This is a genomic window from Nitrososphaera sp. (assembly GCF_037447015.1).
Classification (GTDB): Archaea; Thermoproteota; Nitrososphaeria; order Nitrososphaerales; family Nitrososphaeraceae; genus Nitrososphaera.
On record NZ_JBBIHK010000009.1, the window covers coordinates 1 to 56,566 of the forward strand.

Genomic DNA, 56,566 nt, shown 5'->3' on the forward strand with positions numbered 1-56,566 from the left:
TACATCTGCTCCGTCTTGTGCTCCGGGAGCGCCTGGACGCTCCTTATCTTTTTAAGCGTCTTTTCCATCGCCTCGGCCTCCTTCAGGAGCGCCGGCACGTCGCACGACGCCCCGGGTGCAAGCAGGGCTATCGCCTCGGCTATCGCGGCCCCTGCGCGAAAGTCAGGCGCGTCGCGCACCACCCTCACCAGGAGCACGATCACGTCAAAGTTGCGCCAGGTGCCCTCGTTGAGCAGGACCGCCGGTATGCCTGCGACAGAGCCGTTTGTGACCGGAGGTATGCCGGCCTCCTCTGCCTTTTTCCTTGCGTTCTCGGTGCTCCCGACTGCGTATACCCGGGGGACATCCTCCGGCTCCTCCCCCTCGCCGTATGGCAGACCCGCCGCGCTCACCACCAGGTCGCAGTTGCTGCTTGCGGCCCAGTCGAGCATAGCGTAGGCTACGGGCTTGAACAGCGCAGGGTCCAGGTTGAGCTCGGACACGAACATGCCCAGCTTTAGATCCTCGTTTGCATGGACGCGGGCCGGAAACGACGGCATCGAGTCCTTTACTATCGAAAGCGGCGGGAAGGCCGGCGAGTCGATGACTGCCACAAGGTCCGTCTTGAGCGTGTGTATGAGGCATTCGGACGCTATGGCGTTTGCAAGGCCGATGCTAGGAAAGCCGTCGACTACTATGCCGCTCTTTAGGTTGACGTTGCGGATCCTGCGTATGTCTATCAGTGGAGGAGAGTACACTCTGGGTGCAGTTTAGCTACTCGGGATTAAAAATATAGCTTGCTTGCTTGTTTGCCCAAGTCAGTCAGGCTCCGACGAGGGCGAGCAGCGACTCAAAGTTGGCCCGGCTCTGGTCCCACTTGTACTTTTTTAGCGCCGAAATGGCGGCCTGCCTGTCCACATGAGGCATCACCTTTGCAAGCGAGCCGGCCACGGGGCCACTCACGAAAAGCGACTGGCCGGCGGCAGAGACGTTGCACATCTTCTTTCTCTCGGTGCTTGCGCTCTCGAAATCGATTATGGTCGCCTTTTTGCCGCAGACTATGACGTGCCTGTCGACCCGGCTCAGCTCGCCGTGGTCGATGCCGGCCCTGTCCAGCAGGTAGCACTGCTCAAGCACAGAGGCGGCGACGCTTTGCGCCTGCTCTCTGCCGGCTGAAAGACCGTCGCCTGCTGCAGCCCAGTCGACTATACCCTCACCTTCTGCAAACTCCATCAGCATAAAGTTGGAGGAGTAATCGTACAGCGCAGGCCCCACGCCGGCGCCGTTTGCAATCCTGTGCAGGCGCGCCTCTGCCTGCATGTCCGGCCTGTTGGCATCCATCCTGCGGATCTTGAGCGCGCATGTCTCCCTGCCTTTTCCGGCCATTACCGCCTTCACCACGAGCCCGACCTGGCCCTTGCCGGCAATGCGGAGGCCGGAAACGAGCGTCCTGCCGCCAAGGATTATCTGCGACACGCCAAGCGACCTCAGCTCCTCCACTCGGGACAGGTGCTCCTGCTCGCTGTAGCGCGGGTAGGTCAGTATCTCTGCCAGCTCTTGCGCGCCCACGTCCAGCGTCGTCGTCGTCGTTTTTTCTTCCTTGCTTTCAGGAAAAGATGAGGCTCTCTGTAGACGCAAGCTCGTAGGCCGCTTTTCTTGCAACTTTGGACATCTTCTTTCTGCCGCTCCCGCTATAAATTTCGAGCTTGGCCTTAGCCGTCACAATCATGTCCTTTGCGACGCCGCTTGATTGCGGGTTCTGCAGCAGCTTTTTCAAGAGGCGGCCGGCGTCGGTCTCGTTGCGCTCTGTCACCATCGAGACGCGCATCTCCCTGTCTGCCCACACCGCAAGCGGCGGCTTTTTCTTTTTTGATTTTGCGATAAAGTTCTCTGTCTCTTTTGCCATCGCAATCTCTGGCCCCTTCCTCACGATGTAGGGAGGGAGCGTGAGCGATTCTAGCAGGAACGCAAAGGCCCCTCTGTCCTCCTCGTCTGTCTGGCAGGTATGGCGGAACATGGTAAAGCCGGCTATCTCTAGCTGCTTGGCAAGCGAGTTTGAGCTTCGCTTCAGCTGGCCCCAGATGGTGTCGGGGCTGCGCTTTCTGTGCGAAAACTCGGCCACCAGCACGTTGCCAAGCAGGCGCCTGTCCACCCTGCCCGGCCTGTAGCCTGCAAAGAAACGCACGGAGGGCTTTTTGAGGAACGCCCGGGCGGCAAGCACGAGCCTGCCGGCGCTCTCGGGCGATATCGCGGTGCCGAGGTTCCGCCTCGGGTCCACCGGATCGATGATGACAAGCGGGCTTGAGAACCCCCGGGCCACGTCAGGGTCGTAGCGCCCCTCGTCGACTGCTATGACGTGGCCCTGCCGGAAACCTGCCGCAGCGGCCCGGAGCACGCCTTCGAGCGAGCCGTATTTTGCAATCAGCACCTCAGACACATAGCCGGAGAACCCCGCAGTCGATATCTCGGCGCCGTATATGCCGGCGGATTTGAGGAACTTTTTCAGGAGCCGCACCTGCGCCTTTTTTTCGGGGCCGAGCGCCTGCATGATATACTGCGTGTGGTAGGGCGACCTGTCTGCCGCGCTCTTCCATTTTCCCTTTTCCACGTCATAGCAGGGCACGATGTTTACGCGTATGCCACGGACGAACGCCTCGACGTACGGGTGGTCTGAATAGCGCAGCTGCGGGTCAAAGCCGGCCAGCGCCTCCCTGCCTATCTTTACTCCGAGCTCTTCAAACCTCTTTTCGTCCACGTCCGGCCTGACCTTTACAAAGATGTCAATGTCGGCGTCGCCCCGCAGCCAGGTGCCCTTGGCAAACGAGCCCCCAAAGACCACGTCTGCGACTTCTTTTGTCGTCAGGGCGGCCGCCCTTGCCTCGACAAGGCCCTTTACGCGGCCCGCTACTGCCGTTATCTTTTTTGTTTCCTGTGCAGTGGGTGTGCAGAGGATAAGGGCCCTGGTAAGCAAACGGCTACTGCTACTACTACTGCTGCTGCCGCTGTTACTGCAGGCATCATTACTACTGTTGTTGCCATCGCTGTTGCTTTTGTTATTGTTATCGGCTGCGGTGGCTGGAGACGGGGTCATGGGTGTTGCTGCTTGCCCTCTTTTTCTCCTGTTGTTGCAGCGCGGACGGTATAAATGTTCGAGTACTGCGGCCCGGACGGCCCAAGGTCGCTCTTTTTCAGGTGGACGCCATCGACGACGCCGGAGCCAAACGTCCTGCCCACGTATTTTTCGACGTTGACGCGCACGTGCCGGTTCTTGGCTCTGAAAATGGTCAGGTGGGGCGAAAAGGGCTTGTCTGGGACAAAGCCGGCCTGAGCCATTTTTGCAACCACGTCTGCGGCAAGGGCCTGCAGCTTTTGCGCGCCTTCAGGCTCGACCCCCACCCACACGACGCGGGCGTTGCGCGGGTTTGGGAACGCGCCGACGCCGGCGTACGTGATCGTAAAGGGCTCGAATCTTACCTGTGCAAGCAGTTCCTTCACCTGCTGCGCCTGCTGCTCCGAGACCTCGCCCAGAAAGATGAGGGTGAAATGGAAATTCCCGGGGTCGACAGGCCGCACGTCGCGCCTGTCCATGCTCTGCATCATCTCCCGCTGCAGGTCTGCCAGACCACTGTTGTTGTTGCTGCTGCCTTCTGAAGAAGAAGGGGCGTCCACCGCGATAAAGGCGCGCATTGTAATTATATACAGAGAAGACTGGAAAAAGTTTGTTTATATTATTTTGCCGGCCATTGCATGCCGTGGCGGGCGCAGACAGCTTTGCAGTCGAGCAGGGCAGGGGCGACGAGGCGGTAAAATGGATGAACGAGTACGCAAAAAAGAACAAGGCCAACTTTGAGGCCAAGCTGCAGGATTACGTATTGCAAACGGCCAAGTTCGGCGGCTTTGACATGATCTCGTGGAAGGGCGACTGGCCGGCGGCAAGGAACATCATCAAGAAGGCAAGCGGCAAGTTGAGGATAAAGACGCTTGAATCCGGCTACCACGAAAAGACGGACCTGCTGTCGTCGATGTTTGGAGCAAGCTCGGAATTCGCCAAGGTCTACTCTAACGGCAACCTCGTCGGCCAGATAGAGATGACCCGCAAGTCCGGCAAATGGGTCGCCAAATCAGAGGCGTTTTCCTGACTTTTTGTTCCCGCTCTTGTTGGCGAAATAGATCTTCTTCATCTCCTCCACCCACCCGTCCTTCTTGGCATAGATCTGCTTTTGCTTCCTCGGCTTGCACACGGACAGAGCGTACGAGCACAACAGTGGAAAGTACACGGACGAGTCGCCGTATACGATCACGTTGCCCCTGTGGGAGGTCTTGATCTTGCCCCAGCTCTTGCCCTCCTGCAGCGTGGCGCCAGAGAGCCCGCCCGTGTCCGGCCGGGCATCGGTCAGCTGGATCAAATAGTCCTGTCCGCCCTCCTTTATCTTTAATATCTGGTAGAGGGCAGGCCCTGTCTGCTGGAAAAAGTTCTTTGGCACCCCGCCCCCAAGCTCCAGGCCGCCTGATTTTTCGCTCTTCCACAGTATCGCGGCAGACTCGGCCACGTCAAGAATAGTGTTGGGAAAGACGCCCTTGCCTTCAAACAGCAGGGGCAGCATGTTGAGTCCGATGGACGAGTCGCCTATCGCAGGCATGTAGACAGGCACGTTGTTCTCGTATGCCTTGACCAAGAACGACTTTTCCGGATGGCGCGAGTTCTCCTTGGCCGCCTTGCCAAGCGCATAGGCAATGTCTGCCGTGGAGGCGTTCTTGGGGATTTCATCTGCGCGCTCTTTGATGTCTTTTTGCACGAGCAGATCCTGCGCCTGCAAAGTCTCCAGCTCTTTGATGTATACGTCGTATATGCGCACTATTTGCTTGGCGTAGAGCACGTCGTCGTCCACGTCGAAATGTCCCTGCCTGACAGGCAGGCCGTAGGCAAAGTGCAGGTCGTGGTAGACGTTTGCGCCGGTAGCCACTATCCAGTCGATAAAGCCGGCCTCTATCATGGCAGAGATGGTCCTGCCCATGCCTATCGGCGTCATGGCGCCGGCAAGGGTGAGGCAGACAGTCGAGTTGGTGTTTATCATGTCCTCAAGTATCTCGGCCGCCTCTGCAAGACGACGGGCGTTGTAGCCGGTCAAGCCGTAGAATTTTATCAGGTCTGTCACGGTCATGTCAGCCGAGACCTTTGGCGGCTCTAGCTTGCGGCCCGTAAAAGAGTGGCGCGGGTCTTCGTCCATGCCGTCATGATCATGATGGGGATGATGATGGGGATGGTGGCCGTTGTGGTCGTGCACCCTTTACCTTGAAAACGCTTGCTTTTAAAAAATTCTGTTCGTATGCAGATTTTTATTCCAGCGCAATCAATACACACACGCTTCATGGCGGCCGGCAAGAACAAAGGAAAGAAGAGAAAAGAGAGTGACGACAAGGATCTGCTCCACAGCGCGGTAAAGGACCACTCCATTACAGCAGACAGCGACATCAACTCGATACTTGCAGGCATGGCAGGCTCTGGCGGCTTTGAGTCGCGCAATCTGGCAGACGGCGTCGACATCCTGAACAGGATGCAGGACGAGCCCGGCTGCACGAAATTCCTCTCCTTTGTAGCCGCGCTGATGTCCACAGGCGCCAGGGGGATCGTCAGGGACATGCTGAAAAACAAGATGTTTGACGTTGTCATAACCACCTGCGGCGCGCTCGACCACGACATCGCCCGCTCTTTTGACAAATACTATGCCGGCGACTTTCGCATGGACGATAAGGAGCTTTTGAAAAAGGACGTGCACAGGCTTGGGAACGTGCTTGTGCCAATGTCGGCCTACGGCCCGCTGATAGAGGAAAAGGTGCAGCCCTGCCTTGACGAGATGTACAGGGCAGGCCAGCGGGATGTCGCCAGTTACGAGATCACCGATAAACTTGGGAGCACGCTTGGAGAGGACTCGTTCCTCTACTGGGCGCACAAGAACAGGATACCCGTGATTGTGCCCGGCATCGTCGACGGCGCGGTCGGGAGCCAGATATGGCTGTACCACCAGCAGCACAAGGATTTCAAGCTGCATGTGCTGAAGGACCAGAGCAGGCTTTCTGATATTGTCTTTGACGCCAAAAAGTCGGGCGCGTTCATGGTAGGTGGCGGCATATCCAAGCACCACACGCTCTGGTGGAACCAGTACCGGGGCGGGCTCGACTATGCTGTTTACATCACCACTGCGCCCGAATGGGACGGCAGCCTCTCTGGCGCGCTGGTGGCAGAGGCCATATCGTGGGGCAAGGTGACCACGAAAGCGAGGCAGACGACCATCCACGGCGAGGCATCGACGCTCCTGCCGTTCGTGTACGCGGCCATGCTCCAGCATCATCATCAACAACAGCAAGAAAAGAAGAAAAAGTAACGGTTATTATTACTGCCGCAGGCACACAAAAGAGTGCGCTTGGAGCTGGATGACGTTCTCGCACACTCGCTTGCCGCAGGCAGGCAGGCTGCCAGGCTCTTGAAGGAGAATTTCGGCAATTCTTCCACCTACAACGTAGAGATCAAGAGCGACAGGTCGCTTGTGACAAGGGTAGACGGCGAGTCCCAGGCGCTGATAATGTCGTATCTGAAAAAGCAGTTCCCCGACGTGCCGTTTGTGGCAGAGGAGCAGGACAGGGTGCAGAACGCATCGATAAACAAAGACGGCTATTACTTTGTCATCGACCCGCTGGACGGCACCGCCAGCTTTGTCATTGGCATCCCGTTCTTTTGCACTTCGATTGCGCTGTGCAGGGGGAGCGAGACGCTCGCAGGCGTGCTTGTGGACCCAAACCACAACGAGGAATTTACCGCCGCCAGGGGCAGGGGCGCCTGGCTGAACGGCAGCAGGATCGCAGTCTCGGAAAGGTGCAAAATTGAGGAGCTGTACCTCAACGTGAACCACACCAAGTTTGCGCAGGAGAGGTTTGAGCGCATTAACCAGAACATTCTGCGAAAGATAAAGAGGTTCCACAAGCTGGGCAGCCTGTGCCTCGAGGTCGCCTACGTGGCCGCTGGCAGGCTGGACGGCACGATAAACAACGACCTGTCGATGTGGGACATTGCTGCAGCCGGCCTGATACTTGAAGAGGCAGGCGGGAGGTGGTCGCTACTTGACGGCAGCAGGCCGTCTTTTCCGGTCTTTGAAAAGCTGGACATTGTCGCCACTAACGGCCTTGTACACGGCGACTTGCTGCGCTCGCTTTCGCCTTCTCGGGCCGACTAGCTAGCGGGGCACTATTTTCACCGACAGTATCCGGGCGTCGTCGGGGTTGACCGGCTGATCCTTGTCGTCGCCATCGCCGCCCACCCTCGGCAGCGCCGCCAGCTTGTCCACCGTGTCCATGCCTTCTATCACCCTGCCGAATACCGTGTACTTGTCGTCGAGGCTCTGCCTTATCAGCTCGCTGTCTTCAAGCACGATAAAGAACTGCGAGCCGGCGCTGTTGGGGTCGTTCGTCCTTGCCATCGACACTATCCCCCGCGTGTGCGGTATGTCGTTGAACTCTTCCGGGATGGTGTAGCCGGGCCCGCCCGTGCCCCACAGCGACTTGTCAGCGGTAGCATTCCTAGTCTGCGGGTCGCCTCCCTGTATTACAAAGCCGGGCACGAGCCGGTGGAAGACGGTGCCGTCGTAAAAGCCATCTTCTGCAAGCGTGATAAAGTTGTTGACGTGCCCCGGTGCCGCCTTTGTAAAGAACTCGATCTTGATCGGCCCCTGCGCAGTCTGTATCTCTGCCACCTGGTCGCCGGTGGTCATGTCTGCAAGCGGGCCGGACGTGGGCTGGTACGGGTCGCCGGCAGGGCGCGGTACATAGTCGTGGTTCACCCTGTAGATCAGTATGCCAGTCACGATGTCCTTGCTCTCGGCAAAGCTGGGCGAGGCGTAGACGAGGTGGAACGGCTGGTCCGGCCCGCCGTCGGCAGGGTATTTCACGTGTTTGGAATACAGCTGTACCAGCCCGGGCTGCCAGCTCTCCTCCACCCTTGTGAGAGTAGAGCCGTCGAACGAGGCGAAGTAGAGCGGCTCAAACGGTATCAGCTTGCCAAGGAGCGTGTTGTTCCAGAACGCCGGCTTGGGAGTAAAGGCATCGCGCTCTACGTACCTGCTCTCGTCAAAGCCGGAGATCCTGATTATCCATTGCTTTTTGCTCTCCTCCCCGCCCTGCCCAAGCGTGAACACCGGGACCTTGCTTGAAGTGGAATTGGAGACTGGGTCTGCCTCAAGCTGCTTCTGTCCCACCACGTAGACGAGCAAATAGTCTGCTTTCAGATCCTGCGCTATCTTGGTGCCCGACTGCTCGTCTGCTATGAACATCTTGGCCACCGACTCGATGCGCGTCTGGTTGAGCGTAGCGTTGTCGTTGACGGTGGTGCGCTGGCCCAGCGTCGTTATCCAGTATCCATAGTCCCACCACGCGGCCACCACGGCGTCCTTCTCGGTGTTCTGGGACATCCACTGCATGGCGTCCGTCCAGTCGTCTGTCTGGATGCGGAAGACGGTGCCACCGTTTGCAATCGCGGTTGGCACGTCGGCAGACGAGAGCCAGCTGGACTGCGGAGGGTAAAAGACAGGGATTGCGAGCATGGCGATGATGACGCCCGTGTAGATCATCCTGACGCCAGAGCCGCGTGAAACGGGAGACTTTATCTGGGCCGCCTTTTTGCCCTTTTGCCCGGAAGACGCCTCCTTCCTGTTCTCCATTATCACCCTCGTTATCTCGGCAAGGCCAAGGGCGGCAAGCACGATGATGCCCACTGACGCAAAGACCAGCAGCCTGGCAAACGTCGCGCTGACGTAGACGCCTGTTATGCCAAGTATCAGGGCAAACACGGCCGCGTCGTTGCGCTTCTGGAACGCCATCCACGCCCCAAAGCCGGCAAATATCAGCAGGATGGAATAGTCAAGGAAATAGTCCACTATGGTCGGGGTGAGGTGCTCGGCCACCGACTCGACCAGCGCGTTCTCTGATTTCAGGAACGGGTTTATGGCGTTGAGGTACCTAAAGCTGGGCGAGGCAAACAAGCCGGCGGCGATGATGGCAATGCCGGCGGCCACAAAGCCTATCAGCAGAAAAGCAGCATAGCGCGTGCCTGGCTTGACCCTGTTCAGAAAAGTGGCCGCGACCAGGAACGCAGCCGAGCCGGCCATCGCAATCCCGGGCAGGCCCGTGACAAACGCCATTCCAGGCCGGGGGAAGGCGCCGGCGGCAAGGAGCGTGAACACGGTGAACGCCACTGCGACGTACATCGGTACCGTCATGTCTTTTTTAAAGAACGGGAGCGCAAGGAAAAAGAGAGCTATGGGGATGCTAAAGTACTGGACGCCACCCCACGACGCGTTTGCAAGGCCGAGCAGCAGGCCGCCGAGCACCGCCTTTGGTATCGCGTATTTTACCTCCCTGTGCCTTATGGCCGAGATAAAGAGGTAGGTGGCTATGAGGGCAAAGAAGAGGCCCAGGGGCTCGGACTTGAACCAGCCCAGGTTGCCCCTCAGGATTATGGGGGGCGAGAGCGCAAAGAACGCTGCCGCAAAGAGGCCGGCCGTAGTGCCGCCAAGCACCCTCACGAGCGCAAAGACCACTATAACTGTGAGCGAGCCTATGACGACAGGGAACATGATGGTAAAGTCCATCAGCGACGAGCCGCCGCCAAATATCTGGTACATTATGGCGGCTATGACGTGCAGGCCCGACTGCGAAGTTGCCGCAATGTCGCGTCCTTCGGGATACCATGACATGGTGTCGTGCCAGCGCCAGTACGCGTCGAGGCCGTTGTCCAGGATAAACTTGACTGCGCGGTAATCGAAATATGGGTCAAACTCGTTGAGGTAAAAGCCGTACTTTACCGGGTACGTGCGCACTATCATTGCGACAGAGAACGTCATGGCAAGCACCGCGATTATGACCAGGTGCCGCGTCCGGAACTCGAATGACCCCGCCCTGAAAAGCGTCGCGCTACCCTGAAACATTGCAGTTTTGGAGGGGTTGCCGTCTTTTAAGTTAATCCTTTGGCAGAATCTCCACGGGGCAGGACTTGACCAGCTCTTTAAAGCGGGCCGCGTCACTTTCGCTGCCAACGATTGCCGCATAGTGCATCGGGATGGCAAGCAGCCTGGGCCTTATGCGCCCGTCCACCGCTTTTGCGGCCTCGTCGGCAGTCATCACGTACGTGCCTGACACAGGCACGAGCGCCACGTCCGGCCGGACCTGCTCCATCTCGGGTATGTCGTCCGTGTCTGCAGCGTGGTAGATGCGCAGGCCGCCAAGCGTGACTACAAAGCCCACCTTGTTGTCCTTTTTGGGGTGGAACGTCTTGTTGGTGTTGTAGGCGTGCACGGCCTCCGCCTGAACGCCCTTGACTGTCACCCTGTCGCCAGGTAGCACAGGCTTGACCTCAAGCCCCAGCGGTTTCAGCTGGTCGACGCACTCTCTTGCTGCCACTATGACGGTGTCCTTTTTCACCACTTTTTTCAGATCGTCCATGCTCAGGTGGTCAAAGTGGTTGTGGGAGATAAGCACAATGTCGGCGTCGTTGCTGCTCTCGGCAAGCTGGTACGGGTCTATCCAGACCGTCACAGGTGCCGCCGGCATCGTCGTCGTTGCTGCTGCCTTGCCTGATGCGCTGCCGACTAGCCGGAACCCGTCGTGGCCTGTCCGGTGGAACTTGACTCCCTTGAACTCGAGCATGAGTTAGAGAACCGGCGAGATTTGTTTTAAAGCTTGCTGGAACTTTTTCTCTCTTTCTCTTGTCAGTCGTACCTGTGCGGGTTTGGCGGCGGCGCCCGCCCCTCCTTTATCTCTGTCATTATCCTGTTCTTGTCTTGAAGCAGCCTCCACACGTCTATCACGCGCATCTTTAGCTCCTGCTTTTTCCCCTTGACGATGAACGGCCGGGCGTCCTTGACGTTATAGACCATCATCGGGTTGCAGTTCTCGGCGTAATGGACAAGCTGCCAGCACGCCTTGTAGCTGTCAAGCCTGTCTATCGCATAGTGGGCAAGGCCGTGCGACAGCAGTAGGCCGTGCAGCCACAAGTCGCGCATGTTCATCCGGGGCGTCATCCTGACCGTGACCGTCTTGACGCCGTGCTCGTAGATTTCAAGCGCGGGCTTGCCGTCTGCCATCAGCTGCTTGTCGGTAAAGAGCACCTTGATCCCTGCAAAGAGGTCGCCTGCGCCGGGAAAGGGGCGCCGGTACTCGTCGCACACCAGCTTTGTGGCCCTCGTTAGCATCTTTTTGTCGTTCTCGGTGTAGGGAAAATCTGGGTCGAACTCGACGACAGGATACGCTGCCATACCTGTACTATGCTGGCCAGTATTAGAACTTTTTTCTGTTATTAACCTGAATCGGTGACTACTAGGACACGAGGCTCGGGTTTGCAACCGTGAGCCGGTCCCTGCTAAGCGTGACGACCAGCACCTCGTTTGCGATGAGGCGCCGGCGCAGGTTGGTGTCGATGGTGGCGACAGCGCATTTCTTTTCTGTTGCGTACTCGACTATAGAGTCGTCGACGTGGGCGGCCCTTGGCACGGCGACCGTCTTGAACCTGCTCTGCACGAGCTCAAGCGCAGTCCGGGCAAGCGTGGCCCTCTTCGGGCCCGCCTTGGCCTCTAGCCTCTTCAGCTCCTCGACTACGATGTCAGGCACTATGAAATCCAGCACTCCAAGCTCGTGCTCGACGCGGCCGACGTTTTTTATCGGCTTTGCGACAAGCACCATGAGAAAACTCGTGTCGCACAGTACCTGCATATACGTCTCTTTTCCTAGACTGCTATCCCCGAGCCTATCAGGCGCCACCTCTCGGCTATCCTGCGGCTGATGGCCACGCGGCTCTTGGGCAGGAGGCACACCGGTTTTTTCAGCTTGACCTCTATCCTGCCGTCGCGCACGCTTGTAACGGTGCCGGCGGACGCGGCCGTGCCGATGTTGAGGCGCAGCGGCTCTTTTGCTTTTATCGGCTCGACCTTGACCATGTCCTGCGTGCCTACTGCCGTGTCAAACAGGTGCGTCTCGACGGTAATGTCCTCGACGTCCTTTGGAAGCGTGCCGGGCTTGCCGACTATAGAGCCGATGAGCGAGTCGCTCTTTGTGTAGGTCGGATCCAGCTTTGTCCCGATTGCCACCAGCCCACCGGGCTTGACGTTTTCCACGAGGCCGGCGCCGGTGCCAAGCGTCGCTATCGAAGACGTTATCGGCTCGTACCTGCCCTTCTTTTCGTCAAGCAAGCCGGGCCTTATCTCGACTTCGTCGCCGACAGAGAACTCGCCCTGCACCAGCGCGCCCCCCATGATGCCGCCCTTGACCTGCTTGATCGGGGTGCCGGGCTTGTTGATGTCAAACGAGCGCAGCACGTGCATTATTGGCGGGGCGTTCTGCACCCTCTCCGGCGTCTTTATCGTATTTTCCATCGCCTCGATGAGCGCGTCTATGTTGAGTTTGTGCTGCGCCGACACCGGGATTATGGGGGCCTTCTCGGCTATGCTCCCCTTCACGAAATCCTTGATCTGGTTGTAATTGTCAAGCGCCTCTTCCATCGTCGCAAGGTCGGCCTTGTTCTGCACCAGCACCAGCTGCTGGATGCCAAGGACGGAAAGCGCAAGCAGGTGCTCCCGGGTCTGCGGCTGCGGCACCCTTTCGTTTGCGGCCATCACAAGGATGGCGCCGTCCATGAGCGCCGAGCCGGAGAGCATGTTCGCCATCAGGCTCTCATGCCCGGGCGAGTCGACGAAACTCACGACGCGCAAAAGCTCGGCCTTGCCGCCGCAACCCTCGCAGGTAGGCTGCGTCCCGTAGCAGGCCGGCGGCTCGCAGCCGGAGCACTTGTAAAACGCGGCGTCGGCATAGCCGACCTTGATTGTAATCCCGCGGCGCAGCTCCTCGCTGTGGGCGCTCGTCCAGACGCCCGTGATCGCCTCTACAAGCGTGGTCTTGCCGTGGTCCACGTGGCCGGAGGTGCCGATGTTGACGCAGGGCTGGTAGCCGTATTTCTTGACGTACCAGTCCGGCAGGGTCTCTTTCCAGTGCAACTAGCAGTAACGTGAAATTCTCTCAGATATTAAGGTACGGAGAAATAGAGAGAGAAAGAGAGAGAGAAATTAAATTACTTTTTCTTCTTTTCTTCTTTAGTCGGAGCTGCTGCTTCTGTGGCAGCCGGAGCTTCTTCCTTGGGCTTTTCCGGCAGCTTGCCCTCGACCAGCCGGAGGTTCAGCTGGTAGATTTCTTCGGTGACCATGTTGCCCCTCACCAGCTTGCGGACCCTGCCGCCTTCGAGGTTCTTGGCGCCTACGCCCTCTGACATCAGGACGTACTTTTTGACGCCGCCGTGCACGTCTGCGCGCATTGGCGTGCCCGACTTGTCAGAGCCTCCAGTGATCTTTACTTTCCCGCCTGCGATGCCAATAACCGAAGAATCGATAACAGAGCCTATCCTGGCGCCGACCAGCGGCTGCGCGGCCCTGTCCTTGAGCTCCTGCGACACGCTCCTGCCTGTCGCGTCAGAGACTACCAGTTTGAACTGTGCCAATGTAGATTCAGGACGCGTTTTTGGATTTAATTAACGTTTGGCTTGCCTTTCTTCTTCTTTCTTTTCTTCTGCTCCTCCTTCTTCGTGCCCGCCGTGGTGATGGCTGTGCATCCTGCGTAGCGCCTCGTGCACCTGGTCCCTGAATATGGTCAGCCCTATCCTGCTTGCGTAGGGCTGCCCCTTGGCAAACGACTCGGCCAGGTTGCTGACAAAAGACGGCGCCACCTTTGGTGGCATCGGGGGCTCAAACGGGTCGACGACTGCCTCTATTATTGCGGGTCGGTCGTCGACTGCCATTGCCTCCCTCACCACCGAGCGCGCGTCGCGCGGGTCGGAGATCGAATATCCTGCGGCCCCGCACGCCTCTGCAAACTTGGCAAAATCTATGGGCGCAAACTCGACTCCGTACTCGGGGTTGCCAAGGAAGGCCAGCTGCTCCCACCTTATCATGCCAAGCGAGTTGTTTTTCACGATCACGACCTTGATTGGCAGCTTGTATTTCACTGCCGTGGCAAACTCGCCCATCAGCATGGAAAAGCCGCCGTCGCCCACAAACGCCACGGACTGCCTCTCCGGGAACGCTATCTTGGCCGCAATCGCATAGGGCAGGCCGGCGGCCATCGTGGCAAGCGTGCCAGAGAGGGAAAACTTCATCCCGCGCCGCAGGTAGATGTGCTGCGCGGCCCAGATGGTGTTTGTCCCGCTGTCGACTGACACTATGGCGTCGTCTTCGAGCTCCTCAGAGACTATTGCCGCTATCACCTGCGGCTTCATTGGAATATCAGTGCGGCTGCTGCGCTCTTTCATCAGGCCGTTCCAGTCGTTCATCGCCGCCTGCTTGCCCTTCAAAAAGCGCCTGTCGCTTTTTTCCTGCAAAAGCGGCAGCAGGGCAGACAGCGTCAACCTGGCGTCGCCGACGAGCCCCGCCTCGACAGGGTAGCGCAGCCCTATCTTTTCTGCAAAGAGGTCTATCTGCACGCCCCTTGCCTGCCCCGGCCTTGGCAGGTAGTCGATGTATGGAAAGGAGGTGCCGACCATCAAAAGGGTGTCAGCCTCTGCCATCGCGTCGCTTGAAGGCGACGTGCCGAGCAGCCCGATGCCCCCAAGGCAGAGCGGGTGGTCGTCCGGCACTACGGCCTTGCCGAGCAGCGCCTTTACCACGGGCGCGCCCAGCCTGTCTGCAACCGCTATCAGCTCGTCGGTGGCGCCAAGCGCGCCCTGGCCTGCAAGCACCACCACCTTTCTGCCGGCGTTGAGAATGTCTGCAGCCTGACGCAAAAGAATAGGGTCAGGCATGGCCGCAGTCACAAAGGCGTCCGATGTGTGGCCGGGCACCTTGTGGCGTGAATACTCGCCGTGCAGCTCTTTTTCCTGCACGTCTATCGGGATCGTAAGATGGCTTACACCCTTTTTTGCCAGCGCGCTCCGGCAGGCAATGTCGACTGCCATCTCGGCGTGCTCGGGGCTGTTTATCATGTTGTTATAGACTGATACGTCTGAGAACAGCTGCCTCAGGTCGACATCCTGCTGGTAGCTGGAGCCCATCATGTCCGAGTAGGTGCTGCCCGTGATCGCAATCACGGGCGCGCCGTCTGCCTTGGCGTCGTAAAGCCCTGCAAGGAGGTGGATGGCGCCCGGCCCGGATGTGGCGACGCAGGCGCCCAGCCTGCCCGTGTATTTTGCGTAGGCGCACGCCATGAACGCCGCAGACTCTTCGTGTCTTACCAATACAAAGCGGATCCTGCTGCTCCTCTGGCGCAGGGCCTCGATGAAACCATTGATGCCGTCCCCGGGCAGCCCGAAAATGGTATCGACGCCCCAGTCGAGCAGCGACTCGGCTATGATGTCGGCTGTTTTCATGCAATGTTTTACCGCAACTTGCCAATAAGCATAACCAGCTATTTTATTAGCAGAGGCATCATGAAACGGTTAAAAACAAGATATGCCAATGGCAGCTGCGTTGGAAGCGGCAGGACAGGAAAAAGCAAGAGAATGCCTACGGTGCGGCTTTGAGATGAAGCACATGCAGGCATGCCACCTGATCTGCCCAAACTGCGGGGCTCACGAAGACTGTTCGGATAAAGGCAGCACATGGTAATCCTTTTTCTCAGAACGGGTTCTTGTCCCAGTTCATCTGGAAATCGTCTGCCATCATGACCGCCCTGCCCTTCATCACCTCGATGTACTCGTCATAGGTGGCCGAGTAGCCGCAGCTGGCGCACTTGACGTTCTCCATGTCGTCGTCCACGTGCGCCTTCCTTGCGCAGCGGGGGCACTTGGCTTCCAGCACCACGCCTGTATTGTCTGCAGCCGAGAATATCTGCTTTTTGCCACCCTGCATCCAACATCCACGCAGATAGACAGCTTTATCTTTTGCCGCCAAAAAGAGTTACAGTATATGCCTGAAGGAGAAGAAGAGCCGCAAGAGGTCCACATCGTGCTTTTGTCAAACGAGCCTGGAAGGGCCTATTCTGCCCTAGCGCTCGCTCTGGGAAGCGTGGCCATGGGGACGAAATGCAAGCTGTACTGCACGATGGGGGCCCTGGAGATAGTGAAAAAGGGCGGGGCCGACAAGATAACTATGCCCGGCGCCCCTCCGCTTTCCAAATACCTCCGTGACGCCATAGACGGGGGCGTCGCAGTCACCGCGTGCGGCCCGTCAAAAGAGATGCTGCACCAGATGGGCGTAACGAGGAGCAGCCTCGAACAGGGCGTGGAATTTGAGGACGTGATCGGGTTCCTCAACGCCGCCCTCCCTGCGGCCAAAAAGGGCGCGATGGTCGTGTTTATATAACGATCTTGGCAATTCTGTGCTGGAAAAAATGCACCAGCAACAAAAGGACAAGGCCGCGGCCGGCCAAGTTACTGCAACCGCTGCTGCCGGCGCACAGCTGGAAAAAGAAGAGGTCATCACCAAGTCGGTCGACACACGCGGCATGGCGTGCCCGTACCCCTCGTTTGAGGCGGTCAAGGCGCTCACCCAGCTCAAGGCGGGCCAGACCATCGAGGTCATAACTGACAGCGGCGAGTCGGCGCTCGAGTCAATACCGAGTGTGTGCCAGCGCAGAAAGTGGGACTTTGCCGTGTTGGAAGAGGGCAAGGGCCTCTGGAAAGTGCGTATCACCAAAAAATAGCTAGTTAGCATTATAAGCTTCTATTACAAATCCCCGGCCGTTGACCCGGCTAGGCGACATGTACAGGCGCGCAAGGAGCATCGCGTCGGACAGGCCCACCAATTTTGGCTGGGTGGTGGACGGCAAGCTGGCAGGCTCGGGCCTGCCGGTAAGCAGGCAGGAATTCGACTGGGTGGTGGCGCAGGGCGTCAGGTCCATAGTCACCGTGCGCGAAGTGGCGCTGCCAGCCGACTGGATAGACAACAACGGCAACAATGGCAATAGTGAAGCGATGATGGGCTACATGCACCTGCAGGTGGACGACTTTGACGCGCCGTCGCCCGAAGAAATTGACAGGGCAGTCGACTTCATCGACGGCGAGATAGGCCGCGGCCGGCCCGTGATGGTGCACTGCGCAGCCGGCAAGGGCAGGACCGGCGTCATACTTGCGGCCTATTTCATGAAAAAGCATGGTCTTGCGCCGCAAGAGTCGATAGAAAAGGTTCGCGCCATGCGCCCCGGCTCGGTGCAGTCGGAGGTGCAGGAGTGGGCGATAACGATGTACCAGAAATACCTGCAGAATAACAACAATAGCAGAAAATAATTTCTTTTATTGCCATTACTCGGGTACCGAGTCTATCACCAGCTGTCCGTTCTGCACCTTGACAAAGAGGTACCTGTTGTCCTTGAAGATCAGCGTTATCTCGTTCTTGGTCTCTTCCACGTCCAAAAGCTCCTGACCCTTTATGCCGTCATACTTGGCCATATGGCTACTAGTATCACGGGCAGGAATATTTGAACTAGTCTGCTATCTCTTGGTCCAGGCTTTCGAGGCACGCGGCGAGCAACTCGTTGCTCCTCTTCAGTATCCATTTTGGAAATTGCTCGAACGTGAACACGTACTGCTGCTGGAAATTGGGCGGTATGAACCCGCCGTGCGTTATAACCTGCACGACCACGTACTGCTCGTTGACCGTCGCCACCTCCTCCTCTGCCGCGCCGTCCGTCTCCTCTATGGTGTGGCGGTACAGCACGACGGGCCTGCCGGTCCTCGTGGCAATGATGGACGCCCTGCGCAGCCTTTCTCTGAGCTTGTCAAGGACCCAGCTGTCAAGGGTTACCTGCTCGTTGGTCAATCGCAGATAATGCCGCTGAATTGTCTATATAGGATCGTATGGCAACGCCTGTTGACCTGGCGGTAAAGGTTTCTTTATCCATACTTGCCAGTACTGCTAGAATGTGTGCTCCTAGCTCCCCCGAATGACGGGAAAAAGCCGGCTGGAGGATATTACAATATAGCAGCAAAACTGCATACACTTTGGTTAATTATTTTTTCATCTTCTTCATCCGCGCCGCGGCTTATTCTTTTATCCTGCTGCTGTCGTCGTCATTGACGACGATGAGGAAGAGGAGGAAAGCGCCAGGAGCCTGCGGGCCAGCACGCAGTCAAGGTGCACCATATCGTCTGTAAAGTTGCCGCATCCGGGGCAGACCATGTTGAGCGTGACTCCGCACAGCTCGCACGACGATTTTGGTCGAAGTTCCGTCCCGCAGCTGCGGCACAGGGTCTCTGGCACGGCGCAAGAAGACGCGCATTTCCGCCCTTTAAACGGTGTCTCTTCTTCTCTTTCTGTTATTCCACGGACACTTTGAACTCTCGCCCGTCGATGTCGACCCGCTTGTAGTTGACCCCGTCAAGCGGCTCTTTGGACAGCACGGCCGCCTTTACCCTCACCAGGTATGTCATCTCGTCCTTCATGGCAGACAGCGCCGCAGTTTCCTCGTCGTCAAGGCCAGCCACGTACGCGGCGGCAAGAATGTCTGTCGGGTTGTACTGCCTCTCCTTGCGCAGCTGCTGCAGGTTCCGCGCCAAGTCGCGCAAAAGGCCCTTGGCTATCAGGCCCTTGTCCCGGGCAGTCGAGACGAACACGATCAGGTTGCCTCGCTCTGCCATCGAGTAGCCCTCTGCTGCCTTGTAGGTGATGTCAAGGTCGGAAGGCGACAGCTCGACTGACTTGTTGTTGTCGTCGTTGTTGTTGTAGGAAAGGACGTATTTTCCGTCCTTTTGCAGCAAAGAGATGATCGCCAGCTTGTCAGGGATGCTTTCAAAAGCCTGCACCACGGCGTTAATGTCTGCCTTGACCCGGGGCGCGACGGCCTTTCTCACCAGCGCGATGTTTACTGTAATTGGCATCTTCTCGGCAAGCAGGCTCCCCACCTTTTCCAGCTGCGAGCCCGTGCCAGCTGCTGCTATCTTGACCATCCGGTACTGCTCGGCGTTGAGCTGGCCTTTGAGCGAGTCGGCGACGCCGGCCACCCGCAGCGGGCCCAGCTCTGCTTCTGTGCCGCAGATGATGGCGCTTTCAACCGGCCACCTGCGCTTCAGGCTGGCAAAGTTGCGCGCCGCGTTTGCAAGCGAGACTACCTCTTTTATCATGTCAAATGCAGACTCGACCTCGGCGTTTTCAAGCCGGCTGTCAGGTTCTGGCCACGTCTCTAAAAGCACGCTCTTTTTCTTGCTGCGGCCGCCAAAGCACGTCTGGTACAAATATTCGGTGATGTACGGAGACAGCGGGTGCAGCATGATGTCGATTTTTTCAAGCACGTGGCCCAGCACCGCGTACACTGCCAGGCGGCGGTCGAGGTTCTCGGCGCTGTCGTCCCATATCACGTTGCGCGTCAGCGGGACGTAGGTCTGGCTGAGGTGGTTGATGATAAAGCCGTCGATGGCCTTTGCCCCCTCGTGGAACCTGCACCGCTCAAATGCGTCTGTGACCTCTGCTATCAGCCGCTGCATCTTGGCAAGCAGCCAAACCTCTGTCGGGCTTGCCAGGTTGTTTGCAAGGACCCATTCCAGCGTGTGCTTTTCCCCGTCGAACCTGTCGAACTCGCTGTTCTGCCTGAAATAGACGTGGAGGTTGTGGAGCGTGCTCAGGATCTGGTACGTGCGGGTCCTCATCTCATCCAGGCTGAAATTCAGGGCCTCGATGGGCGACGACTTCCACATAAAGTACAGGCGCACCAGATCGACGGGGTGCTCGCTCAGCAGTTTGCGCGCGTCAAGCACGTTCCCAAGGCTCTTGCTCATCTTGCCGCCCTTTTCGTCAAGCACGTGTCCCTGGAACAGGAACGAGCGGTACGGGCTCTCGCCCTTCATTATCACGCCTTCCATCAGGAGCGTGTAGGCCCAGCCCCTCGTCTGGTCGATGCCCTCCGTCAGGAACTCGGCAGGTACGAGGTCCGAGTATTCCGAGTCGGTGAGAGAGGCGTACGGCGCGGCGCCAGAGTTGTGCCACGTGTCAAGCACGAACGCCTCGCGCTGCATGTCGGCGCCACACTTGCTGCATTTTATCTTTATCCTGTCTATCCACGGACGGTGGAGCTCAAAGTCCGGGCCGTCCGGGAGGTCGATGGCCCTCTTTACAATCTCTGCCCTTGTAAAGAGAGGCTCCTTGTTGCCGCACTTGGCGCAGGACCATACCGGCAACGGGGTGCCCCAGACGCGCTCGCGTGATATGCACCACGGGTGCTGCTCCTTGATTATTTCTAAAAAGCGGTTCTTGGGCTGCTCAAAGAAATAGTCCACCTTTTGCGCCGAATCAACGGGCTTGCTGCCGAGGCGGTCGATGAGGTAAAAGTACTCGCGCCGGGCAAGCCACACCACCTTGTGGTGGGAGCGCCAGCACGTCGGGTACTGGTGCTTTATCCGGCCCATCTTGACAGAAGCGCCGGCCGCCTTCATCGCCTCAAAGACCTTCATGTCGGCGTCTCTGACAAACAGGTCCTTGAACGCGCCTGCCTTTTCTGTAAAGATGACGCGGTCGTCTATCGGCACGAAAATGGGCACGTTGCGCCTGTGCGCTATCTCGAAATCTTCCTCGCCGTTTGCCGGCGACAGGTGCACAAGCCCGCTCCCGGTTGCAGTGTCGACGAAATCCTCTGCCACCACAAAGTGGATAGAGCCCGTGCTGGCAAGTTCGGCAAGCCCCGGTATCAGGTGCAACAGCGGATGGATGTAATGGCGGTTGTCAAGTTCCTTGCCCATCACTTCTTTTTCGACCCTGTAGTCTTCGATGCGGAGCTCTTTCATCAGCTCGGCCAGCCTGTCAGAGCCCACCACCCATCGCTCGCCTCCCTGCGCCGTGTCCTTTGTGACCCAGACGTACGAGTATTTTGCGGCTGGGTTGACCCCGACCATCTCGTCGGTGACTATTGTGAAAGGCATCGTGGTCCAGACGATGAGAAAAGCGTCCTCGTCTGCCAGCCTGACCTTGTAATAGAAGGAAGGATCCTCGACAGTCTCGTAGCCCTGGTTCACCTCTGCGTTTGAAAGCGACGTCTGGCACGACGGGCAGTAGGCGACAACGCGGTACCACTCGGTGAGCACGTTGCCCTCCCACGCTTTTTTCAGTACCTGCCACTCGCGCTCGATGTACTCGTCCTTGTAGGTCCAGTACGCCCTGTCGTAGTTGAAAGACATGCCGAGCAGGCCGTCCATAGCCACCCACTTCTCGTTGTACGAGTGGATCAGCTTTTTGCACGTCTCGACGATTTTCTCGATGCCTACCTTGCTGATGTTCTCGGCCTTGCTCCCGGTCAGGCCAAGCTCCTTTTCGGCCGCCAGCTCGACGGGTAGCCCCTGCGTGTCCCAGCCTGCGCGAAAGATGACCTTTTTCTTTTGCAGCGTGTTAAAGCGGTACCAGAGGTCTTTGATGACCCGGCCGCGCAGGTGGCCGGCATGCGGCTCGCCGTTCATGGTGGGCGGGCCCTCAATGTAACCCACAAGCGGCCTTCCTGTCAGCTCGTTTTCGAGCATCCCTTTCAGGTCCGTCTTGTCGAGGAACTGCCTGACCTCGTTTTCGATCGCCTTGGCGTCGAAACGGGCGTTAAACTCCATCAACGGGCAATGCCGTCGCGTGGCCCGTTTATATCTTTGGCTTGCTTCTTTTCTCTTCTTTACTGGCCGTCGTCCCGGAACATTATCTGGCGATGCGTCCCGTCGCAGAACGGCTTGTTGCCGGATGCGCCGCAGCGGCAGAGCGTATAGTGCTCTTTGGAAGCGCCCTGCGCCCACTTTGCTCCCGCCAGCTCGACGCCGCCAGTGACGTGGTACGGCCCGTTCTTTAGCACCTTTATCATCGGAGGCAGACCGTCGTTGTTGTCTCTGTGTTCAACGCCGTCTATCGAATACGAGAGTGCGCCAGACGGGCATTTCCTGACGGTCTCGATCACCTTTTGCACGTCGGCCCCGTCGGGGTTCATCCACGGCCTCTCACCGAGCCTGAACACGGCAGGCAGGCTGCGTAGGCACTCTGCCGCGTGCGCGCAGATGGCCCTGTTGTCGTGGACGGTGATGCTTTTGCCGACATAGTCCTTGCGCCTGTCAGGCGGCGAGTCTTGGCTCTGCTCGTTCTTGTCGCTAAAGCCGGCGGCAATGTGCGAGCCGTCGCAAAAGGGCTTGCTCCTTGACTGGCCGCAGCGGCAGAGCGCGACCTTTTTCACCGTCTTTAGCGGCTCGCCGGTCGGGCCGACGAGGTTTTCAACGACTGAAGGCTCGGGGTCGCTAATGTAGTAAAGGGGTCCGTTTGGCGCAGGGACTATTTTTGCCACGATACAGCATATGCAAAGGGGCATTACTTAAGCAGAGAAGTAAGGGCCGGCTTACCTGCGCTGTCTTTGCTTACTCTAACAATAGGATTATATCTTTAGCAGCGCTTGCGTAAAGCTCGATAAAATTGGCACTTGTTGACACGGTCAAGGCAGGCAAGAACCCGCCGGAAGAGATAAACGTCGTAATCGAGATACCAAAGGGCAGCAACATCAAGTACGAGATCGACGAGGAGAGCGGCGCGCTGTTCGTCGACCGCAAGCTCTTTACAGCCATGTTCTACCCGTGCAACTATGGCTTTGTCCCACAGACAAAGGAAAAGGACGGCGACCCCGTCGACGTGCTGGTGCTTGGCGAGGACGCCGTAATACCGACGGCAGTGATCAGGGCAAGCCCGGTGGGCGTGCTCATCACGGCCGACGAAGAGGGCGAGGACGCCAAGGTCGTCGCAGTCCCGGTCGCCAAGATCGACCCGGCGTTTTCAAACGTCAAGGACATACAGCACGTCCCGCAGCACGTGCAGGACCAGATCAAGCACTTTTTCGAGCACTATAAAGAGCTGGAAAAGGGCAAGTACGTCAAGGTGACTGGCTGGAAGGACGCGGCGGCAGCCAGGGCCAAGATCAAGGAAGCGATGGAGCGCTACAAGGCAGAGCAGTAGCTCGCTCCATCATTTTTGCGACGGCAGTATTTCCAGCCAGAACCTATCAAGCTGCCGTTGCGTGACGTAGGGGTTTCTGTTCTTCGATAGGTCCTGTTCTATGTAGATGACATACTTGCCTGGCGTGGTATAATCCTGCGCGCTCAAGGTTATCTCGAACTGGCCGGCTTTTTCTGTCGTCACCTCAGAGCTGCCTTTCGATACGTCGGCTGAAACCGCGCATGGCAGCCGGGATATAGAAAAAGACATCTTGTCTAGATCGTACTGCGGCAAATAAGACCTGACTTGCACGATCATGTCGGATTCGCCGCCCTGGACGACGGAAACGGTATCGCCGATCCTCGTGTAATTTCCTCCGCTGACCGACATCTCGTATTGCGCCGGCGGCATAGGAGGATACCGGAAATACCATTGCGAGCTTGCAGAACTTTGGCTCCAGAAATGGCTGCCGTCTCCAGTATACCTTGCAATCACCTGTAGATCGAGTGAGAATTTGTAACCCTCCTTTATTGCAGCCTCTTTCTGCCCCGATAGCAACCTTGGTTGCCACCTGTTGAATTCAAAGCATCCGTCAATGTTGGTCGTCGCATTCCCCATGTACACGCCGTTCACGGCAATGTCAACGTTGCCGTGAGCGATGGGCCTGCCTACGCTGTCAAGCACATGTCCCTTGAGGAAATGGCCTGAAAGGTCCGGGTCGACATCTCCGTACATTTCCAGTTCGACTGACGTGTCGCGTTCGTCTTCCATGCTCTCATAGCCCTCGTACGGATCGGGCAACACAGTGACCGTTCCCCGCATTGTGTCTTCGTGAAAGCCGAAAACGCCCGGCTCTCTGAAAGTGTATGAAAACGAGCCGCCGGGTTCCAGCTTGCCACGGTGCCTGACAGCGTCGGCAAAGCCGGAATCGTTGATGTTGTCTGCCCTGACGTAGCGGGGGCGGCTGTCCTCGTTGACCCAAGTTACGGTGTTGTTGTAGCCGATCACGACTGTAACCCCGGCAGGCTCGTAACGTCCTTTGATTGCTATCACGGTCGTGCCTTCTGTTACGTCAAAAAGCTGCCCAGATTTTGCTGATAGGGTGTGCGGGGAATTAATACTATCTACTGCAAACACGTCGACCAGGCTGACCCCAGCCGACTGCGGCATCCAAGCTGCCCCTACATTCACTTCGGCGCCGGCAGCAAGAGTTGCATTCTGGAGACTGATAGATTCCGTAAAGCCGTGCCTGTCTGTCACCTGCACCACAAATACCGCGCTGACCGGCTCGCCGGAACTGTTCTTGGCGTTCGTAATTATGAACATATTTCCGTCGCCCACCCTGACAGGTCTTATGCCAGAGCTGGCAGAGACTAGTGTTGGAGCCGACAGATTGAGCGGATACCCCTCATCAGCAGATGCTCCAGAGGCCGGCAAAACTGCAAGGCATATCGCAGCTGCCAGCAATGCCGCCAGAATCTTACTCAACAAGAGGGCAGGGAGCTGCCAGGCGATAAAAGATTTATGAAGAAAACATCCATGAACGCTGCTAACGGACGTTGGCCTTGCCCCGCCGCCACCTGCTTGCCTTCTTTACGTAGAGAACGCCGGCAACAAACGCGCCGGCTATCCCGAGATAAATTGGTATCAGGTTCATGTTGACATCGATCGGGATGTTGACGCCGCTGCCGCCGCACGGCGCGCCCGGCCCGCCAAGGCAGCGCTTGCTCAGGATCGCCTGCTCCGAACATTTTTCGGGCCTGATTCCAAGGGATTTGCATTCCTCAAGCTGATCAGAGGTGGGCTTTGGCGGTTCGGTCTGGGCTGACGCGGGATTGATGATGATAATGGCAACGCCTAAAAACGATAATCCGGCTGCTGCCACTGTCATCGCAAGCAGTAGCAGGATTAGGGTCGGCCGTACTGCTGCCGCCTTCATCACAGTAGCATACAGGCCCGATCATTCTATTTGTGCGTTGTCGAAACGGCCTCTTCCTCTTCTTTCATTTGTTGACCACGTAAAAGTCGTAGGTCTGCACTTTTTGGGGCTCTTTCTTTTTCTTTAGCTGGTATTCTATCATGGCCCAGAATGCAGGGAACGTCTCTACCAGACCCACCACAGGGCTCAGGAGGAGCGTCTGGAAGTGGAGCGAGACCTTTTTTCTCCATCCTATGCCCGAATATTTCAGGTTCAGATACAGGCCAAGCTGGTACGACGCAAGCCACACTATGGACGTGAACAGGAGCACCGCGCCTGTGCCAATCTCAAGTGGAGTGGTGGTCGCAAGCTCGTTTGCGATTGAAAAGCTGCGCACCTCTGCCTCGAACGCAGCGAGGCTTGACGCCGGCGACAGCGCGGCCGGTATGTAGTTTGACAGCATTATAAAGGTCGACGCGACTGCCGACGCAAACCCAAGAAAGTAGGTCACCGACTTGTACATCAGCTTGAAGCGGTGCAGCGCCGGGAACTTGTCCATGTTCTGCATCGTGCCGAGCACCCACCTGCGCCTCTGGAAAAAATGATCACGTATGTTCAGTGGCGGCTGCTCCAGAAGCATCCCGCCGTGCCAGCCCATCGAGCCTGGCCCGTATTTCTCGTAGACTTTGAAGCCAAACATCTGGTCCTCGGCAAGCGTCGGACCGAACTTCCAGCCGATTGCGTCCTCCACGTCAGAGCGCACCAGCAGGTTGCTCCCGTGCATATGCAGGGGCGGCGGGTGCGTCATCTGCGATACGCAGTCATAGCAGGCAAACGGCCTTATCGACTCGGCGATCGCGGTCAGCCGGCTTGCAGACTCGAATTTCAGAGGATAAAAGATGGGCCCTTCCGACGCCACGCCGCGGCCTTTTTTGATGAACTTCAGGGCCGCCAGAACGGTCTGCGGCGTGACATAGCTCTCGTCGTCCATGTGGAATATCCAGTATTTTTTCGTGTTTTTGCCCTGCCGGCGGCGGTGCTCGACCGCGTACTGGAGCGCCCTGCCCTTCCTTATCGCGTCCGTCTGGTAGCCCTTGTCCACGATTACGACTTCGCACCTGATGTCCCCAAGCGTCCTTTCGTCTTCCGGGTCGTCCGTGACGACTGACACCTGGTAGTTGTGAAAGCCAGTCACGTGCGCCGACTCGATAACCGACTCGATGCCGCGGCGCACCACCGGCGTCCTTGTGGCAGACCGCGTTGTTATCTGGAATATCACCGTGGCGTCCACGTTGTTGTTATTGTTGCTATTGCTGTTGTTGGTAGTGCTGTGATTGTGGGCTACTACTGCTGTTGTTGTTGCTGCTGCAACAGTCGCCTTGCCGGGGTCTTTATCGACAAAGACCTTCCTGTTGGTTATCAGCCGGAACAGCTGTATTGCGGCGATCGGGACATAGGAGAGCCAAAAGAACATGGCCAGTATAACAAGCGGACTGTCAAACACCGGTAAAGTATACTGTAATGAATTAAAAGAGTCATGCAGGACGCGCGGAGAGAGATAAAAGGGATGCCGTGGTACAAGTCAGGGGCGCATGTTCCGGGCGGGCATATTTGGAAGGCAGTTCTCCATAAAGGCCATCAACTTCACGTCGGCCGTGTCCGTGTTCATCTTTGCCATGATCTACGGGATAATAGAGCACACGCTGCTGACAAGCCCGCTTGGAATCAGCATCCTTGCCTATCCGCTTGGCGTCCACCTCGTCGGCCAGCTGTACTTTTACCACGTGCTCATGATGCTGCTTGCAGTACTGATCTCGTTCAACCCCTTTTTCGACGTGCTCTTTTTCAGGTCTGCAAACATGCTCAAAAAGCAGGCGCTTACGTGGGGGACGGGCAACATGCTCAATTTCATATGGCTCGAAGACATGTTCTATTTCGTGCTGTTTGGCGAGTGGCCCAAGGACGTGATGACGCCGCTCCAGCTCTCGTTCTACGGCGTCGTCTGGTGGTACCCGCTGCTCTTTGCGGCAGCGTCGTTCCTCTATTACATGACGGTCAAGAGCATGGCTGCGGATGAGCAGTAATAACAACAACAGCAGTAATAGTAGTATGAGTAAGTCGTTAAAATCCTGCCAGCAATAGAGCCAGTAATGGCAAGGAGCAGGGCCAAGCTGGCCCTACTGGCTTCTGTAGTCGTCGCCCTGATGGCGACTCCGCTCATCATATGGTCGGTAACACAGGAAAGGCCACAGGTAGAGCCGCCCCGGAACGGCGGCGGCAATAACAACAGCGGCACCGTTACGCCGCCCGTCGTCCCGCGCCCGCCGCCGGTGGTAAAGGTCGTTTCCGCCCCCTCTGCATTTCCGTTCGTCGAAAGGTGGGTCGCCGCCTACAACAGCAATGCCAGCAGGGAGGCGACGGTGCAGGTCAGCTACGCAGAAGCGGTGGACGACGTGCGCGCCATGTCAGCCTATGCGGACTATGGCAGCTTTTTGCAGAGCCACTCGGCAGACGTGGCAGTGACCGGCCTGCTTCTTCGCCAGCGGGAGCCACTGCCGCCTCCTCAAGGTAACGCGACCGTGCTTTTGCTGCCGGTCAGCCCCCACGCAGTCGCCATAGTGTACAACATACCGGGCTTTCCAGACGTCCCCTCGGGCCTGCGGCTCAACTCTACTGTGACAGGGGCGATAATGTCGGGCAACGCGACGAGCTGGAACGACCCTCGGATTTCGCAGCTGAACCCGGACATCTCGCTTCCGGACAAGCCCATAATAGTCGTGCGTGAGGGCTACCCCGGCAGCGCGACGCTGCTCCTGGAAAGATACATGAACGGCGGCAGCAATAATAGTCGCATAGACTGGCCCGGCAGCAGCGTGCCGGCAGGCTCGGCCGACGTGCTTTCGACTACCGTACGGCAGACGCCGTACTCTGTCGGGTACGTCGATTTCGTTTTTGCGGTCCAGACCCGCATGACCTACGCCGCGCTGCAAGACGGCTCATCAGGCCAGTACGTCCTGCCCTCGACAGAGTCCATAGCAAGCGCGATAGCAAACAGAACTACGCTCGGGCAGGGCACGCCCCCCGAGGTGGCTATGCCGTCACTACCACCACCGCCGGCGCCACCATCGCAACAGCAACCAGGCAACAGCAACAGCAACAATAATACCAGAAGCATCTCGTATCCCGCGGTAGGATTCTATTACGCGGCGGTTGACACCAGCAGCAACAGCAACAATAATGCCACTACCAGCGGCAGCCCCGCGATGGACTTTGCAAGGTGGCTGACAGGCGAGGGCCAGCGCGTGCTTGCAGACTCGACCGAGTACCCGCCCCTGTACCAGAACAATCCGGCGCTGCAGGCTTGGCTGGAAGAGCAAAAGATGATGACGGATGTAAAAAGGGAGGAAAATGAAAGAGAAGGAGAAGAGTCGGCAGCTAGAGCGCCTTGAACTGGTCGCTCCAGCGCATGTACGCCCTTATCATGTCGACGCTGACTGACGGCTTGCGGATTTTCAGTATCTCCTTAAAGTCATTGTTGCCGACCGGCCTCGGGTTTGCGCCTGCCTCCATCGCCTTTCCGCTCTCGAACAGCTCGTTTACCACGCGCAGCTGCACCGATTGACAAATATCTTTGACGTCGCTTGCGCTGTAGCCTTCCGTTATCTTGGCAAGCTCCTCTATCTTCAGGCTGCCCTCCGTGTTCAGCGGCTTTGTGTACTGGCTGAAGAGGTTGGTGCGCGACGCGTTGTCCGGCAGCGTGACATAGATCCTCTTCTGGAACCTGCGCAAAAAGCCTGCCTCGAGGCTCCAGGGCTTGTTGGTGGCGCCGATTACGTAGAGCTGCGACTCTTTGCTCTTGCCGTTGATGCCGTCCATCTCGGTCAGGAACTGGTTCTTTACCCTCACCTCGCCCCCGACCTCGCTGTTGCGCTGGCCCAAGAGAGAATCGATCTCGTCTATGAAGAGCAGGACCGGCACGCCCTCGTTCTCGTTGAGGCTGCGGGCCATCTTGAACAGCTTCGATATGTTCTTCTCCGCCTCGCCGAGCCACTTGCTCATCATCGACGCGGCGTCGACGTTGATGAAGTAGCCGTCAATCTCTGCCGCAGCAGCTGCTGCAAGCAGCGTTTTTCCGCAGCCAGGCGGCCCGTAGAGCAGTATCCCGCGGGGCCAGCCGAGCGGGAACAGGTCTGGCCTCTTCATCGGGTAGACTATGGATTCGCGGATGGCCCTCTTGGCGTCGTCGAGGCCTATAACCTCGTCCCAGCTCACCTTGGGCTTGTCCTTCATAACGAGGTCGTCAAAGTCTGCTTTCAGAGTCTCGACGTTGCCCGATGACTTGCCGCCGCCGGAGTGAGAAGAGCCCGATTTGCCGTTTGCCGGCTCGCTCCTGCCGTTTCCACCGGCGCTGGCACTCTCGGCCGGCGCAGGCGAGTCGTCGTCAAGGCCGTGGGACATCTGGAGCGCCTTTATCCTGTTCTGGTAGGCGTTTGCGCGCTCCATGTAGACCTTGTTCAGCTTGTAATCAGGGTAGATCTGGACCAATTTGACCAACGCCTCGATGGCCCGCTGGTACGACTGGATGGCCATACCGCGCGAGCCCTGGGAATCGAGTTTGATCGCCTCGGCTGCATACTTGCTAGCGCTATTTTCAAGTTCTTGGGGTGCGAGACTCATAAATCAACAGCTCTAGCAGAAATTGGTTATGCGTTTGAATTACCTTGGTGTAAATCTATCTTGCCCGGCTGGCGAAAAGTTTTGCACCTGCCCGTCACAATCATCTGGCAGCTAGGCCAGCTCGGCCTCTTGAGGCTCTCCCTCTTTTCCTGCTGCCCCGGGGCGCCCGGCTCCTTCCTTTTGCTGCTGTTGTGCGCTAGTAGCAGGCTTGGCAGCAATAGCGGTAACGATAACTGCCGCGGCCGGCGATGGCCTCTTCTCCCCTTCTGCTGCAGCGGTGGCGGCCCTTTCCGCCTCGTCCAGTATCTTTTGCTGCACCTCGGGCTGCACCGGCTCGGTATAGAGGCCGCCGGATATCCTTGATATGGCGTCGTGCATCTCTTGCAGGGCGTTTTCGGCCACCGGCACTAGGCTCTCGACGTCCCCCTTTATCCCGCTCACCGAGGACGCGGCAGAGTCGATTATCGTGATGAATTCTTCCAAAAAGCGCGCCGACTCGATCTTGCCGGACAGCTCGTTGAGTATCAGCTCACTGTTCTTTACAAGCTCCAGCACCCGGGCAAGCTCCTGGTACTCGCCGCCATTGCCGCTTTTGCCGCCGGCGCTCTCGCTAAGGATGAAATTTATCCGCGACTCTATCCTGGAGCGGAGCACGCCCATCGCGTATGCGTTCCGCTGGAGGTTTGCAAGGGCTACGGTCGCCCTCTCCCTGACAGAGGATGCTCCTCCTTCCCTTTTGAAAAGCAAGCAGACTAGTCCGGGGCAGACTAGGCGCAAAACACGAAAAAGGGCGGGGTCAAAAGATGTTGGGTTTTTAGCTAGCCTCTGCCACCATCAAAGCGGCAGCGATGATGGTGCAGTGGGGAGGGGCCGCCTAGCGCAGGACAGCCACATTATAAAAGCGCTAGGCGGCTTTGGGGACCATCGGGACATCCGGGATGCCCGGAAACTCCTCCTTCATCTTTTGCTCGACGGCCGACGCCGCTTCCTCGACTAGCCGGACGGCCTCCTCGTTTGCAGTCTCGAAATTGATCGTGTAGCCGCCCACCTGGCCGGCGTCAACCAGGATGCCTGACAGCATCTCTGATATGACGCCAAGCTCCTGCTCCATCTCTGGCACGCACGGGGTGAGCGACGACCTCACGTTCTTGACGACAGCCATCGCCGGCGCAAGCACGATGACAAGGTCGCCAAAGTCCGAGACGGACGACAGCTTTACGTGTATCCGCTCAAGCGCCGCCCTGGCGGTGGCAACGACCCTGCTCACCTGCCGGGCCCTTGCAAGCTCGGCCGACAGCACCGTCGAGTACTGGGCGTTGCTCTCCTTTATGGCGGCCATCAGGCGGCGGAACGTCTCGCCGTCCCTTGCCTTCAGGTCGGACTGGAGCGAGTCCAGCCGCGCCAGATGGGATTCGAGCCTCTTTTGCACGGCCTCTATCCGGGGCCTCAGCGGCCCGCCGGGCCGGGGCGTTGCTGTTGCCGTAGCAGCGTTGGAAACAAAGTCATCATCGGTAACAACTGATTCTGATTTGACCCACTTTGATGCAGTCATGTTGTTTACGTGCCGGTGCTCCCTGCGATCCAATAATACGACCTGTGTGCCTGAAAGTGCTGTCACCGCGGTAACACGGGCACGCGGTAACAAACAGCTTGACATTTTTTCTGGCACCGGCACAAACTGTTTGACCAACCGTTTTACCTTTCCTTTCCAGCTAAAGTCGGCGTGCCAGCCGTAGCTGCGGACAGCGTTGCCAGCGTAGCAACAACAACGACCACTACAAATACTGCCGCCGACCTGCCTTCAAGCCTCGAAGAGTTTGGGCTCTCGAAATACGAGGCCCATGCGTACCTCACCATGCTTGGGAGGGGCTCGCTGGCAGCAAGCGACCTTGCCTATTACGCCAATCTGCCGCGCACCAAGGTCTACCAGACGGTGAAAAAGCTGGAGAAAAAGCGCCTGGCAGTCGTGTCGAAGCAAAAACCGCTGATCTGCAGCGCGATACCCCCGGAGGAGGCGTTTGGCGAGATAGTCGGCCTTCACGAGCGCCGCGTCAAGAACATGAAAAGAATAGTCGAGCGCCTGCAAAAGCTGAGCGACGAGGGCCAGAGGCCCAAGGGCTCCGAGGAGCGGCGCTACTTTATACTCGACGCCGACTCGGCGCTGCCCAAGGTGGGGAGCCTGCTTGCCGGCGCAAGGTCGTCCATAGCGGCCACGCTTGACGCGTGGGGCCTGCGCCTTGCATCGCAGTGCAAGCCGCACCTGGTCAAGGCCGTGACCAGCGGGGCGCGCATACGGTTCATCATCGACCCGAGGTGCGTCGGGAGCGAGAGCCTGTCCTTCCTGCCGGACGGCATAGAGCTCCGCATGGCAACGGCTGACGCAATAATCCAGTCAAACCTCATAATGGTGGACGCGGCGCACATGGTGTCCATAGACCCGAGCAACGGCAAGGCCGCTCTGTTTGCCGCGCTCGACGCGTATGGCACGCTGCAGGCCAAGGTGTTTGAGGAGGCTTGGGCGAGGGCGGCAGAGCTGAAGCAGGTGCTTGAGGCGCAGCCGGCAGTCGCCTCAAAGGCGCTCGAGCTTGCAAGGGCGGTGGACAACGGCCTTGCTTCGCACATGCTCGAATACGCCGTCAACAACGAGGATCCGTCCTCTTCCGATCTTTTGGACGTGATAGAGAAAAAGTACGGGCTGAAACTTGCAGGCATGGGGGCCGGCGACCTGCTTGATCTGGTCGACTCGGCGCTCAAGATAAGCTGCCAGGGAGTGGGAGGGAGCGTCAGGCACGACAGGGGCAACAACATAATCAGTCTCAGGGCCGACGGTGGCAGGCACGTCCTGCCCTGGGCAGTGGTCGTGGCATCGTATTTCCGCAGGGCAGGCAACGAGCCGCGCATAATGATGCAGTCCCGCTCCAGCCCGCAGCTTGCACACGTCAGGCTCGCCCGGCCAATCGCATAAATAGCGAAAGCGGCAACTCTTGGGCGTCGTATATGCGGACAATAGTCGCAGCCGCCATCGCCGGCGGCATCGCAGCGGCAGTAGCTCTTGTGACTGCCATGCTCCTGCCACCCGTCACCCCTCCAATAGACAATAATAACAACAACAGCATCGGCGGCAACGGGGGCGAAAATTCTACTACTACCGCCCCCATACAGAGGGTCGGCGGCCTGCTGGGCTACAACCAGACCATCGTCGAGATCGGCGGCGTCAGGCTGTTGGCAGACATTGCAGACACGAGCCAGAAAAAGGGCCTCGGCCTTGGCGTCAGGGACAACATGACCGAGACTGAGGCGATGCTCTTTCCGATGGAGGTAGAGGCCCAGCACGGGTTCTGGATGAACGGCATGAAGTTCCCGATAGACATCATCTGGCTCGGCAGCGACAAAAAGGTGGTCCACATTGAAGAGAACCTGCAGCCGTGCCCAAACGTCCTTGACTGCAAGACGTACACGCCGGACAGGAACGCGCTGTATGTGCTAGAGACGGTCGCAGGATTTACAGAGCGCCACAACGTTACTGTAGGGATGCAGGCCGAGTTCGAGCTGGGCCAGTAAAAAACCGGCCATCCTCTTTATTCTTCCGGCCCTTCTCTTTCTTCCTCGTCGCCTTCTTCGGCCTGCTCGTCAATTGTATGGGCCTTCTTTTGCACCTTTCTTGCAAACACCAGGTACGTGGTGTGCCCGATCATGCGCATCGAAGGCCGGGTCATGCCCTCCCTTGCCTCCATCACCCTTATCAAAAGCTCGACTGTCTCGATGTCGGCATAGCCGCTTTTTTTCAGCTCTGTCGCCGTCTTTTCTATCTGGTTCATCGTCGGGCAGATGGCCACAAACGCCCCGCTGCCCTTCAGGGCGTCGTGCACCTGGTCGAGCACCGTCCAGGGGTCGCCAAGGTCGACGATGGCAATGTCCATCTCCCTCTCCTCGACTCCGAGGTGCGGGTCATGGTGGTTCAGCGTGACGTAATCGGCCATGCTGGCCTTTTCCAAGTTGCGCTTGGCGATCTCCATGAAATCAGGGTTGACGTCGTAGCTGTACACGTGCCCGTCCGGCTTGACGATGCTTGCAAAGAACGTTGCTGTGGCCGCGCTCCCGGTGCCTACCTCCAGTATCTTGGAGCCATTCTTCATGCCCGTCCTTGCCGCGATAAAGCCCAGGTCTTTTGGGTAGACTATTTGCGTCCGGCGCTCGGACTTCATGATAAAATCGTGAATGGTGGGCTCGAGGAGAAAGATCACCTTGCCCTCCGTCGTCCTGATGACCGAGCCGTACTCCATGCCGACGGTGGCGCCCACGTCGATGACCCCCAGGTGGGTGTGGATCTTTTTGTCTGCGGTGACCTTGGTCAGCCATTTTTTGCGCGGCGTATGGAATAGGAGGACGTACGAGCCTTCCTGTATCTTCAATATACATGTGGCAGCAACCGACTCTAGATAAAAATCAATCTAGCTTTATGCTCTTTGCCGCTGCGGCAGCCGCCCTGTCCTGCGCGTCGGTTCCTGACGCCCTCGCTGCAACGAACCACGCCGTTCCGCTCTTTTCGCCAAGCACCGCAGCGACGGCATAGTCGCCGCTCTCGTTTGCATACAGATAGCCATGCTGGCCGCCGGCAACGCCGGGCCCGGCCCGGACTTCCCGCATGAACGGGTCAAAGCCGGCCAGCGCCTTTGCAGCGGTCATGTTAAGAGGCGACGAACCCCGCACAAGTTCTGGGAACTGGTCGACGGGGTATGCGGTCATTTCCACCATGCCATATCCAAAGCCCGGGTCAGAGTAGTAGGTGGCCGAGAAAAACTGCGCTGAATGGTAACCTGTTGCGGCAACGGGTTGGATGTGGGCAGGCGTGATTTTTGCCAGGCGCATTCCAAGAACGCTGGCCGGAAACGGCAGGTCGTAGCCGGCGTATTTGCTGGCTGCAGCAAGCATGGCCTGCGTGCTGCTGTCCACGTCTATGGTTTTTCCCGCCCCCACGGAGCCGTTCCTGGCTGGGTCGGGCTTGAATGCCACGAGGTATCCCTTTTCGTCGACCCCAAGGTCGATGTCGGCAAGGGCCACCGGCCTTGCCCTGTCGACCGCGCTGTGGCTGTACACGCCGACTGCCGCCGGGCCTTCCACCACAAGGCCGTCCCACGGCCGGTACCTGTCGCCGTGGCAGGGGTCCTCAATTGCCCACCTGTCCTGTCCCCAGTACCTCGCCACGCAGCTGTTCGAGATCGCAAGCGCGCTGTACGCCCTGTATGATGAGACTTGATCTTCCTTGCCGCCCAACCACTCTGGCAGCCTCAGCAGGATATAGCGAGAGTATGCCTCTGACTTGCGCAAAAACTCCTCTATCTTGTCAGAGCTGGCTCTCCTGTCCAGCTTTAGCCGGTAATATTCTACCTCCATGTCCTTGCTGAAGGGGCTCAGAAAAGTGGCCGACTCGTCGGGTCGCAGGGCGCCAAGCTTGACCGGGCCGGCGCTCCAGACCAGCTTCCTTGAGTCATAATCGTATTTTGATTGAAAAGTGACTATCCTGCGCGCCTCGTGCTGCTCAAGGGCTCCTGTAGAGAGCCAAGGCACCACGACAAGCGACGAGGCGACGAGCGCTGCAGAAGCAATGATGACGACGATTGCCGCATAGCCGCTGCGCCTCATGGAACAATTCAGCTGAAATAACTATTTCAAATTATGTCCAAACGGTGGCGATGATGATGATGGCATAGACATGTAATCTAGTCGCAGTCTCCACAAGCTTAACTACGGCCTTGCCCTAGCCAGCAGGTGACCACAGAGACATGTGCAGGGGCCTTTGCAAAAGACATCCAAACTACATCCCTGCCAAAAAGATCGAGTACGCCCGCGGGATGAAGGTGTGCATCTTCTGCGACAGGGCCGTTTTCATGATGCTGCAGGACGTGCGGTGCCCCTGCTGCGGCAAAGGGCTGAGGACGCGCCCGCAGTACCACGGCGAAAAGGGGCTGAGCGTGAGGAGGCAGTGCGCCGGCTTACATCCTTCCGAGCGCAGTTATCCCTAGTATGCCAAGCGCATTTTTCAGCGCGACGCCAAGCGCCCTGACAAGCCCAAGGCGTGCCGCCAGTACTTGCTTGTCCGGCTCTTTCAGGACAGGCACCTTTTCGTAAAAGATGTTGAAGGCGGTCGCAAGCGCGTAGGCATGCCTCGCAAGCGCCTTTGGCGACAGCGACCTGGCGGCGTCTTCGACTGCCAGGTCGAGCTTGGCTATCTCTTTTATCAGGGCGGTCTCGGCCTCGTGGGCGAGGAGCGCAAAGTTCTCGTTGCCCCCTTGTACCGTTGCGCTTGCGGCCTTTTCCAGTATCCGCTGCGAGCGGGCGTACGCGTACTGCAGGTAGGGGCCGGTGTCGCCTTCCAAGCTCATCGACTCGTTGATGTCAAACGTGATTATCTTGTCAAGGTCCTGCTTGACCATGTTGTAGCGTATAGCCGAGATGGCGACCTCCTCGGCTATCTCGTCTATCTGCTCGGCGGCAAAGTCGGGGTTGCGCGTCTTTACTTCTTCTCTTGCCTTGTCGCGCAGGGTGTCAAGCACATAGTCGGCGCCGACGTAGATGCCCTTGCGCCCGGACATGTGCATGAACTGCCTGTCGCCGATGTCGATGCCAAGCGCCTTGGCAGTCGCCGCGCTCAGCGTCACGGCCTCGTAACCGAGGTGCCGGTATTCCGGATGCCTCCTGTCCTCTCCTTTTTCTTCTCCTGCTGCCGGTGGCGGTACAGACATCCTGCCGAGCACGTGCGAGATGATGCGCTGGAGCCGGGCCTGCCGCGAGTCGATTATCGTGACGACGCGCTGGCCGCCTGCAAACTCTTTTTTCATGCCGTCGGCGTCAAGGGTGGTGGCATAGAGCGCCGAGCCGTCCCACTGGTCTGCGTATTTTTTGTATCTGAAAGGGTCGGGCACAAGGCCGAGCTTCCACGCCGCGTAGGGGATGTCCTTTGCTATGTACGTCGCGGTGCCGTCGCTCCTCACAACCACCTTGTCTTCTTCGCCCTGCTGCGGCGCCTCTATCACCCAGCAGCCCTTGTTCTTGCCCTCTTCCTCGAACCTCACAAGCCCTTCTTTTTTCAGGAGCTCGAACGCGGCGGCCCACATCTTTGAAGTGACTATCTGCGACTCGAAGTTGAGCACGTCGTAGCGCACCTTCATGCGCCAGCACGTCTTTAGCTGCTCGTCAAGCACCCTCTTTGTTATCGCAGATGCAAACCGGGCCGTCTCTGACCTGCCCTCCTCTATCTCGCGCAGGACGACCTTGCGCTTTTCTGCAAGCTCCGGCTCTTTTTCGTACAGCTGGTTGACCTTGACGTACACCTCGTCTCCGCAGTACTGGTCGAACTTGCGCCCGTCTGGCGGCTCGACCGGGAAGCCGGCGTACAGAAAGCCGATCACGATGTCGGCCACCTGAAGGCCCGAGTCGTCCACATAGTTCAACACGGTCGTCCTGTAGTTTGCGGCCTTCATTATCCTGTAAAGGGTGTCGCCCAGGATGACGTTTCGCATGTGGCCCACGTGGAGCGCCTTGTTCGGGTTGACGCTTGTGTGCTCTATGACCACGTGGCTGCCCCTGCCTGCGTCAAAGTTGCCAAACGAGTCAGGCTCTGCAAGTGCCGAGGCAAGCGTGGCAGGAGCCAGCGCAGTATAGTCGGCTGTAAAGTTGATGTAGCCGGCGGGGTGCGGCTCGACTGATTTTACAAAAGATTTTTTTTCTTCTTCTTTTTCTTTTTTGCCGGCAAGCACGGGTTTCAGCTGCGACTCGACAAACTCTTGTGCTATCAAGGCAGGCGCCTTTTTCAGGTGCTTGCTCAGCTGGAAGCAGACGTTACACGTCAGGTCGCCAAACTCTTTCCTTGGGGGCTCTGACACGTCAAATGCGACCTGCGGGTAGCCTGCCTGCTCCACCGCTGCCGAGATCATTTGCCTGATCTCTGATACAAGGGCGCGGAACGTCACTGTTTTTTCGCTCCTCCTTCTGCTGCCATTGTGGTTATTCCAAGGTAGTTCAGCGCGACGTGGTCGATGGCGTCGACAAGGCCGGCCCCCTCGCTCCCGGCGACGACGTGGGCGGCCTTTTTCTTGACCGCTGCGTCAGAGTGGCCAAGCGCAATGCTGTTTTTCCCGCACAGCTCAAACATCGGTATGTCAGTCTCGCTGTCGCCTATCGCTATTGTTTCTTCAGGGTCGGCCTTGAGCATCTTGAGCGCCTCTGCCAGCCCGAGCGCCTTGTCCACCCCCTTTTCATTGATGTGGAACGCGTACTTGCTGTCGTTCAGGTACAGGGCAAGGCCGTGCTCGTCTAGCACCTTCTGCCCTTCCCGCAGGTCAAACGTCCTGAGCATGACCACCTCTGTCATCCGCGGGAACACCGGCTTTTCCTGCACGCCATCCAGGCTCTTTTTCAATACCTCGTACCCCTGCATGCACTTTTCCCTGCTTGCAAGCAGCCTGTGCTCCTGCGGCGCGACGGTTATGGCCCCGCCGTTTTCGCCCACTGCCAGGCGGGTCGTGCCGCCAAAGACTGCGAGCACGAACGCCTCTATCGACGACCGGCCGGTGACGTAAACTACTCTATAACCGAGCTTTTCAAGGTAGCGCAGCCGGGCAAGGGCGGCCAGGTGGACTGCGCCGCCGCCGTTTTCGGTCAGCGTGCCGTCGATGTCCACCGCAAAAACCCTGATGGCCAAACATTGGGTAAGGCTTGCCAGATTTTTATAAGTCTATGCGGGTATGTCCATCGCAAGCGAGCCTTTCAGCATTTCCTTAAAGCTGGCAATGTCCTCGGCACTGGCCATCACCGCCTCCGGCGGGGCAAGCCGCGCAGGGGCCTCGACCTGCGGCGCCGCCGCTGCCTTTTCTCCAGCGGCGGTCATTGCCGGAGCCGCCGCCATTGCCGCCGGCGGCTTCTTTGGAGCCCTCGTCCTCCTGTCAGTCAACGATTTCTGTTTCCTGATGTGCAGCTTGATCTTGAAGCCGTAGTGGCCCTTGTTGCTCCACTTTTCGACCTCGACCACGTCGCCCTGCCCGGCCAGCCGGTCGCCTTCGCCTGTCACCACCATGAAATCGGTCCTGTCGCCCTTTTTTATCGAAGAGATCTTTTCGTAAAAGTGCTGCCAGTCAAGCGGGTTTGTCACGAGCGCCTGGACCGTCAGCATGTCGCCGACGCTGACCTCCTTGATATAGCTTGAAAGGATCTCTATGCTGCAAAACTTGGCGTACATTACGCCATATTGTAAGGATAGCATCGCATTTAAGATTTTTGCTAAATCCTCCTACTATTGTAAAAGAGAAAATATTTTTGCTGTTTTATTTATGGAAAATATGGCAATGGTAGCATTTATGTGCAGATATTACATCATGTCCGGCGACAAAAACTACCGAGACTTTTCGTCAAGCCGACATTTTCTTTATCTATCAGGAGCACGGCTATGCTATTGCGTCATATCATACGGATCGCAAAAAGGTGGCGGCCGGCGCTGCCTTTGTCGGGGTAGCAGCAACGTTCCCGTCCGTGATAATCTATGGTTATACAGTACTGGATTGCGCAGACATTGGCAACATTGCAGAGATACAGGAAAGGCCGTGCAGCAGGACGCCCAACTTTTACCTCTTTTCCGTCCTGTCGCTGGCCATGCTTACCTTTGGCAGCTGGCTCGTCGTCGCAGGCTCGAAGGGAATATCCCCCGTATACAGGCAGTTCTTCTTCGACCGGCCGCGGATCATAGCGCCAAGATGGATCCGCGCATGGACGCAATGTCTGTGCAGAGAAGATCTTTCACTATCCCAATCTTTCATATAAGGCCCCCAGCGTGGAAGATGCTAGGGCCCGTCGCCTAGTCAGGACAGGGTGCTGATCTTCATTTGAAGAGTACAAGCCTCCGGAGCCAGTTGTCGTGGGATCGAAGCCCACCGGGCCCGCTTTTTCCAAATATCGAGTCCATGCCTTAAAAGCGCAGAAAACACGGAATTAGCGGAGGGAATACGGGGAACCAAGAGCCGCAAACACCGCAGGAAGAGAAGCAAAGACCTTCTTTCAGATGACGATGTAAGAAGATGGTACGAAAATCTGTGCCGCAGCAGCAAGCTGAACGCAGATGTATATCTGCGTAGGCTGAGGCTCTTTTGCGAGCAAAGGCACACGACACCAAGCAAGCTCGTCACTATAGGTACCGCTAACGCCAAGCAGGTCGAAGACATGCTGCATGACCACGTTCAGCAGCTTGAAACACAAGGGTACGCGCCATCTTACGTCAAGGGTGTCCTGAAGGCAGTAAAATCATGGCTTTCGTACAACTATGTTGACCTGAAGCGAAAAATCCGGGTGGCAAATGCAGACATGGCAGTCACCCTGCAGGACGAAAGGGTGCCCACAAGGGAAGAGCTGAAAGCCATACTGAATCACGCTTCGATAAGAGCAAGGGCAAGCGCAGGTTTGATCGCATTTGCAGGGTTGAGGCCGCAGGTTCTGGGAAACGCGTCTGCTTCCGACGGGCTGACTGTTCGAGACATTCCAGACCTGAAGATAGTCGACGGAAAAGTTGTGTTTCAGACCGTGCCGGCGATGGTCATCGTAAGGTCCACATTGAGCAAGGCAAAGCACAGGTATTTTACGTTCCTTACAAGCGAAGGATGCGAATATGTCGCTGCATACCTTGACAAGAGAATTGCAGCAGGCGAAACCATCAACGAAAGTTCGGCTGTGATAACCCTGAGCCAAGGGTATCTGATGAAAGGAAAGAACAAGGACAAAGGCAAAAAATTTGTTACGACACCGGCAATCACAAAGGATATCAGAGAAGCTATGGTGCCGGTGATTAAAGTCCGACCTTACGTTCTTAGAGCGTACTTTGACACCCAGCTGCTTTTGGCAGAGAGCCAGGGCAAGATTGCTCACGCGTACAGACAGTTCTTCATGGGGCACAAGGGCGACATCGAGGCAAGGTACACGACAAACAAGGGAAGGCTGCCTGACGAGTTGCTGACGGACATGAGAAGGGCCTTCAGAGAATCAGAACGCTTCTTGAGCACTGCCACAGCGGAGGTCCAAGAACAAGACAGAAAACAGCTGCTGCTTGAAATGTGGCGTGAGCAGGCAAAGCTTTACGGCATAGACCCAATGAAGATAAAGATAGAAAAGCAGAGAGAAGACGGCAGCAGCAAGCCTCTTTGCATTGAAGATGAGATGCTTGCGATAAAAGAGGCGATTACAAAGGCGCGGGAATTGAATGAAGAAGGAAAGTACGAGAGCAGGCTGGTGTCAGACGAAGAAGAGCTTGTCTCCTGCGTCCGGGATGGGTGGGATATCGTAAAGGAGCTGAGGAGCGGCAAGGTTCTTGTCAGGAGGAAGAAGGTTTGTTGTCATCAACTAGCAACTTGAGCAGCGCCTCTACAGCCTCTTCCTTCTTTTTGTATGCGTCTTCAGATATCGCTGATAAAAGTATGTTGACCAGTTTCAGATAAGGTTGGATGGCGCTGCTTACAATTATGTCGACAAATTCATGCCGCAGAGTCTGTAGCGCCTCGTCGATGTCTGATGAATAGACAAATATGGTATTGCCAACGACTTCTCCTTCTTTCTTTGAATCTGCCTTTGGTAACCAGACAACCGTAAAGTCGGTCTTTATGCCTACCCTAGCTTTTAGCCTTTCCAGCTCTTCTTCGAGGATGAGTGAGAAGCCGTTTTGTTCAAGTCTTGGATTCATTGCCAAATGATAAGTCAGATGCATAAAAGCCGTGAAACCACACGAAGACTACTGAAATTTAGTGCATGATGAGAGTATGGTTTTCACCTTAAATATCATGGATGCACAATATAGCGCAGAGCAAATCAAGGACAAACTACAGTCTATCTGGTGGGACCAATAACACCGGCCTCTTTTGAATCATGATTTGTTAGGGAAAACGCAGTTTTGATGCGTGACGCATCAAAGAACCTAAATACAAGCTACGTAGGTAGCGTAAGACAATTGCCGGCTATTCTGCTGCAAAAATCGGGCGTCGATTTCCGCCTTAAATATTTACGACGTGTATTATGGTGTAGTATAAACTAAAAAACCAAACGACCTATGTTGTCCGCCAGGACAAAAAACCGTTGGTACCAGTGGTACCAGAAGAACGCGGTGCCGTAGCACCAACCTATTTTGAAATATTGTTTCTCTGAAGCAGTGCAGTTTTGGTGCCCCGGGCATCAAAGAACTTAAATATATGATATATAAGGAATGGCTAAACAACTAGCACCAGTGGTGCCACTCCTGCAGGCTGGTGCCAAATTTTGATGCCAGTGGTACCATTTTTGGCACCAGAGCACGGATATGTGGTACCACTGGTACCAAAATGACTGATACCAGCATCAAAAAATGGCACCAGTGATGTCAAACATGTGCAGTGGTACCACTGGTACCAACTTTCAGCAGGATGAACCTGGTACCAGCGATGGCACCAGACAGGATCAAACGGTACCACAATGCATAACCTGCAAACGGTGGGAAATAACATGAAGAACAACGGTCGTGGCCCGACTTGATAGACCTGACAATGCACCATCCGTCGGGTGCTGCCAAACCGGTTAACCCCGTAACTCACCAAAATGATCGGAAAGATATTTGCCGTCGCAGGGCACTGTTCTTGCGCTTTCAGCTCTTGCTTTAGTTCTGCCGCAGAATGGCAATAAAGCTGTGTGTACCTACAATGCAAAAAGATAGTTGCTGCTGGTACCAGAGATTCTCCCCGCATTATCCATTTTCATGTCCAATTCTCTTTTACCTTATCATACATTTTCTATCCGTCCAACTACGTTGTATGATAAGATTCTGCCGTTTGTTTATGATTGATATTTGTAACTCTAACTTCGTTTCCCTATTTGCTATCTGCAGTCCGTCCTTTGCATTGTGCATAGTAATAATCCGTGTCCAATTTTCTATTCAGATTATTTTTGATGGTACTGTTCCACACATGTGCTAGCTACTATCCGACATCATGGCTATTTTGGAAGAATACCTTTGATTCTCTTCAAGCGGATATCAGCTGCAAGCTCTCTCTGAATGTTTACCATAATTTTTACATCATCAATTCCCGTTGCCACTGCCAGCAAATAATATCATACTCCAAGAATCTGTTTTATCTCTTCAATCATGCGCGGATTGAGCGACACCTGCATCCCATAGCTTGTAGGCTTTGGTAGGATGAATCCCATCTTTATCAGCTTGTGCACTTCATCTTCCACTTCGCCTCGCATGTGCTTTGGAAATCCCTTCTTGAGGTTTTCAACAGCAGTGTGCTTGCCGCCTATTAAGGTGTCTTTGAGCATTCTCTCCAGGACCGTCTTCTGGATGGGATTCACGCCCGTAGTTACTAGCACTGATTTATATAATAATCATGACATACATGACGTAAGGTAACGACATGTTAAATAATGGCTATTACATAGCTATGGCATGGCAAGAAAGAAAGAATCAGAAAAGGCATTAGAATCAGGCCCGCTTGAACGCCTGTTTGCCGGAAACGCCACAGCAAAGATGCTGGACTTTCTGTCGACGTTCCGCGAGTTCGACTATTCAGAATCAGATATTGCAAGGCATTCCGGCGTCTCCATAAGGCATGCGCAGCGCGAGCTTCCCAAGCTAGAACGGCTGAAGCTGATAAAGATGACAAGGATATCTGGCAAATCCAAGATGTACAGGATGGACACAGAGTCGCAGACAGGCATGATAGCAAGCAAGTTTGGACTGGCCCTGGCCAGTATTGAAGTGGACAGCGTACTGGCGAAGGAGAAGCAGAAGGAAAAACCGCTGACAGCCTGAGCTTTCAATCTCCACATAGTGGAGATTCACGCTTTAAGGAGTGTTGTGTCATTATTGTCTGGCGGCCTTTTGTCTTGTAATGGATCCAGCCGACAAAAATGATACACAACCCTTGACAACCAAATTCATAACACATCATATGACTCCAAGTTCAACAGCCTGAAATGTAATGGCCTTGTATGCGAGTGTCTGCTAATCAGTTATAGCCTCAAGAACAAACACGAATTCGATAATGCGCAATGCATATTGTTGGTACATTCGACGAATAAACTACAAATCTTAATTTAATCCACAGGAGAGTCCAGTCATGCTAAGCAAGACAATTGCTCTAGGCATACTTGCCGGAATTGTGACATCTGCAGTTTTTTCTGCGTTCTGGTTCGCAGGAACAGCTAGTGCACAGACAAGTATGGAACCGATGAAAACCACCGTCGTAAGGGATTCTGCATTGTTTGTGGGACCCAAAACACTTCCGCCCGGCGACTTCATACATCTCTACGACACCACACCGTACATGATAATGAACGGCCACGTAGCAGCGAAGCTTCCATGTGATGCCAACTATGAAACCCCCCTGCACATAATGGTTGGACAGGCGCCAGACCTCCAGCCAGCGGAACTAGAGCTGGTTAAAGAATTATCAAAACCTGGCAAGCTGTGTCTCTACCATGCAGATTTGGCCTCTGAACACGGTGAAGATGTCGCTGCAGGTTCACTGATTACGGATATCGCACTTCACAACCCAACCAGCAAGAGCATAAGGTTACCTTCAACAGCCAGCGTGGTCATAGGCGTCAATGAAATCATGCCGGGTGCAGAATCGCACGAGGAAAAGGGACACTAGCATAGGCGATGTTATCTAATTGGATACGATCCATCTCCTCTTTCTTTTTCTCTAATTCAAGCAAGCCGTCAGTAAGAAAGACCTTGTGCATTTCGGAGGATGTACTACAAAGATTTTAGCCTTGAACGAATGAATCATAGCTGCGATTGAACAGAACATTTCTTGTGATGTTGCTGCTTGGTTTGCTTTCTCTTGGATTTATCGTAACGCCACTGATGCGGGCGGCATACGCCCACACCTTTACCTCAGACGAGAACGCGTCGTTTCTTGCGCTGGTTGAGCAGATAAAAGTCGAGATGCAGCTGGTAAAGGACAACAACCTTTCCTCCAACAATGATCTAGCGTTGCAGCATGCCAAGTACGCGACAAGGCTACTGGACGCGAATATCACGAAGGAAATATTAGAGAAGAACAAACGCATAGGGACCGACCTTCCTGCCGCATTGAAGGATTTGGAGAGTTCTGTTGCAGCAAGTCCGGATGCCGCGGCTGTAAACGAAAGGACCGCCGGAATTAACTCTCTGTTGGGAGAAGCCGTATCTGCTAGGATAGAAAAACAGCAACTGACCAACTCGACGGTGAATGCAATAGCTCTTTCAATACTTGTCAACACGATGCTTGACCACTATTACAAGGCAATTCCAAGAGAAGTTCCTGAAGGCACGGATGGCGGCTCATCGGCTCCGGTAGAGGGCGTCACGGATGGCGGGAGCTACAAGATACAGGTGTCATGGATCCCGCCGGAAATCCGGGCGGAGCAGGTCAACACGTATACGGTCAAGTTCTTTGACGCAAAGACAGGCGAGCAACTTGACAAGGTGAAATACGACTTTATGTTCATGCCTGCAGACAACCCTGACGTCATGATCATCCACAGAGGGAGCCAGTCTGCCTCTGGCGGCGAGGCCCAACAGTCCTTTGCATTCAAGGAAAAGCGCGTTGGACAGGCCACACTGCGTATATCAAACATCAACAACAGCGGAGAGATTGTCGATTTCCTGATAACGGTTCTCCCACCAGCACTTGATAGTGCGGTCTCCGCAGGCAATAAAACCGGCACCATGACCAGTATGTTTGACTACCAGACTTCACAGGGGCTTGCGTCTAGAATTCCAGAGCTGTTTGACCAACTAAAAAGCCAGACTCCTGCCGACAAAGCCGGAACGGTTGCAGAGCTGGATAGCGCTCTTCAGCAGCTAAAATCCGCTGTGGACAACAAGGGGCCTGTCTATGATGTCGAGATTTTGGTACACGGCGAAGTCCACCCACGCTTGCAAAAGATCTTTAACCTGCAGCTAGAGCAACAGCCGCGGATCCAAGAAAGCAGCACCACTGCGGAATTTGATGGCAAGAGCTACTCCCTAGTCGGCAAATCTGCATCTGCAAAGGTGACCGCAGCAGCCATAAATCCTGGCGCGTCAGTAAGGGTCGAATTTGACAATTCTGGCGAGGTAGAGCTGACTTTGCCAAAGAATATGGTCGACGGCATTACGGCAGTGATGGCCGGAGGCCAGGAGCTTGACTTTGAGGAGGTAAGCTCGACTGACATGGAGACCACCATCAAGTTCACTGTGCCTGAAGTAGACAAGTCTGTCGAGATCACCGGCGCTACTGTGGTGCCGGAATTTGGCATGATGGCAACGCTCATCCTTGCTGTCTCGCTTGTGGCAGTCATGGGGTTTGCGCGCTTTAAGGGCTACGCGCCGAGTTTAGGAAGGAGGCGTTAGGCAGAGCAAGCCGTAAAATCGTCATCAATCAATTGAAAAGTAGCCGGCGCCAGCATAAACTCAGAATTGACGGATAAACCCTTTTCCCCCACCACACATTCTCTTTTATACGTATTTTGTACCTCAATCGATGGATTCTTTCTCAGCAGTGCACTGATGTGCACTGCAAACATGCTTCTATTATATTGCACCGGAGGAGTTTCGCCATGGCAAAGGCATTTCCTGTACAGTATGACCGGGAGCGGGCGAGAAAAGCTTTCGACATCCTCTTGTCTACTAGAGAGCCAGAGCTCAAGCAGCTAGCCTTGGACATAGGATACCCCACGACAGGGGCCGACTGGCAGGAAAAGGTGCTCCTTTTTTGCCTTGACGTAAACAGCTGCTTCATAGACTTGTCCAAGGACAAGATGGACGAAGTGGAAATCCATAAGTGCATGACCTTGATGAAGACCATGGCCAAGGACAGGCCGCTTATAGAATCGCAAAAGATACAGGACTTGGCGTACAACATTGCAGAAGACTTCAAGTCCCTCTATATGAGGCAAGACTGACGCAATTTCATTTTGGATTGAAGGGTACTGTAACGTTAATGGCTGATCTAACACCTCTCAAACATTGTCATCATTCAGCCGCAGCGGATGTTACGGTACCCAATATACTTTGACATGACTTTTCCTACAAGCTCGGCCTCGGACAGCCTGTAGAGATCGCGCTCGCCGTGTCTCACAGAGACTATTCTCGCCTCCCTGAGCCTTTTGAGGTGCGATGATACCGTGGACTGCGCCTTACCAGTACGTTCAATGATTTCGTTAAACGTCAGGCATTCGTATTCTAGGAGCAAAACCACTATCTTCCTGATTGTGCCATGCCTGACGTATTTCAGGATCCGCGCTTCTCTGTCAGAGATGTTCGAAGGATAGTACCGCGTGATTCTCGACTGCCTTTCCACCCTGATGGTTTTTGACCTTTCAAGGGCGGCTATGTGGTATGCAAGAACGCCGTTTGCTAATCCTGTCAGCCTCAAAAGCTCCCTGTACCTTATACCGGGGACTCCTTCGATGCCTTTCTGCAGGAGCGCATCGATGTCCTCATTTTTGACGTATGTCTTCATGGCTCTTGTTCACCTTGAGCACTCCAAGCCCGAACAGGCCTAGCATCGCAAGCAGTATAACGTGGGGCAGCTCTATGTTGACGGCAGGAATTAGAAAGGGCATCGCCAGCCCGGAGGCACTAAGGAGGTAGAACAGCTCTACCGCAACCAGCGACATAAAGCCCAACATCATAAGTGCCATCCTTGCTCTCGCATTCCTTGAATATGCAATGAGAGATACGATGCTGATGAAGACAGCTATGGTGGTGCTGGCAATATGCAGGACCGCATGGTAAACAGTGGAAGGGGAAACGTGGGGCAGGATCAATGGGGCCAGAATGCCGGGAACAACCACGGCCGTGATGCCGAACAGGCGGGCTTTCTCTGTTCCATCACTAACCGCGTTCCTGCTTGTCTGCATATCGAATTTTTCTTTTCGCACTTAATAAGGAGACTGGTACAATTATAGAATGCAGTATGTGACATAAGACTGCTAACAACGTCAACACGTATTGAATTAAAAGGTGGCAGTACATTCGACGAATGAACCGGCCCGATTTTATATCTACTGGATGCTAAAACGTACGTGAGGTTTAGAAAACCGCACGTTGTTGCTGCGATTCTGGTTGTAGCTGGTGCGGTAGCTGGGACACTGGTGTCGTTATCCATCGCCGCGCCGTCTGCATCAGATAAACAACAGGATATAATCACAAAATTACTTGTGCCATCAACAGAAAATGCGCCAGTGTTAGGGAGCAGAGATGCAAAAATAACGCTCGTAGAATTTGGAGATTACCGTTGCATGCATTGCGCCAAATTCAATTCGGAGGTCAAGGATCGTTTGATATCAGACTATGTCGATTCCGGAAAGGTTCGTTTCCTCTTTAAGGATTTTCCTGTCAACGATACACCTGATGACCAGTCGTCTGCCTACGCCGCCGAAGCCTCCTACTGCGCCGCAGAGCAAGGCAAGTACTGGGAATACCACGACAAGGTTTTTCGCAGCTATGATTTTGAAAACAATGTCAACATACTGACTCCAGCCAGATTGCAAGAGTTTGCAGCCGACATCAAAGTCCCAGACATCAACGGATTCTCAAAATGTTTGGAATCTCGTAGATATACTGATGTTGTTGAACAAAACCAAGACTTGGCAGTTAAGCTAGGATTGAAAGGAACTCCAAGCTTCATAGTAATTTCTGAAAATAAGGATCCTGTCGTAATTGCAGGTTCGCAACCCTACGAAGTTTTTCAGAAAGTACTCGATGGACTTTAATCCGGCGGTCAGAAGCAGAATAACAAGTTGCGGTTGACCGGTACATTCTACGAATGAATCACAAGCAATAATAGCATTCCACCCTAACTCTTTCCCAGCATCGTATACGTCTGCAGCCAACCTGCATGACCGCCCTGTTCATTACACGGCTGAGGGAGACACACTCTCCCTCAACTGTGTTTCTGTAAATTGCAACTTGCTGCGTGGTCTGGCCACTGAGTTATGAGATGATTCGAGTAGCTTCCACATATCTTACCACACAGAACTGTTCATTCTTGGAATGTACCATATTTTTGGGTCGTGTAAAATGCTGGGTTTGCAAGTCTGAAACCCGTCAAGTCTGACGGACGTGACGGGAAGAAGATTTTGCTCTTCTACTTTTATATATAAAAGAAAGTAGCAAAAAATGGGGGGGGGAGCTCGCAGAGTTTAGCTCTGGTAGGGCTTGCCATCTGATGTGTACTTCTTCACCTTTCCTGAACCACCTGCAGAGGCATTCTGTACGCTTGATGCTGCTTCCAAAGCGCGGATGCCGTTCATTATCCATTTGCCCCTTGGTACCAGTTCGCGCCTGAGCAGCCACTCAAGCGATGGCTTTCCGGGCCCGGTGAGCAGCAGGCTTGCAGTCATTGCAAGGAGCAAGAGGTCTATTTCGTATCCGCCGATAAAGCCCCTGGGCAGCTTGACTGCAAGTGTTGTGCCGGCCATCTCTGCTATAAAGAGTGCCGAAGTTATCCTTGTGAGTACGCCTGTAAGTATCGCAATTCCTCCTGCAACTTCCAGGATTGCGACCAGAGCAACAAGCTCCTGCGGCAGACCGAGGGTTGCAAAGAACCCAAGTGTTCCGGGCATGTCCTGAAATTTGACGAGCCCGTGCAGGATGAACGCGGCTCCGGCCACGATCCTCAGCGGCAACGGACCAAACGTCATCATCTTCAGGTAGTTTGCAGACATCCACTTTTGGTACCGAGTAGCGAATTCCATGCAAGAAGAAGATGCATGAAAAAATTAAAGGAATGTGGTTTATCCTACGAATGAACTAACCTGTTGACAGAAGTTGTGCTGTTAGTCCTCTCTTGCAAGTTGCATGAAACTGATCTGATACGCGCGCACGGTGGCGGCAACACATAATGTTTCAGCGCTCTTGAGGAATTTTTGTGATTATAGCTGATGCAAAATAATAACCTGTCATCGACCAACCAATGGTTCATCCTACGAATGAATCATAAATGATAAAACTTGATCACACCATTTTCTGATCGCATCATATCCGTCTAGCCATGACCTGCAAGGGAAACCTTGCTTACACGGTTTGAGGGGCGACCCCCTCTAAACCGTGGACTCGACAGGTCGTATGTTAGCTGGATTTCTACAGAGACTGACGACGCAAAGTTTGCCATGGCGGTGACTCGCGAGTTTCCATCAGCCATGCTGTTGATTGCCAGCATATCGTTACTGACAATATTCTTTATTTTCAAAACGAAATTCCGTTAAAATCGCGTAAGAATACAACCTTTCAGAAACAACAACACGTGAAAAAATAATCTGCGCAGGCTCATTATCCTGCGCAGGGATGCGACTTGACCTGCTTATGGTATATGCATGTCACAGTAATGAAAGTGTGCTATTAATGATTCTGGTACATTCGTAAAATGTACCTCTGGGCAAGGTATCAACAGACTGTAACCAATTAAAGTCGTTCAAAAACAACAAAAAAGGAAAAAGATGAGGGCGGGCCTACTTGGCTGCAGGGATCGTTATAGGCGTCTTGCCCGCCAAGAGCTGGTTGATTCCTTCGGCTATCTGTCTTAGGAAGTTAAAGATGTCGACAGTGTTGGTCTTTGTTGCAGCAACATCCGCCTTTAGCTGCGCTATGTCACTCTTAATTGAGCCAAGGGTATCTCTGATGTTTTCAGGATAGTTGGATGTTGTGACTCCACCGTCAGAACCAGGCCAGTAGCTATCCGACCTGTCACCTAGGCCGAAACCTCCGCTCCATGTTACCGTGGTGGATCCACTCACTCCTCGCTTGACAGCTAATCCGTGATGACCGTCGCCTGCCACCCATACGTCGACAGGGATCTCTGCATCACCGTAATAGTTGACAACACCATAGATGTGGTAGAGCGTAAGGCCGACTTTAGTATAGAACTGACTTGAAGCCGAATATGAGCCAAGCTTGCCAAACTGTGGGCGGACACTTTGGTCCAGTTTTTTGTCAGTAAAGCCTGGTCCCGGAGATAATGGCCCCGGTTCTGTCCCAGTTACAGAAGGAGTCGTCCCCTTGGGGTAAAAGTACGAGTCTACCTTCAGACCTTGGGTGCCATCGAGCTTCTTGTGAGCGTTGCCAACTGGCATGTTGGTCAGCTTGTCGCGGATGATGATGTCTATGTTGTGGAATTCGTCATCATACGCCGGTTCGGAGGTCTCACCGACTGTGAGTTTGACACCGCGGTTTGGGTCGCTTGGCAGCGGCAAGTTCGTCGATGAATGGGCCCATGCGATGTTTGCGCCCGCAGACAGCAGCAAGATAGCGGCTGCCACAGTCGCTATAGTCATCGTTACATACTTGTTGGTCATCGAACCTGCTGATATTGGGAAAATATTAAAAATTATGGTACAAACCTTGAAATAGTTCGGTAATTGTACTATAATTTCTAGTACAATAGTAGAACTATTTCGATAAATGAACTACAAACCTTATAAAATTACAGTCTATCAAGCCATCCAATGAACCTAAGAAACCTAGCAATCATTGCAATCATCGCAGGGATTGCAGCAACCACGCCAGTAGTCGCTTTTGCAGGCCACGCCTTTGAATCAGGCGCGGCTTCAGGCACATTGCCCGTAGCAACCACCGTCCTGCTCGCAGGTCAAGTGATGAGGCCGGGCGACTACATGCCAGTTGTAGACTTTTCACCAAACTACGTGACCGGCCACCTGTTGCTCAGAGCGCCCTGTGACGCTGACGGAAACCCTGCGGTCATACCTGTGGGAGGACACATCGACGAGATTGCTAATAGGACCTATGTAGACCAGCTGCAGATGAACTACATCGCACACGCCTCGGCGCCAGGCAAATCCTGCGTCTACCACTCACATGTGCCTGCAGTCAAGCTCAGCTCTATTGCCAATGCCGGCCCGCCAAGGGTCACTGACATCGGCCTCCTCAACGTTGGCACCAAGAACGTGGTATTCAGGACCGGAAATACAGTCTCATTCACGGTGCTCACCGTGGCCGGGGAGATCAACCCGCCAAACGGCTACGGTCCAGCTTCGGCAGGAAACGGCCAGCTTCCTGCGCCATTCAACACGCCAAAGCAGATCTCAAGCCTGATTGGCATGAACCCGGTTCCTCCAGAGGGAGTCCATGCCCACTAAGGGCCCCCTCCCCCTCCATTTTATTTTTGGTGATGAATATGGTCGATCATATCATTTCGTTAATTGCACTAATGCTGACAACGGCTGCGGCTGCAGGCCTGTTGTTTCAACCAGCATGGGCCGACTCTGGTTTTATAGTAAACAATCAGAATAATATCCTTACAATATTCAAGCTCCAGACAGAGGATATGCCTTTCACAACTGGTGGGACGTCTTTCCTCATAACTCCAAATCCGCTCTCCCATACAGCCGTTACAGAAAGCCCTGACTATAACATGGAATCTGGGGGCCTCACATTGCTCATCAGGGACAACGATCTGCTTGATTCTGATCCATCGGAGGGCATAATCGAGCTTGTAGGGGTCAGCCCCGGGCAATACAGCATAATCGAAGTTGCTGGCCCCTCCGGCTTTGACACGAACGAGGAACCAGCGGCGGTCGAGATAACGGACGGTTTAACTTCGACCGTTGAGATTTACAGTGTTCCCCTAGGCCCCATTGAGGAAGAACCTGTGGAGCCGCCAGAGATAGACACTACTTCTCTAACAAAGCTACAAGGCTTTGGGGCAAAGATAAACGGCATTGCTCTAGGCTCCGGCAACCTGCCAAACGCATTTGTCTCTGACTCTGACGAGTCTGATAAGGAACCGGAGGCTGTATTATTTGCTTCAGCTCTTGACGGGGACATGGACTTTGAGGCACTGCTTGACCTTCTCGGGATTCCGACTTACGATGCGCCGGATGACACTGTGTTCTCAGACGGCGCCGGCGAATATGTGCCACCGACGTTCATAGCGCCAGACGATGATGGCGCCGGCAAGCTGGTGTTTCTACCAAGACTTGATGAGGTCTTTGACGGCCTAGACGTGGTCATGAACTTGAAGGACAAGGATCTCGGGCTTGTAGACTCGGACCTTGACATGTTGGAAATACCTGTGGGCGGAGCTGGGCAGGGCGTTAGCTTCAAGCTTGAAGTAGATGACGACCTTCCTTCCGGCCTCCCTCTGCCTCCATCAGGCGAGGCGGCACTGTTTTTGAGAGTCAATACCGCAGGCAACATAGACTTTGGCAACTCTGCCAGCTTCAAGTCTTCACCAACTACCAAGTTCAGCGTGAAGAAGGGCCTTACGGGGATAGGATCTCTTCCTGACGGGTGCCCTGACGCAAGGACGTACCTGAGAAATCCTGTCACCAATGCTTGGCAGGTGCTTGAGGCGCCAACAAGAAACCCGTCCGTTGACAACGGGATTATGTGCGGCTACATCCAAAAGCTTCCGCACTTTTCGGACTATGTAGTTGCTGGCAACAACGGTGCCGCTGTTCCTCCAAGCAGCGGAGGTGGAAGTAGTGGTGGTCATGGTGGTCATGGTGGCAGTGTGGGTGGTGGAGGGAGTAGTGGTGGTGCCGGACACGGCAGCCACAACGGCGGTGGAGGAGGTTCGACTATACCCTTGGATAGCTTTTTCGTTGCTAAAACAGGGAGGATAAAGGTGGGGACTATCTCGCTTGTTAGCCTACAGGGTAATGTACTTGCAAAGGCGACTGTAGGGCAACAACTGCAGATATCATCAACCATCACAAATGCGCTGAACCAGCATCAGCCATATGCATTCATAGTGCAGGTGGTAGACAAAGAGGGGTTCACGGCATCGGTGTCATGGGTTGAAGGCCATCTCGACCCCGGGCAGACTCTCCAGCCGTCGCGCTCGTGGACACCCAACTCGTCTGGTACTTACAAGGTTCAGGTGTTTGTGTGGAATGGCATAGACAGGACACCAGAGCCTTTGGCCGACAAGGTGGAGAGGGACATGTCTGTGAAGGCGTAAGGAGGCAGTACAGGAAGTTCGTGACCTGTACCACACTCTTTATTAGTGGTACAGGTCCAAACACGAACATGCAGACGGGTACCGGGCCTGTTCAAGAAGCTGCCAGCAAGCCGCTGCTCTTGGGCCTTACCGCTGCTATAGTAGTTGGAATCATAGCGCCACTTGTGCTCCCGCACGTCCCCCACCAGTCGATGATTTACCATGTTGTCCTACACATGGCCAGCGTCACCATTGCCGCATTTCTAAGCATAGTGTCCCTTCTCGCCTATAGGAGAGCTGGTGGCAGCCGCACGCTTTTCATGACTCTTGGCTTCCTGGCGCTTGGAGCAGTAGAAGTATCCTACCTGTTGCAGGCAGCGGGAATACCATTTCTGCTCGACATCCCAAATCTCAACATAGAGGCACCTCACCTGATCTTGCTGGTAATGCTCAGCCTGTTTGGGCTTGGAGTGCTCAAGGTGAACAAGTAGATGAAGCTGGAGCAAGAAGTGGCAAGCACTCAAGAGCTACTCCTTCGACACATAGAAAGAGAGCCGGGCGTACGCTACAGGGAGCTCATGCGTCTCACCGGACTTGCCAACGGCGTGCTCACATACCACCTGGCGGCCCTTGAAAGGGCTAGCCTGATAAAGGTAGACAGGAAGTCAAGGACCACGCGGTACTATCCTGTCAATATACCTGAAAAAGAGTTGCAGTTGCTTGGCTATGTCAGGCACGGGCCTGTACGCGAGATAATTTCATTCATACTGCAGAGAGACATGTGCACCTTCAACGAGATAGTCGAGCATACGAAAAAAGCACCGTCAACTGTCTCGTCGCACCTGAAGCGGCTCAGGAATGCAGGCATCCTAAACGTCCGGTACGGCGAGTACCAGCTGTATAGCCTCATCGACAAAGATCTGGTGGCAGACGTGCTGTCAAAGTATAGAGCTAGCTTTGTTGACAGAGTCATCGACAATTACGTTGAAATTCTGGACGAATTGTAAATTCAGATATAACACGGATAGGGGAAAGGAGAGAATCCCCCTTCTCCGTGTAATGAACAAGGCTCTCCGTAGAGATCCTTTACGACATTATTGCACTCATTGCATATTAGCGATTGTGGTTCATTCGTAAAATGTACCAATAGTTAAAATGAGCAGGGAGTGCTATCTGGTTCGGTAGTGATACTGCGCTTCTTATTATTGGTGGTAATACTGCTTGCAGCCGTCGCGCTGGTTGCCAAGCCTGTCGATGCGCACTTTTTTGGTGCAACGAAAGATGTCGACGGCTACCAAGTGGTGTTTCAGCCGTACCCGCAGGCCCCAGTCGTCGGCACCAACTCGACACTCAATTTTAGTGTGCTCCAGAACGGAAGCAACATCTACAATGTGTATTGCGCACTCATCATAACAGAAAAGGCGTCGGGGCAGGTGGTCTACCAAAATCCATACCGGCTGTACGAGACAAGCGACATCACAGTCCCCTACAGGTTCGACAACGTAGGCGATTATGTTGTTACATTGCAGACGCGTATTGCTGGCCATGAAAAGTACCAGTCACAGCCCTTGGTGGCAAGCTTTGACATCTCTGCATTTGCACCCGGCATACCGTTTGACGAGCTCTTGCTCTATTACGTTACTCCGGCAGCAGCGGCGATGGTCGGGATCGTTGTATACCTACACTCTAAAGGCAAAATGTAGTACGGCCAAAACAGTAATGTAAAACACTGATTGTAAGATTTGAACCCCATGTACACGAATAACAGAAAACAAAATCATAACGTCTCATCCGACTGTAATACTACATTGTCGCTTGCATAAAACTATATAATTTGCTCCCTGCAATAGAGTAAGCATGTCCGAAATCAACCGTTTGAGTTCGGACTCGATATCTGGAGAATTAGGGAACCACCGGGCCCGCTTCTCTATTTATTTCACGCCACTACGCACAGAGCAGGCTCTTTTTGATCTCCTTGGGGCTGTAGAACAGGTTGCAGGTGCCGCAGGTCCACACAGGGTCGCGGCTTGCAGTCCAGTATTCGCAGTCAAAGTATTTCTTGGCAAGCGCGTTGCCGCAGCGCGGGCAGCTGAACATAGACAGGGGAAATGCCGCATGCTGTATATATCAACAGTTCATGGAAATTCCTGCAATCCTGTGATACTTACACTTACTTGCTCAAAAGTTCTCTGCCAGGTATTTTGAAAGCCGGCGCGCGTCGCGCTCGCTCACCGGTATGTCGCCGGCAAAGACCTCCTTTTTGCCCTTGGTGATGTTCACCCTGACTAGTGCGCTATCGCCGGGCAGAATCTCCAGATGCAGCTCTGGGCCCTTCATCATCATGCTCTTCATCGCGTCGGCGTGGAGTGAATTGCCCTGCCTGCGCGGGTTCACAAACTCGGCAGTCAGCCGGTTGATGCTGTCTTCGAGCGTGAAGGAGACCCTGCTGCCGCTGCCGTCCCCTCCACCTGCTGTTGCCGCCAGCTTTTCTATGGCGAACACGTACTTTTCGGTGGCTTCCACCTCTATCTTGGGCCCGACCGGCCCCTCGTCTCCTTTCTCCTCGTCTTCCCTCCCAGCAGCAGTAATAGCAGTAGCAGGCCGCCACACCATGCCCTGCCTTGCCACCCGGATTTTGAACTTGCCGCCCTGCCCGGAGGCGCGCAGGTGCTCGTCTATCACTGCCTGCAGCTCGTCCGGCGGCAGCGGTTTGTCGGGCCCCCGGTGCCACTGGTTCCGGGCGTCCTCTCTGTCCTTTTCGCCGCTATAGTGGACGATGTAGCAGTCCTTGGCGTTCCAGCGCCGGACAATGTCGTACGCCTCTGTCACAGAGATCATGCCGGTAGACGGGTGCGAGTTGTAGGTCTCTGTCCCGAGCACTGCAAGGTCGGGGTTCCAGGTTATCCCCGGGTCGGCCCCCACCAGCCTCAAAAAGTCCCACCCTGCGATTATTTTTCTGTCGCCGGCCCTGATGACGTAGACAAGCGAGCCCGGTGCCCCCGGCCCTTCGGCCGCATTTTCTGCCGCTATCGGCATGACAAGGAACGGCCCGACCTGAAAGCTCTGGCCCGGCGACACCTCCGTGAACTGCTGCCGCGGTATCTGCGTTTCTTTTGACACCTGGTCGGCGCAGGTGGCCGTGCAATAGATAGGTGGTGCCGAGCCTA

Annotated in this window: 61 protein-coding genes and 1 tRNA gene (1 of these 62 cut by a window edge); 25 read left to right on the forward strand and 37 right to left on the reverse strand. The window is 55.4% G+C overall.

Annotated features, from left to right (window positions below):
* The 4 genes from WKI84_RS04985 to thpR all read right to left on the reverse strand — a co-directional run.
* Positions 1-737 (reverse strand): PAC2 family protein (locus WKI84_RS04985; protein ID WP_337862427.1); only part of this gene is annotated, 737 nt, incomplete at its 3' end.
* A gap of 64 nt (positions 738-801) precedes the next feature.
* Positions 802-1,617, reverse strand: a complete 816-nt coding sequence (locus tag WKI84_RS04990; protein ID WP_337862428.1) for a hypothetical protein — start codon at positions 1,615-1,617, stop codon at positions 802-804.
* Positions 1,586-3,070 carry a CCA tRNA nucleotidyltransferase gene (gene cca / locus WKI84_RS04995; RefSeq protein WP_337862429.1) on the reverse strand — a complete coding sequence of 495 codons (1,485 nt, stop codon included), beginning with the start codon at positions 3,068-3,070 and terminating at the stop codon, positions 1,586-1,588. The genes WKI84_RS04990 and cca overlap by 32 nt, the downstream gene beginning before the upstream one ends.
* Complete coding sequence (gene thpR / locus WKI84_RS05000; RefSeq protein WP_337862430.1) at positions 3,067-3,666, reverse strand: RNA 2',3'-cyclic phosphodiesterase; 600 nt, start codon at positions 3,664-3,666, stop codon at positions 3,067-3,069. Before thpR ends, cca begins: the two co-directional genes overlap by 4 nt.
* Before the next feature lie 65 nt (positions 3,667-3,731).
* Between thpR and WKI84_RS05005 the strand changes: the two genes are divergently transcribed.
* Positions 3,732-4,118, forward strand: a complete 387-nt coding sequence (locus WKI84_RS05005; RefSeq protein ID WP_337862431.1) for a hypothetical protein — start codon at positions 3,732-3,734, stop codon at positions 4,116-4,118.
* Here WKI84_RS05005 and speY read toward each other — a convergent pair.
* On the reverse strand, positions 4,101-5,264 hold the full coding sequence (gene speY, locus WKI84_RS05010; RefSeq protein ID WP_337862432.1) for a deoxyhypusine synthase: 1,164 nt from the start codon (positions 5,262-5,264) through the stop codon (positions 4,101-4,103). The two genes, WKI84_RS05005 and speY, sit on opposite strands and share 18 nt — an antisense overlap.
* Before the next feature lie 84 nt (positions 5,265-5,348).
* Between speY and WKI84_RS05015 the strand changes: the two genes are divergently transcribed.
* A complete protein-coding gene (locus WKI84_RS05015; protein WP_337862433.1) occupies positions 5,349-6,362 on the forward strand; it encodes a deoxyhypusine synthase in 1,014 nt (337 codons plus the stop codon).
* A gap of 39 nt (positions 6,363-6,401) precedes the next feature.
* A complete protein-coding gene (locus WKI84_RS05020) occupies positions 6,402-7,208 on the forward strand; it encodes an inositol monophosphatase (RefSeq protein ID WP_337862434.1) in 807 nt (268 codons plus the stop codon).
* Here WKI84_RS05020 and WKI84_RS05025 read toward each other — a convergent pair whose 3' ends face one another.
* From WKI84_RS05025 to WKI84_RS05060, 8 genes are all read right to left on the reverse strand, one after another.
* Positions 7,209-9,953, reverse strand: coding sequence for a peptidylprolyl isomerase (locus tag WKI84_RS05025; RefSeq protein ID WP_337862435.1), 2,745 nt, complete (start codon positions 9,951-9,953; stop codon positions 7,209-7,211).
* 31 nt (positions 9,954-9,984) lie between these two features.
* Entirely contained in the window at positions 9,985-10,671 is a 687-nt protein-coding gene (locus WKI84_RS05030) for an MBL fold metallo-hydrolase (RefSeq protein WP_337862436.1), read from the reverse strand.
* 62 nt (positions 10,672-10,733) lie between these two features.
* Entirely contained in the window at positions 10,734-11,279 is a 546-nt protein-coding gene (locus tag WKI84_RS05035; protein WP_337862437.1) for a hypothetical protein, read from the reverse strand.
* A 61-nt stretch (positions 11,280-11,340) separates the two neighbouring features.
* Positions 11,341-11,733, reverse strand: coding sequence for a PIN domain-containing protein (locus WKI84_RS05040; RefSeq protein ID WP_337862438.1), 393 nt, complete (start codon positions 11,731-11,733; stop codon positions 11,341-11,343).
* A 14-nt stretch (positions 11,734-11,747) separates the two neighbouring features.
* On the reverse strand, positions 11,748-13,010 hold the full coding sequence (locus WKI84_RS05045) for a translation initiation factor IF-2 subunit gamma (protein WP_337862439.1): 1,263 nt from the start codon (positions 13,008-13,010) through the stop codon (positions 11,748-11,750).
* Positions 13,011-13,084: 74 nt separating this feature from the next.
* A complete protein-coding gene (locus tag WKI84_RS05050; protein WP_337862440.1) occupies positions 13,085-13,507 on the reverse strand; it encodes a S6e family ribosomal protein in 423 nt (140 codons plus the stop codon).
* Positions 13,508-13,537: 30 nt separating this feature from the next.
* Positions 13,538-15,367, reverse strand: a complete 1,830-nt coding sequence (locus WKI84_RS05055) for a thiamine pyrophosphate-dependent enzyme (RefSeq protein ID WP_337862441.1) — start codon at positions 15,365-15,367, stop codon at positions 13,538-13,540.
* A gap of 247 nt (positions 15,368-15,614) precedes the next feature.
* The gene (locus WKI84_RS05060) at positions 15,615-15,848 is read right to left on the reverse strand and encodes a zinc-domain-containing protein (RefSeq protein WP_337862442.1); all 234 of its coding nucleotides are present in this window, start codon (positions 15,846-15,848) and stop codon (positions 15,615-15,617) included.
* 57 nt (positions 15,849-15,905) lie between these two features.
* Between WKI84_RS05060 and WKI84_RS05065 the strand changes: the two genes are divergently transcribed.
* From WKI84_RS05065 to WKI84_RS05075, 3 genes are read left to right on the forward strand one after another with little or no spacing between them, the layout of a single operon-like run.
* Positions 15,906-16,301, forward strand: coding sequence for a hypothetical protein (locus WKI84_RS05065; RefSeq protein ID WP_337862443.1), 396 nt, complete (start codon positions 15,906-15,908; stop codon positions 16,299-16,301).
* A gap of 28 nt (positions 16,302-16,329) precedes the next feature.
* On the forward strand, positions 16,330-16,641 hold the full coding sequence (locus WKI84_RS05070) for a sulfurtransferase TusA family protein (protein ID WP_337862444.1): 312 nt from the start codon (positions 16,330-16,332) through the stop codon (positions 16,639-16,641).
* A 40-nt stretch (positions 16,642-16,681) separates the two neighbouring features.
* Complete coding sequence (locus WKI84_RS05075) at positions 16,682-17,224, forward strand: dual specificity protein phosphatase family protein (protein WP_337862445.1); 543 nt, start codon at positions 16,682-16,684, stop codon at positions 17,222-17,224.
* Positions 17,225-17,239: 15 nt separating this feature from the next.
* On the opposite strand, the gene WKI84_RS05080 is transcribed toward WKI84_RS05075, so the two are convergent.
* The 5 genes from WKI84_RS05080 to WKI84_RS05100 all read right to left on the reverse strand — a co-directional run bounded on the left by WKI84_RS05080 (position 17,240) and on the right by WKI84_RS05100 (position 22,230).
* Positions 17,240-17,386: a hypothetical protein gene (locus tag WKI84_RS05080; protein WP_337862446.1), complete on the reverse strand. Its 147-nt coding sequence runs from the start codon at positions 17,384-17,386 to the stop codon at positions 17,240-17,242.
* A 34-nt stretch (positions 17,387-17,420) separates the two neighbouring features.
* Entirely contained in the window at positions 17,421-17,756 is a 336-nt protein-coding gene (locus tag WKI84_RS05085; protein WP_337862447.1) for a hypothetical protein, read from the reverse strand.
* Positions 17,757-17,987: 231 nt separating this feature from the next.
* Entirely contained in the window at positions 17,988-18,197 is a 210-nt protein-coding gene (locus WKI84_RS05090) for a hypothetical protein (protein ID WP_337862448.1), read from the reverse strand.
* A gap of 56 nt (positions 18,198-18,253) precedes the next feature.
* The gene (gene ileS, locus WKI84_RS05095; RefSeq protein WP_337862518.1) at positions 18,254-21,517 is read right to left on the reverse strand and encodes an isoleucine--tRNA ligase; all 3,264 of its coding nucleotides are present in this window, start codon (positions 21,515-21,517) and stop codon (positions 18,254-18,256) included.
* A gap of 59 nt (positions 21,518-21,576) precedes the next feature.
* Complete coding sequence (locus WKI84_RS05100) at positions 21,577-22,230, reverse strand: CDGSH iron-sulfur domain-containing protein (protein WP_337862449.1); 654 nt, start codon at positions 22,228-22,230, stop codon at positions 21,577-21,579.
* Positions 22,231-22,355: 125 nt separating this feature from the next.
* Here WKI84_RS05100 and ppa point away from each other — a divergent pair, with 125 nt between their 5' ends.
* Positions 22,356-22,889 carry an inorganic diphosphatase gene (gene ppa / locus WKI84_RS05105; protein ID WP_337862450.1) on the forward strand — a complete coding sequence of 178 codons (534 nt, stop codon included), beginning with the start codon at positions 22,356-22,358 and terminating at the stop codon, positions 22,887-22,889.
* Between the two features lie 9 nt (positions 22,890-22,898).
* Here the strand turns inward: ppa and WKI84_RS05110 are convergent, their stop codons facing one another.
* The 3 genes from WKI84_RS05110 to WKI84_RS05120 all read right to left on the reverse strand — a co-directional run bounded on the left by WKI84_RS05110 (position 22,899) and on the right by WKI84_RS05120 (position 26,290).
* Positions 22,899-24,209: a hypothetical protein gene (locus WKI84_RS05110; protein ID WP_337862451.1), complete on the reverse strand. Its 1,311-nt coding sequence runs from the start codon at positions 24,207-24,209 to the stop codon at positions 22,899-22,901.
* Between the two features lie 208 nt (positions 24,210-24,417).
* The gene (locus WKI84_RS05115; protein ID WP_337862452.1) at positions 24,418-24,759 is read right to left on the reverse strand and encodes a hypothetical protein; all 342 of its coding nucleotides are present in this window, start codon (positions 24,757-24,759) and stop codon (positions 24,418-24,420) included.
* 112 nt (positions 24,760-24,871) lie between these two features.
* On the reverse strand, positions 24,872-26,290 hold the full coding sequence (locus WKI84_RS05120) for a glycosyltransferase family 2 protein (protein ID WP_337862453.1): 1,419 nt from the start codon (positions 26,288-26,290) through the stop codon (positions 24,872-24,874).
* Between the two features lie 88 nt (positions 26,291-26,378).
* On the opposite strand from WKI84_RS05120, the gene WKI84_RS05125 reads away from it, so the two are divergent.
* Entirely contained in the window at positions 26,379-26,870 is a 492-nt protein-coding gene (locus tag WKI84_RS05125) for a hypothetical protein (protein ID WP_337862454.1), read from the forward strand.
* 66 nt (positions 26,871-26,936) lie between these two features.
* A complete protein-coding gene (locus WKI84_RS05130) occupies positions 26,937-28,235 on the forward strand; it encodes a hypothetical protein (protein WP_337862455.1) in 1,299 nt (432 codons plus the stop codon).
* Here WKI84_RS05130 and WKI84_RS05135 read toward each other — a convergent pair.
* The 3 genes from WKI84_RS05135 to WKI84_RS05145 all read right to left on the reverse strand — a co-directional run bounded on the left by WKI84_RS05135 (position 28,222) and on the right by WKI84_RS05145 (position 31,015).
* Positions 28,222-29,463, reverse strand: a complete 1,242-nt coding sequence (locus tag WKI84_RS05135) for an AAA family ATPase (protein ID WP_337862456.1) — start codon at positions 29,461-29,463, stop codon at positions 28,222-28,224. The genes WKI84_RS05130 and WKI84_RS05135 overlap by 14 nt on opposite strands.
* A gap of 111 nt (positions 29,464-29,574) precedes the next feature.
* Complete coding sequence (locus WKI84_RS05140; RefSeq protein WP_337862457.1) at positions 29,575-30,210, reverse strand: hypothetical protein; 636 nt, start codon at positions 30,208-30,210, stop codon at positions 29,575-29,577.
* Between the two features lie 157 nt (positions 30,211-30,367).
* Positions 30,368-31,015, reverse strand: coding sequence for a hypothetical protein (locus WKI84_RS05145; RefSeq protein ID WP_337862458.1), 648 nt, complete (start codon positions 31,013-31,015; stop codon positions 30,368-30,370).
* A gap of 171 nt (positions 31,016-31,186) precedes the next feature.
* On the opposite strand from WKI84_RS05145, the gene WKI84_RS05150 reads away from it, so the two are divergent.
* On the forward strand, positions 31,187-32,428 hold the full coding sequence (locus WKI84_RS05150; protein ID WP_337862459.1) for a helix-turn-helix domain-containing protein: 1,242 nt from the start codon (positions 31,187-31,189) through the stop codon (positions 32,426-32,428).
* Between the two features lie 32 nt (positions 32,429-32,460).
* Positions 32,461-33,024 (forward strand): DUF192 domain-containing protein, encoded by a 564-nt coding sequence (locus WKI84_RS05155; RefSeq protein WP_337862460.1) that lies wholly within the window; start codon positions 32,461-32,463, stop codon positions 33,022-33,024.
* A gap of 17 nt (positions 33,025-33,041) precedes the next feature.
* Here WKI84_RS05155 and WKI84_RS05160 read toward each other — a convergent pair whose 3' ends face one another.
* Positions 33,042-33,875, reverse strand: coding sequence for a tRNA (adenine-N1)-methyltransferase (locus tag WKI84_RS05160; protein WP_337862461.1), 834 nt, complete (start codon positions 33,873-33,875; stop codon positions 33,042-33,044).
* Positions 33,876-33,909: 34 nt separating this feature from the next.
* A complete protein-coding gene (locus WKI84_RS05165; RefSeq protein ID WP_337862462.1) occupies positions 33,910-35,106 on the reverse strand; it encodes a hypothetical protein in 1,197 nt (398 codons plus the stop codon).
* A gap of 140 nt (positions 35,107-35,246) precedes the next feature.
* Between WKI84_RS05165 and WKI84_RS05170 the strand changes: the two genes are divergently transcribed.
* Entirely contained in the window at positions 35,247-35,486 is a 240-nt protein-coding gene (locus WKI84_RS05170) for a hypothetical protein (RefSeq protein ID WP_337862463.1), read from the forward strand.
* On the opposite strand, the gene WKI84_RS05175 is transcribed toward WKI84_RS05170, so the two are convergent.
* The 3 genes from WKI84_RS05175 to WKI84_RS05185 are packed head-to-tail and all read right to left on the reverse strand — an operon-like array spanning position 35,457 to position 38,698.
* A complete protein-coding gene (locus WKI84_RS05175; protein WP_337862464.1) occupies positions 35,457-37,433 on the reverse strand; it encodes an arginine--tRNA ligase in 1,977 nt (658 codons plus the stop codon). The genes WKI84_RS05170 and WKI84_RS05175 overlap by 30 nt on opposite strands.
* On the reverse strand, positions 37,430-38,164 hold the full coding sequence (locus tag WKI84_RS05180; protein WP_337862465.1) for a phosphoglycolate phosphatase: 735 nt from the start codon (positions 38,162-38,164) through the stop codon (positions 37,430-37,432). Before WKI84_RS05180 ends, WKI84_RS05175 begins: the two co-directional genes overlap by 4 nt.
* A 33-nt stretch (positions 38,165-38,197) precedes the next feature.
* A complete protein-coding gene (locus WKI84_RS05185) occupies positions 38,198-38,698 on the reverse strand; it encodes a hypothetical protein (RefSeq protein WP_337862466.1) in 501 nt (166 codons plus the stop codon).
* Positions 38,699-38,940: 242 nt separating this feature from the next.
* Between WKI84_RS05185 and WKI84_RS05190 the strand changes: the two genes are divergently transcribed.
* The 3 genes from WKI84_RS05190 (at position 38,941) to WKI84_RS05200 (ending at position 40,854) form a co-directional block, all read left to right on the forward strand.
* Positions 38,941-39,276 (forward strand): hypothetical protein, encoded by a 336-nt coding sequence (locus WKI84_RS05190; RefSeq protein WP_337862467.1) that lies wholly within the window; start codon positions 38,941-38,943, stop codon positions 39,274-39,276.
* 23 nt (positions 39,277-39,299) lie between these two features.
* Positions 39,300-39,395, forward strand: a tRNA-Arg gene (locus WKI84_RS05195).
* Between the two features lie 277 nt (positions 39,396-39,672).
* The gene (locus WKI84_RS05200) at positions 39,673-40,854 is read left to right on the forward strand and encodes a hypothetical protein (protein WP_337862468.1); all 1,182 of its coding nucleotides are present in this window, start codon (positions 39,673-39,675) and stop codon (positions 40,852-40,854) included.
* On the opposite strand, the gene WKI84_RS05205 is transcribed toward WKI84_RS05200, so the two are convergent.
* Together WKI84_RS05205 and WKI84_RS05210 are read right to left on the reverse strand one after the other, a co-directional pair.
* A complete protein-coding gene (locus WKI84_RS05205; RefSeq protein WP_337862469.1) occupies positions 40,814-41,185 on the reverse strand; it encodes a hypothetical protein in 372 nt (123 codons plus the stop codon). The genes WKI84_RS05200 and WKI84_RS05205 overlap by 41 nt on opposite strands.
* Positions 41,186-42,573: 1,388 nt before the next feature.
* Complete coding sequence (locus tag WKI84_RS05210) at positions 42,574-42,816, reverse strand: hypothetical protein (RefSeq protein ID WP_337862470.1); 243 nt, start codon at positions 42,814-42,816, stop codon at positions 42,574-42,576.
* A 94-nt stretch (positions 42,817-42,910) separates the two neighbouring features.
* Here WKI84_RS05210 and WKI84_RS05215 point away from each other — a divergent pair, with 94 nt between their 5' ends.
* From WKI84_RS05215 to WKI84_RS05230, 4 genes are all read left to right on the forward strand, one after another.
* On the forward strand, positions 42,911-43,276 hold the full coding sequence (locus WKI84_RS05215; protein ID WP_337862471.1) for a hypothetical protein: 366 nt from the start codon (positions 42,911-42,913) through the stop codon (positions 43,274-43,276).
* Positions 43,277-43,583: 307 nt separating this feature from the next.
* Positions 43,584-44,120 (forward strand): hypothetical protein, encoded by a 537-nt coding sequence (locus tag WKI84_RS05220; RefSeq protein ID WP_337862472.1) that lies wholly within the window; start codon positions 43,584-43,586, stop codon positions 44,118-44,120.
* A gap of 215 nt (positions 44,121-44,335) precedes the next feature.
* Positions 44,336-45,847 carry a PEFG-CTERM sorting domain-containing protein gene (locus tag WKI84_RS05225; RefSeq protein ID WP_337862473.1) on the forward strand — a complete coding sequence of 504 codons (1,512 nt, stop codon included), beginning with the start codon at positions 44,336-44,338 and terminating at the stop codon, positions 45,845-45,847.
* Positions 45,848-46,053: 206 nt separating this feature from the next.
* Positions 46,054-46,398 (forward strand): hypothetical protein, encoded by a 345-nt coding sequence (locus WKI84_RS05230; protein WP_337862474.1) that lies wholly within the window; start codon positions 46,054-46,056, stop codon positions 46,396-46,398.
* Positions 46,399-46,472: 74 nt separating this feature from the next.
* On the opposite strand, the gene WKI84_RS05235 is transcribed toward WKI84_RS05230, so the two are convergent.
* Positions 46,473-46,958: an ArsR family transcriptional regulator gene (locus tag WKI84_RS05235; RefSeq protein ID WP_337862475.1), complete on the reverse strand. Its 486-nt coding sequence runs from the start codon at positions 46,956-46,958 to the stop codon at positions 46,473-46,475.
* Positions 46,936-47,358: a hypothetical protein gene (locus WKI84_RS05240; protein WP_337862476.1), complete on the reverse strand. Its 423-nt coding sequence runs from the start codon at positions 47,356-47,358 to the stop codon at positions 46,936-46,938. Before WKI84_RS05240 ends, WKI84_RS05235 begins: the two co-directional genes overlap by 23 nt.
* 165 nt (positions 47,359-47,523) lie before the next feature.
* On the opposite strand from WKI84_RS05240, the gene WKI84_RS05245 reads away from it, so the two are divergent.
* The gene (locus tag WKI84_RS05245; protein ID WP_337862477.1) at positions 47,524-48,213 is read left to right on the forward strand and encodes a DsbA family protein; all 690 of its coding nucleotides are present in this window, start codon (positions 47,524-47,526) and stop codon (positions 48,211-48,213) included.
* 429 nt (positions 48,214-48,642) lie between these two features.
* On the opposite strand, the gene WKI84_RS05250 is transcribed toward WKI84_RS05245, so the two are convergent.
* A complete protein-coding gene (locus WKI84_RS05250; protein WP_337862478.1) occupies positions 48,643-49,197 on the reverse strand; it encodes a DoxX family protein in 555 nt (184 codons plus the stop codon).
* 753 nt (positions 49,198-49,950) lie between these two features.
* Positions 49,951-50,793 (reverse strand): hypothetical protein, encoded by an 843-nt coding sequence (locus WKI84_RS05255; RefSeq protein ID WP_337862479.1) that lies wholly within the window; start codon positions 50,791-50,793, stop codon positions 49,951-49,953.
* Between the two features lie 150 nt (positions 50,794-50,943).
* Here WKI84_RS05255 and WKI84_RS05260 point away from each other — a divergent pair, with 150 nt between their 5' ends.
* The 5 genes from WKI84_RS05260 to WKI84_RS05280 all read left to right on the forward strand — a co-directional run bounded on the left by WKI84_RS05260 (position 50,944) and on the right by WKI84_RS05280 (position 55,102).
* Positions 50,944-51,594: a hypothetical protein gene (locus WKI84_RS05260; protein WP_337862480.1), complete on the forward strand. Its 651-nt coding sequence runs from the start codon at positions 50,944-50,946 to the stop codon at positions 51,592-51,594.
* Between the two features lie 71 nt (positions 51,595-51,665).
* The gene (locus tag WKI84_RS05265) at positions 51,666-53,420 is read left to right on the forward strand and encodes a hypothetical protein (protein WP_337862481.1); all 1,755 of its coding nucleotides are present in this window, start codon (positions 51,666-51,668) and stop codon (positions 53,418-53,420) included.
* A 68-nt stretch (positions 53,421-53,488) separates the two neighbouring features.
* Complete coding sequence (locus tag WKI84_RS05270; RefSeq protein ID WP_337862482.1) at positions 53,489-53,890, forward strand: hypothetical protein; 402 nt, start codon at positions 53,489-53,491, stop codon at positions 53,888-53,890.
* Positions 53,891-54,406: an ArsR family transcriptional regulator gene (locus tag WKI84_RS05275; protein WP_337862483.1), complete on the forward strand. Its 516-nt coding sequence runs from the start codon at positions 53,891-53,893 to the stop codon at positions 54,404-54,406.
* Positions 54,407-54,604: 198 nt separating this feature from the next.
* Positions 54,605-55,102: a hypothetical protein gene (locus tag WKI84_RS05280; protein WP_337862484.1), complete on the forward strand. Its 498-nt coding sequence runs from the start codon at positions 54,605-54,607 to the stop codon at positions 55,100-55,102.
* A 241-nt stretch (positions 55,103-55,343) separates the two neighbouring features.
* On the opposite strand, the gene WKI84_RS05285 is transcribed toward WKI84_RS05280, so the two are convergent.
* Together WKI84_RS05285 and WKI84_RS05290 are read right to left on the reverse strand one after the other, a co-directional pair.
* A complete protein-coding gene (locus WKI84_RS05285) occupies positions 55,344-55,496 on the reverse strand; it encodes a hypothetical protein (protein WP_337862485.1) in 153 nt (50 codons plus the stop codon).
* A gap of 81 nt (positions 55,497-55,577) precedes the next feature.
* On the reverse strand, positions 55,578-56,566 hold the 3' portion of the coding sequence (locus WKI84_RS05290; protein WP_337862486.1) for a hypothetical protein. Its footprint extends 310 nt past the window's final position; 989 of the gene's 1,299 nt are visible here — the last part of the coding sequence; its start codon lies beyond the right edge, outside the window; its stop codon occupies positions 55,578-55,580.

What these genes read in the sequence shown, in the direction of transcription:
- cca (WP_337862429.1), bottom strand. Translation starts at nt 3,070, where the DNA reads ATGACCCCGTCTCCAGCCACCGCAGCCGATAACAATAACAAAAGCAAC.
- thpR (WP_337862430.1), bottom strand. Translation starts at nt 3,666, where the DNA reads ATGCGCGCCTTTATCGCGGTGGACGCCCCTTCTTCTTCAGAAGGCAGC.
- WKI84_RS05015 (WP_337862433.1), top strand. Translation starts at nt 5,349, where the DNA reads ATGGCGGCCGGCAAGAACAAAGGAAAGAAGAGAAAAGAGAGTGACGAC.
- WKI84_RS05025 (WP_337862435.1), bottom strand. Translation starts at nt 9,953, where the DNA reads ATGTTTCAGGGTAGCGCGACGCTTTTCAGGGCGGGGTCATTCGAGTTC.
- WKI84_RS05030 (WP_337862436.1), bottom strand. Translation starts at nt 10,671, where the DNA reads ATGCTCGAGTTCAAGGGAGTCAAGTTCCACCGGACAGGCCACGACGGG.
- WKI84_RS05035 (WP_337862437.1), bottom strand. Translation starts at nt 11,279, where the DNA reads ATGGCAGCGTATCCTGTCGTCGAGTTCGACCCAGATTTTCCCTACACC.
- WKI84_RS05040 (WP_337862438.1), bottom strand. Translation starts at nt 11,733, where the DNA reads ATGCAGGTACTGTGCGACACGAGTTTTCTCATGGTGCTTGTCGCAAAG.
- WKI84_RS05055 (WP_337862441.1), bottom strand. Translation starts at nt 15,367, where the DNA reads ATGAAAACAGCCGACATCATAGCCGAGTCGCTGCTCGACTGGGGCGTC.
- WKI84_RS05060 (WP_337862442.1), bottom strand. Translation starts at nt 15,848, where the DNA reads ATGCAGGGTGGCAAAAAGCAGATATTCTCGGCTGCAGACAATACAGGC.
- WKI84_RS05065 (WP_337862443.1), top strand. Translation starts at nt 15,906, where the DNA reads ATGCCTGAAGGAGAAGAAGAGCCGCAAGAGGTCCACATCGTGCTTTTG.
- WKI84_RS05070 (WP_337862444.1), top strand. Translation starts at nt 16,330, where the DNA reads ATGCACCAGCAACAAAAGGACAAGGCCGCGGCCGGCCAAGTTACTGCA.
- WKI84_RS05080 (WP_337862446.1), bottom strand. Translation starts at nt 17,386, where the DNA reads ATGGCCAAGTATGACGGCATAAAGGGTCAGGAGCTTTTGGACGTGGAA.
- ileS (WP_337862518.1), bottom strand. Translation starts at nt 21,517, where the DNA reads ATGGAGTTTAACGCCCGTTTCGACGCCAAGGCGATCGAAAACGAGGTC.
- WKI84_RS05115 (WP_337862452.1), bottom strand. Translation starts at nt 24,759, where the DNA reads ATGACAGTGGCAGCAGCCGGATTATCGTTTTTAGGCGTTGCCATTATC.
- WKI84_RS05125 (WP_337862454.1), top strand. Translation starts at nt 26,379, where the DNA reads ATGTTCCGGGCGGGCATATTTGGAAGGCAGTTCTCCATAAAGGCCATC.
- WKI84_RS05130 (WP_337862455.1), top strand. Translation starts at nt 26,937, where the DNA reads ATGGCAAGGAGCAGGGCCAAGCTGGCCCTACTGGCTTCTGTAGTCGTC.
- WKI84_RS05135 (WP_337862456.1), bottom strand. Translation starts at nt 29,463, where the DNA reads ATGAGTCTCGCACCCCAAGAACTTGAAAATAGCGCTAGCAAGTATGCA.
- WKI84_RS05145 (WP_337862458.1), bottom strand. Translation starts at nt 31,015, where the DNA reads ATGACTGCATCAAAGTGGGTCAAATCAGAATCAGTTGTTACCGATGAT.
- WKI84_RS05155 (WP_337862460.1), top strand. Translation starts at nt 32,461, where the DNA reads ATGCGGACAATAGTCGCAGCCGCCATCGCCGGCGGCATCGCAGCGGCA.
- WKI84_RS05165 (WP_337862462.1), bottom strand. Translation starts at nt 35,106, where the DNA reads ATGAGGCGCAGCGGCTATGCGGCAATCGTCGTCATCATTGCTTCTGCA.
- WKI84_RS05170 (WP_337862463.1), top strand. Translation starts at nt 35,247, where the DNA reads ATGTGCAGGGGCCTTTGCAAAAGACATCCAAACTACATCCCTGCCAAA.
- WKI84_RS05185 (WP_337862466.1), bottom strand. Translation starts at nt 38,698, where the DNA reads ATGTACGCCAAGTTTTGCAGCATAGAGATCCTTTCAAGCTATATCAAG.
- WKI84_RS05200 (WP_337862468.1), top strand. Translation starts at nt 39,673, where the DNA reads ATGCTGCATGACCACGTTCAGCAGCTTGAAACACAAGGGTACGCGCCA.
- WKI84_RS05215 (WP_337862471.1), top strand. Translation starts at nt 42,911, where the DNA reads ATGGCAAGAAAGAAAGAATCAGAAAAGGCATTAGAATCAGGCCCGCTT.
- WKI84_RS05220 (WP_337862472.1), top strand. Translation starts at nt 43,584, where the DNA reads ATGCTAAGCAAGACAATTGCTCTAGGCATACTTGCCGGAATTGTGACA.
- WKI84_RS05225 (WP_337862473.1), top strand. Translation starts at nt 44,336, where the DNA reads ATGCGGGCGGCATACGCCCACACCTTTACCTCAGACGAGAACGCGTCG.
- WKI84_RS05230 (WP_337862474.1), top strand. Translation starts at nt 46,054, where the DNA reads ATGGCAAAGGCATTTCCTGTACAGTATGACCGGGAGCGGGCGAGAAAA.
- WKI84_RS05235 (WP_337862475.1), bottom strand. Translation starts at nt 46,958, where the DNA reads ATGAAGACATACGTCAAAAATGAGGACATCGATGCGCTCCTGCAGAAA.
- WKI84_RS05240 (WP_337862476.1), bottom strand. Translation starts at nt 47,358, where the DNA reads ATGCAGACAAGCAGGAACGCGGTTAGTGATGGAACAGAGAAAGCCCGC.
- WKI84_RS05250 (WP_337862478.1), bottom strand. Translation starts at nt 49,197, where the DNA reads ATGGAATTCGCTACTCGGTACCAAAAGTGGATGTCTGCAAACTACCTG.
- WKI84_RS05255 (WP_337862479.1), bottom strand. Translation starts at nt 50,793, where the DNA reads ATGACCAACAAGTATGTAACGATGACTATAGCGACTGTGGCAGCCGCT.
- WKI84_RS05260 (WP_337862480.1), top strand. Translation starts at nt 50,944, where the DNA reads ATGAACCTAAGAAACCTAGCAATCATTGCAATCATCGCAGGGATTGCA.
- WKI84_RS05265 (WP_337862481.1), top strand. Translation starts at nt 51,666, where the DNA reads ATGCTGACAACGGCTGCGGCTGCAGGCCTGTTGTTTCAACCAGCATGG.
- WKI84_RS05270 (WP_337862482.1), top strand. Translation starts at nt 53,489, where the DNA reads ATGCAGACGGGTACCGGGCCTGTTCAAGAAGCTGCCAGCAAGCCGCTG.
- WKI84_RS05275 (WP_337862483.1), top strand. Translation starts at nt 53,891, where the DNA reads ATGAAGCTGGAGCAAGAAGTGGCAAGCACTCAAGAGCTACTCCTTCGA.
- WKI84_RS05285 (WP_337862485.1), bottom strand. Translation starts at nt 55,496, where the DNA reads ATGTTCAGCTGCCCGCGCTGCGGCAACGCGCTTGCCAAGAAATACTTT.